This window comes from Amycolatopsis plumensis (assembly GCF_042652605.1).
Lineage (GTDB): Bacteria > Actinomycetota > Actinomycetes > Mycobacteriales > Pseudonocardiaceae > Amycolatopsis > Amycolatopsis plumensis.
Map to the genome: position 1 here is coordinate 412,501 of NZ_JBHSJY010000001.1, position 57,016 is coordinate 469,516.

The window sequence follows — 57,016 nt, forward strand, 5'->3', positions numbered from 1 at the left end:
TCGAAACGCACGTCCGCCGGATGATGCGCAACGCCCCGAAGGAAGGAGCGGCGGCGGCACTGAGAGGACGCGCCGAGCGCCCCGACTACACGCCGACGCTGAAGCACATCGACGTCCCCACCCTGGTCGTCGTCGGCAGCGAGGACGAGTTCACCCCGGTCAGCGACGCCGAGCTCATCCAGCGGGAAATCGGGCCTTCGACCCTGGTGGTGATCGAGGGCGCGGGACACCTGCCTAACCTGGAACGCGAGGCCAAGTTCAACGACGCCCTCACCACGTTCCTGACCAGCAGCGGAGCAACTTCATGACCCAGCAGACCGTGTTCGTGACCGGCGCGAGCGCCGGCTTCGGCGACGCCATCGCGCGCCGGTTCGCCGCCGAGGGCGCCCGCGTGATCGCCGTCGCCCGCAGCGCGGACAAGCTCGAGAAGCTGGCCGGCGAGCTCGGCGACGCCGTCCTCCCGGTGACCCTCGACGTCAGTGACCCCGAAGCCGTGCGAGAAACGATCGGCGCTCTCCCGGAGGGGTGGAACCAGGTCGACGTCCTGGTCAACAACGCCGGCCTGGCCAAGGGCCTCGAGCCCGCGCACCGGGCGGACCTGCGGGACTGGGACGAGATGATCGCGACCAACGTCCGCGGCCTCGCGCACGTCACGCGCGCCCTGCTCCCGGGCATGGTCGAGCGCGGCCGCGGCCACGTGATCAACATCGGCTCGATCGCCGGCACCTACCCCTACCCCGGCGGCAACGTCTACGGCGCGACCAAGGCGTTCGTCCACCAGTTCAGCCTCAACCTGCGCAGCGACCTGCACGGCACCGGCGTGCGCGTGACCAATGTCGAGCCGGGCATGGTCGGCGGCACGGACTTCTCGAAGGTCCGGTTCGACGGCGACCAGGCCAAGGCCGACCAGGTCTACGAAGGCACCACGCCGCTGACCGCCGACGACGTCGCCGAGTCCGTCTTCTGGGCCGCGAACCAGCCGAAGCACGTGAACATCAACGTCATCGAGCTGATGCCGGTGGTGCAGAGCTTCTCGGCGCTGCAGATCTACCGCGAGAGCTGAAACAGCGAGAACAACGCCTGCTGCCCGGGGTCCAGCTCGGTCAGCAGGCGCTTGGTCCGCGGCCGCCCGCCGGTGGACGGGTACGTCAGGACCAGCTCGCCGATGCCCGCGAGCTGGTCCAGCAGCTCCCGCACCGACAGGTTCATCCCCGCGCGGTCGGCCTCGCGCCGCATCAGGTGGGTCACCGTCGCGGCGAGCACCGAGATCAGGCCGTGCGCGGCGATCCGCTGCCGCGTCCACTCCCAGCGCGGGGTCGGGCCGGTGACGGCGGGCCCGGTCAGCCAGCGGAACGTCGATTCGAGGTGGGTGCGGGCCCGGTAGGCGGTGACGACCTCGGGGACCGGCCAGTCCCGGTCGGTGACCAGCACCTGCTTGCCGAAGAACTCCTCGTCCAGCCGGGCCAGCGCCGCCGCGTCGATCCGCCGGTCCACCCGGATCTCGCCGGGCCGGTTCCCGCTCAGGACGGCGGTGAGCACGCGCTCGATGCGCCGGCCGCGGGTCACGCGGCCGATTTCGGCGTGGACCTGGGCCCGGTCGCCGCGGTGGGTGCCCGCGGCGAGGGCCTCGGCGAGGCCGTCGAGTTCGCGGGTCGCGGTGGCCAGCTCGTCGGCGAACGCGCGGGACTGGGCCGCGTGCAACGTCGCCGAGTGGGTCAGGATCACCCGCCGCCGGACGCCGTCGACGACCGCGTGCGTGTCGAGCGCGGTGAGGCCGGCGAACCGCTCGGGGTCGACGCGCTTGCGCGCGGACGCGGGCTGGGTCAGCAGCTCCGGGTGGTCGGTCAGCGGCAGTGATCCGACGAAGCCGCTGCGGGAGCCCAGGTCGAGCTGGGCGGCCTGGCCGGAGTGGAAGACGAGGGTGGCCGGGCCGAGTTGTCCCATCAGCGAGGCGAACGTCGGTGCTGTTCCGTCGTCACGCCGGTAGACCCGTGACGCCAGGGGAATGGCGCCGTCGCGGGTCACGCGCAGGCCCGCGCCGGCGAGCACGCCCTGGCAGGCCGAGGGCAGCGTGCAGTCGGCCGGGGCGAAGGCGGCGAACTGCGGGACGTCGACGGCGAGCGCCGCGTGGTCGTCGAGGGTCGCCAGCACGGCGGAGGCGACGGTTTCTTCGATGCCCTCGATGCGTTCCGGGGTGAGGCGCTCCAAGGCCCGCCACAGGCCATCCACTGTGGACAGCCGGGGCCGGACGACGTCCGCGGCCGAAGCCCACCATGCTTCGATCGGCGTCTCCGGGGCGGTCGCGCGGTGCAGGACCGCGACGGCGAGAGTCAGCCCGAGCGATGGCTTTGCGCGCACGACGTCGTCGACGCGGGCGACGAAGTCCAGCCGGGTCAGCGTCGCCCACACCGCGGCGACGGCGCCGTACGTCCGGTACGACACCGAGGCGGGTTCGCCGCCCGGGACGGCGCGGGCGATCTCGTCGGCCGTGCCGAGGTAACGCTGGGTCACCACCCGCGGTTTGCCGTCCACCCGCGCGGACTCCGCCAGGTAGTAGTACGTCCGTCCGCCGATCTTCTTGCCGACCACCGATGCCACCCTTTAGGTAATACACGCCGACGCGCTGATCGACAACCACGTGGACCCGCTGACCTGCGACGACGATCACGCGCCCGACCAGCACCCGACAGGTGCGGAACACACACTGGCTGGTCGCGCGAGGACGGTCCTAGCGTGGGCGGAATGGGACCCGAACCCGACGCCACCACCCCGACCGCCTCCGCGATGCGCCGCTCGCTCGCCCGGGCGCGTGACGGAAAGACACTGGACGTCACCGAAGCGAGCGTCCTGCTGCACGCGCGCGGTGACGACCTCGCCAAGCTGTCCGAGTACGCCTCCCGCATCCGCGACGCGGGGCTGGCCGAAGCCGGCCGCGCCGGCGTCATCACCTACAGCCGCAAGGTGTTCATCCCGCTGACCCGGCTGTGCCGCGACCGCTGCGGCTACTGCACGTTCGTCACCGTGCCCGGCCGGCTCGAATCGCCGTTCCTCTCCCCGGACGAGGTCCTCGACATCGCCCGCAAGGGTGCCGAGATGGGCTGCAAGGAAGCCCTCTTCACGCTCGGCGACCGGCCGGAGGACCGCTGGAAGGCCGCCCGCGAGTGGCTGGACGCGCACGGCTACGACGACACGCTGTCCTACGTCCGGGCGATGGCGATCCGGGTGCTCGAGGAGACCGGCCTGCTGCCGCACCTCAACCCCGGCGTGCTGACCTGGCAGGACTTCCAGCGGCTCAAGCCGGTCGCGCCGTCGATGGGCATGATGCTGGAGACCACGGCGACCCGGCTGTGGAGTGAGAAGGGCGGGCCGCACTACGGGTCGCCGGACAAGGATCCGGCCGTCCGGCTGCGGGTGCTCGAAGATGCCGGGCGCAGCAGCGTCCCGTTCACCACGGGTGTCCTGATCGGCATCGGAGAGACGTTCGAAGAGCGGGCGGACGCGCTGTTCGAGATCCGCAAGGTCGCCAAGACCTACGGCGGCATTCAGGAAGTCATCGTGCAGAACTTCCGGGCCAAGCCGGACACGAAGATGCGTGCGACCCCGGACGCCGACCTCGAAGAACTCGCCGCGAACATCGCCGTGGCCCGGTTGGTGCTCGGCCCGAAGATGCGCATCCAGGCGCCGCCGAACCTGATCGGCAACCAGTACGACCTGATGATCCGCGCCGGCATCGACGACTGGGGCGGCGTCTCGCCGCTGACCCCGGACCACGTCAACCCGGAGCGCGCCTGGCCGCAGATCGACGAGCTCGCCCGCCGCACCGAGAAGGCCGGCTTCGAGCTCAAGGAGCGGCTGACCATCTACCCGGAGTACGTCAAGGCCGGCGAGCCGTGGCTGGACCCGCGGATCACGCGGCACGTCGCCGCGCTCGTCGACTACGACACCGGGCTGGCCCGTGAAGGGGCGATGCCGGTCGGCCTCCCGTGGCAGGAGCCGGACGGCGGCTGGCAGGAGTCCGGCCGCACCGACCTGCACACCGAGATCGACTCGAGCGGCCGCACCGAGGACCGCCGCAGCGACTTCGACTCCGTGTACGGGGACTGGAAGGAGATCGGCGACCGGATCAAGACCGGGCCGGCGAAGTTCGACACGGACATCCTGGAAGCGTTGCGCAGCGCGGAAAAGGACCCGGCCGGGCTCTCCGACGACGCCGCGCTGGCGCTGCTGCACGCCGACGGCCGCGAGCTCGACGCGTTCACGAAGATCGCCGACGACCTGCGCCGGGAGACGGTCGGCGACGACGTCACCTTCGTCGTCACGCGGAACATCAACTTCACCAACGTCTGCTACACGGGTTGCCGCTTCTGTGCCTTCGCGCAGCGTCGCACCGACGCCGACGCGTACACGCTCTCGCTGGAGCAGGTCGGCGACCGCGTCGACGAGGCGTGGGCCGCGGGTGCGACCGAGATCTGCATGCAGGGCGGCATCCACCCGGACCTGCCGGGCACCGCGTACTTCGACCTCGCGGCCGAGGTCAAGCGGCGGCAGCCGGAGATCCACCTGCACTCCTACAGCCCGATGGAGGTCGTGAACGGCGCTTCGCGGACCAACCTGTCCCTGCGCGACTGGCTGATCGCGGCGAAGGAGTCCGGCGTGGACTCGCTGCCGGGCACGGCGGCGGAGATCCTCGACGACGACGTCCGCTGGGTGCTCACCAAGGGCAAGCTGCCGACGTCGGAGTGGATCAAGGTGGTGACGACCGCGCACGAGGTCGGGCTGCCGACGACGTCCACGATGATGTACGGCCACGTCGACACCCCGGCGCACTGGGTCGCGCACCTGAAGCTGCTCGCGCGGCTGCAGCGCGAGGGCCTGGAAAAGCACGGCCGGCGCGGGTTCACCGAGTTCGTGCTGCTGCCGTTCATCCACCAGAGCGCGCCGATCTACCTGGCCGGCCTCGCCCGCCCGGGCACGACGCTGCGGGAGAACCGCGCGGTGCACGCGCTGGCCCGGCTGCTGCTGCACGGCATGATCGACAACATCCAGAGCTCCTGGGTGAAGCTCGGCGAAGAGGGCAGCCGCGCGGTGCTGCAGGGCGGCGTCAACGACATCGGCGGGACGCTGATGGAGGAGACGATCAGCCGGATGGCGGGCGCGTCGCACGGGTCGTACAAGACGATCAGCGACATGCGCGCGATGGTCGAGCCGCTGGGCCGCCCGCTGGTCCAGCGCACGACGGGCTACGGACGGCCGTCCGCGGAGCGGCTCGCCGCGGCGGCGGCGTCGGACGGCGTCGCGACGCAGGTGCGCAAGCCGCTCCTGCCGCTGTTGACCCCGTGACGCAACGCATTGAATGACTCATTCCTGGCGTCGGACGCCAGGAATGAGTCATTCAATGCATCCGCTAGCCTTGCGCCGCATGGGGGTTTCTCGCTTCGCACCGCTTCTCGTCGTAGCGCTTCTCGCGGGTTGCGGCAGTACGCCGCCGCCACCCGCTCCGACACCCACCCCGCCGCCGAGCCCGACGTACGGGCCGCCGCCGAAGAGCGGGCTGTCCCTTTCGGTCGGCCAGGTGGAAGCGGGCCTCGGGCACCGCGCGAGCGTCCTGACGCTGACCAACCGGGACACCGTGCCACGGAAGGTCACCGGCTACCCGGACCTGAAGATCCTGGCGGGCGACGGCAGCCCGCTCGACGTCCAGGTCCGGCACGAGACGTCCTACTTCGCCCCGGATCCGGGCCCGCAGGACCTGACGCTCCAGCCGGGTGAGAAGGCGCTGTCGGTGCTCGCCTGGTCGGCGACCGTCACCAGCGGCGGCCGGCACACCGGCGCGGCGATCGCGGTCGTCCCGATCCCCGGGGAGCCGGTGCAGAAGCAGCCCTTGGAGACCGACCTCGGCACCACCGACACGGTCCAGCTCAGCGCGTGGGCAACGGAAATCGGCCATTGACGACCGTGTGTCACCGCTCACAAACCGACGGTTGACCAGCGGGCTTCTGTGCTACCTCTGTTCCTTCACCCGCCGGAAGGGACCTCGACGATGAGCACCTCCGTAGCGCCACTGGAAATGGTCGACACCGGCCGCTACCCGCTCACCGACCCGGGCGGGCACGCCTGGCGGGAGACGGTCGAGCGCACGCGCGCGGACCTCGCCGACGTCGGCTGCAGCGTCCTCACCGACTTCATCCGCCCCGAACTGCACGAGGTGCTCCGCGCGGAGTGCGCCGCGCTCGAACCGCACGCCTACACGAAGATCGAACAGGTCAACGCCTACAACACCGCGATCGGCGAGCCGCTGCCCGAAGACCACCCCGGCCGGACGATCATGGAACGCGGCAACGCCTTCGTCGCGCGCGACCGCATCCCGGCGTCGTCGATCATCAGCCGGCTCTACACGAGCCCGGTGTTCCAGCGGTTCGTCGCCGACTGCTTCGGGCTGCCGGAACTGCACGAGCTCGCCGACCCGCTGTCCGGGCTGACGCTCAACGTGATCGCGCCCGGCCGCGCGCACCCGTGGCACTTCGACACGAACACCCACACCGTGAGCATGCTGACGCAGGCCGCGGCGGACGGCGGGACCTTCGAGTACTGCCCGAACATCCGGTCCGCCGCGGACGAGAACTTCGCCGCCGTGCGCTCGGTGCTGGCCGGCGAAACCGGACCGGTCCGGCGCCTGGACCTGCGGCCCGGTGATCTCCAGCTGTTCAAAGGACGCTTCGCGCTGCACCGCGTGAGCACCGTGCGGGGGGCGACCGCGCGGCACTCCGCGATCTTCGCCTACAGCGAGCGCCCGGGGGTCATCGGCAGCGCGGAGCGGACGCGCCAGCTGTTCGGCCGTGTCCTGCCCGCCCACCTCGCGGAGCGGACCGCCCGCGGCGACGAACTGCTCGACTAGGAGCCGGCCCGTGCCTTTCGACTCGACCGGAAAGATCTCGTTCGACCACATCTACACCGCGCCCGACCCGCGTCCGTTCTTCGGCACGCTCAAGCGTGTCGGCTACGGAATCCCGCAGCTGGCCAAGCCGTACTTCGCGAAGCTGATCGCCGCGCACCCCGCCGAGCGGCCCACCGTGCTCGACGTCGGCTGCTCGTACGGCGTCAACGCGGCCCTGCGGCGCTGCGAAACGACGATGGACGAGCTCTACGCCCACTACACGGCCCCGGCCGTGCGCGCGCTGGACCACGCGGCGCTGGTCGAGGCGGACCGCAAGCGCCTGCGGCCCGGCGGCCCGAAGTTCTACGGCCTGGACAGTTCGGCCCCGGCCCTGGAGTACGCGCTTTCCGCCGGCTTCCTCGACGAAGCGATCCACGCCGACCTCGAACGCGACGACCCGGACAGCACCCAGCAGAAGCTCCTGGACGACGTCGACCTCGTCGTCTCGACCGGGTGCGTCGGGTACGTCACGGAGAAGACGCTGTCCAGGGTCGCGCGCGGGGCGCGGCCGTGGATGGCGCACTTCGTGCTGCGGATGTTCTCCTACGAGCCGATCGCCGACACGCTCGCCGAGCTGGGGTACGAGACCACGAGCGTCGGCGGGGTGTTCCGGCAGCGGCAGTTCGCCTCCGCCGAAGAGCAGACGCAGATCCTGGACACGCTGAGCGCGGCCGGGGTCGACCCCACCGGGCTGGAGTCCGACGGGTGGCTCTACGCGCAGCTGTATGTTTCCCGTCCTGCGGGCTTGCCCGACTGTGACATTCGGGGCTTCGCCCCGGCCGGGGGCTCCGCCACCCGGACCCCCCGAGGAAGTTCGAGACTCCCCGACGAAGAAGGATGACCGTGAGCAGTCCGGAATGGTCCACCCGCACCTTCGGCAACGAGGACCGGCTCCCCCGCGTCCCCGTCCCCACGCTGGAGGACAGCGGCCGCCGCTTCCTCGAGTGGTGCGCGCCGCTGCTGACGCCGGAGGAGCTGGCGGAGACCGAAGCGGCGGTCGCGGCGTTCCTGGCGTCGCCCGGGCCGGAGCTGCAGGCCCGGCTCGAGGAGTACGACCGCTCGCCCGGCGTGCGCAGCTGGCTCGACACGTTCTGGCCGTACCGCTACCTCGGCCGCCGCGACCGGATCGCGCTCAACGCCAACTTCTTCTTCCTGTTCCAGGACTCCCCGCTCGGCCAGGTCGAACGCGCGGCCGAGCTGACCGCGGGCGCCGTGGACTACAAGCTGAAGCTCGACCGCGAACTCGTTCCGCCGGTGCTCCTGCGCGGCACGCCGCAGTCGATGGTGCAGCACCAGTACCTGTTCTCGGCGACGCGGATCCCGGGCGAGCTGCTCGACACCGCGCGCACCCGGTACCCGTCACCCGAGCGGCACATCGTCGTGTTCTCGAAGGGCACGCCGTTCCGGATGGACGTCCTCGCCGAAGACGGCCGCCCGTACTCGCCCGCGCAGCTGGCCGACGGGCTGCGCGCGATCCTCAAGGACGACCACGGCACCGACGTCCCGGTCGGGCCGTTCACGACGAAGGCGCGTGCCGAGTGGGCTGCTTCGCGAGCCGCGCTGCTCGAAGCGGGCAACGCGGCCGCGCTGGAGACCATCGAGACCGCGTTGTTCTGCCTGTGCCTGGACGACTTCACGCCGTCGGACGCCCTCGAAGCGGGCAACCGGCTGCTGTACGGCGACAACCGCTGGTACGACAAGGCCGTGTCGCTGATCGTGTTCGAGGACGGCACCGCGGGGATCAACGTCGAGCACTGCGAGCTCGACGGCACGACGATCCTCGGCTTCACCGACGCGCTGCTGAGCGGCTCGCGCGAAGAGCGCCCGCCGGCGGACGGCGTCCCGGGCTACGAAGTCGTCGAGTTCACCCTGACCGACGCCCTCCGCGAAGACGCACGCGCGGCCGCCGCGGCCTTCAAGGCGTACGCGGACGCGACGGCGACGCAGACGGTGTCGTTCGACTTCGGGGCCAATCGGGCGAAGGAACTCGGGATGTCCCCGGACGCCTTCGCGCAGATGTCGTACCAGCTCGCGCATCGCCGCGCGAAGGGCCTGACGGGCGCGACGTACGAGTCGATCGCGACCCGGCAGTTCCAGAACGGCCGGACCGAGGCCATGCGGGTCGTGACGCCGGAGGTCGTGCGCTTCGCCGACGTCATGACGTCCGATGCCTCTCGCGAGGAGAAGCGCTCGGCGTTCCGCGAGGCCGCGGCGAAGCACGTCGCGCGGGCGAAGGAGTGCCAGGCCGGGGACGCGCCGGAGCAGCACCTGTGGGAGCTGCAGCTGATCGCGAAACGCCACGGGGAAGCCACGGACCTGCCGCTGTACTCCTCGCCGGGCTGGCTGAAGATGCGCGACGACTTCCTGAGCACGAGCTCGGCGCCGTCGGTCAACATCCAGTACTTCGGGTTCGGCTCGACCAGCCCGCAGTGCATCGGGATCGCGTACGTGCTGCTGCCGGATCGGTGGAACATCTACTTGAGCACGCCGAAGCACGTGTCGGCGGAGATGTACCGCTTCGCGGACGAGCTCGCTGTTGCGGTGCGGGAGCTGCAGGAGCTGCTGGCCGGGTAGCGGTCAGGCGGCCGCCGGTACTGCACCGGTGAGAAGTCGGCCGCGCAGATTGCCCGCCGCGCGAGCACGGTCAGCGGCGGGCAGTTCCGCGTGACCCGGCCGCGCCCGGCGCGCACCTGCGCCCGCCACGGGCGGCGAGCAGCGCGCACCTCGTCGGCCGTCGCGGCGCCGGAGTAAACAGCGAGCCCGGGCCCCGCGGCGGAGTCACGCCGTGGGGTCCGACACCACCAGCACCAGCGACCCTTCGAACGACGGCTGCTCCCGCAGCCTGCCGTACCGGCGTTCCCACGTGCCGTCGTCGAGGTCGTGCTGGAGTTCCGCCGCGAACCGGTGGTGCACGCGGTCGTCGACGAAGCTCCAGGCCGAGCACGACAGGCGGGCGCCCGGGTCCAGCAACCGCTCCGGGCGGGCGTAGTAGGCCTCGTTGAAGCCGTCCGTGCAGTCGATCGGGATCGGGACTCCGATGATCGACGTGTGGCCGCCGAGGCCGTCGGCGATGTCGTCGACCGACGGGTAGCGCCGGGCTTCGGTCTCGATCACCTCGGGTGCGTAGTCGAGCAGCCAGAAGCGGCGCAGCCGATCCGGGTCGCAGGTCAGGATGGCGATCGGGCCGCGGGTGACGCGGCGCATCTCCTTGAGGCCGGCCCACAGGTCGTTCCACTGGTGCACGCTGAACGTGCTCATCGCGCCTTCGAACGCCCGGTCCGGGAACGGCAGCTTCTCGGCGACGGCGTCCACCGCCGGCGGCAGGCCCGCCGGGCGCTGCGCGCGCATCGACGCCGACGGCTCGACGGCGGTCACTTCACGGTCTTCGGGTTCGTACGCGCCCGCGCCCGCGCCGACGTTCAGCACGGTCCGCGCGTCGCCCAGCGCGTCGAGGATGTACCGGCCGATCCGGGGATCCGGCTTGCGGTAGTCGGTGTAGACCCCGCCGATGGCGCCGTAGTCGGCGTCCCCGGCGCTCCCGTCCGCACGTCGCTGGCTCATGCCTGAAAACTATCAGCGCGCACCACCGACGCAGGCGTTGCTCCGCCGGGCGTAAGAGGACGTCGGACGTGCGGCTCAATCGTCAATTCCTGTCGCAAACTTGCGTAAGTTCGTTCGACTATTGCGATTTCTTGTCCACGATTCGTATGATCCCGATCACAGAGGTCCCCACCAGCTGCGGAAAGGCCAGTGCTGCCCATGTCTCCCAGCTCTGTGTTCAGTGCGCCCAAGTTCCGGTTCGGCGCCCTCGCCGCCGCGGTCGTCGCCGCGGCCGGCGCCACCATCGCCGCGGTTCCGGCCGGGGCGCTCGCCGCCGGCCGCGGCGCGACCGTTCCCTTCGTCGAGCAGGAAGCGGAAACCGCCGCCACGAACGGGGCGGTCATCGGCCCGAACCGGGCCGCGGGCACCCTCGCCGGCGAAGCCTCCGGCCGGAAGGCGGTGACGCTGTCCGGCCAAGGCCAGTACGTCGAGTTCACGCTCACCGCACCGGCGAACTCGATCGACTTCCGGTACAGCGTCCCGGATTCCGTCGCCGGGACGATCTCGCTGTACGTCGGCGGCACCCACAACCGGGACATCGCCCTGACGTCGAAGTGGGCCTGGTACTACGGCTCGTACCCGTTCACCAACAACCCGGGTGACGGCCACGCGCACCACTTCTACGACGAAACCCGCGCCCTGCTCGGCACGTCCTACCCGGCGGGCACCAAGATCAGGCTGCAGGTCGACGCGGGCGACGTCACGCCGGCCACCATCGACCTCGCCGACTTCGAGCAGGTCGGCCCGGCCGCGACCCGCCCGGCGAATTCGGTGTCCGTCACCGACTACGGCGCCACCGCGAACGACACGACCGATGACGCGGGCGCGTTCGACACCGCCGTGGCCGCCGCGAAGAGCCAGGGCAAGGAAGTCTGGATCCCGTCCGGCACCTTCACCCTCGGCCACCACATCACCGTCGACCAGGTGACGATCCGCGGCGCCGGGCCCTGGTACTCGGTGCTCACCGGGCCACGCGCCGGGATCTTCGGCAAGGGTGAACCGGCGAGCTGCGGAACGCCGACGTATCCCGGGAACCCGGCCGTGCCCGGCGTCAGCAGCGCGGTGAAGCTGTACGACTTCGCGATCATCGGCCAGGTCGACGCGCGCGTGGACTGCGACCAGTCGAACGCGATCGGCGGGGCACTGGGCGGCGGCTCGGTGGTGCAGAACCTGTGGCTGCAGCACACGAAGGTCGGGCTGTGGCTCGACGGGCCGTTCGACGGGCTCACCGTGTCCGGCAACCGGATCCTCGACCAGACCGCCGACGGGCTCAACCTGCACCAGGGCATCAGCAACACGGTGGTGACGAACAACTTCCTGCGCAACACCGGCGACGACGGCCTGGCGATGTGGTCCGAGCACGACGCCGACCACCACAACACGTTCTCCTTCAACACCGTGCTCCTGCCGATCCTCGCCAACAACATCGCGGTCTACGGCGGCCACGACAACACCGTGTCCGACAACGTCGTGGCCGACAACCAGGACCAGGGCGGCGGCCTGCACATCGCCAACCGGTTCAGCGCCGTGCCGCTGTCCGGCACCACCACGGTCGCGCGCAACACGGCGATCCGCACCGGCGTGCTCGACTCGAACTGGCAGTTCGGCGTGGGCGCCCTGTGGTTCGACGGCCGCGACTCGGCCATCACCGGCCGGGTCGACGTCACGGACAACGACCTGGTGGACAACAACTACGAGGCGATCCAGTTCATCGACGGCGCCACCACGGACGTGCACTTCGACGGCGTCCGGATCACCGGGGCCGGCACGTTCGCCTGGCAGCTGCAGTCGAAGCCGTCGGGGTCGGTGAAGAACGTCGTCGCGACCGGGATCGGCCGCGCGGGCGTCTACAACTGCATGGGCCCGGACGCCATGAGCGGCCTGGCCGACCAGGGCGGCAACTCCGGCTGGACGACGACGTACTGCGGCTCGTGGCCGGCGCCGGTGTACGGCTCGGACAACGGCGGCACGACGACTCCGCCGACCACCACGCCGACCACCACGCCGACCCAGCCGGGCGGGAACCTGGCGCTGCACAAGAGCGTCAGCGCGTCCGGCTCGCAGGGCGGCTTCCCGCCGGGCAACGCCGTCGACGGCGACGCGAACTCCTATTGGGAGAGCACGAACAACGCCTTCCCGCAGGCGCTCACGGTGGACTTCGGCAGCACGGTCAGCGTCTCCCGGCTCGTCCTGAAGCTGCCGCCGTCCTCGGCGTGGGGCACGCGCACGCAGACGATCTCGGTCGACGGGATCAAGGCCGCGGCGGGCTACTCGTTCAACCCGGCCTCCGGCAACACCGCAACCGTGACCTTCCCGGCGGCCTCGGTGCGCACCCTGCGGCTCACCTTCACCGGCAACACCGGCTGGCCCGCCGGGCAGCTGTCCGAACTCGAAGCCTATTCCTCCTGAGAGGTGATGACGATGTCCCGCATTCCGGCGTTGCTCGCCGCCGCGCTCGCCGCGTCCGGCCTGACCGTGCTGGCCGGCGCCACCCCGGCCGCCGCGGCCACCTGTCCCACCACCGCGTCCGGCGGTGCCAGCGTGCCCTTCCGGACCGTCGAGGCCGAGTGCTCGGCGACCAACGGTTCGGCCGTCGGCCCCGACTACACCCAGGCGTCGATCGCCTCGGAGGCCTCCGGACGCCAAGCCGTGCGGATCACGACCGGCCAGTACGTCGAGTTCACGCTGCCCGCCGCGGCGAACTCGATCAACGTCCACTACAACCTGCCGGACGGCTCGTCCGGCCGCCTCACGGTGCTCGTCAACGGGACCAGGCTGGCCCTGCCGGTCACCGCCCGCTATTCCTATGTGGACACGAGCTGGATTCCGGGTGCGAAGACGCACCACTTCTTCGACGACGCCCGGCTGCTGCTCGGGCAGAACCTGGCGGCTGGCGCGAAAGTGCGCGTGCAGGCCGACTCGGGTGACGTCGGGCAGGCGACCATCGACCTCGCCGACTTCGAGCAGGTCGGCGGCGCGGGCACGAAACCGGCGAACGCGCTGTCGGTGACCGACTACGGCGCCACGCCCAACGACTCGTCGGACGACTCGCAGGCGTTCCGCACCGCATTCTCGGCGGCCCGTTCGCAGGGGCGTGAGGTGTGGGTTCCGTCGGGGCGGTTCGAAATCGGATCGGCCCTGCAGATCGACCAGACGACCGTCCGCGGTGCCGGTCAGTGGTACACCGTGCTGCACGGCAACAACATCTTCAACAACGGCAGCGCGTCCGGAAACATCAAGCTGTACGACTTCGCCGTCTTCGGTGACGTGACCGAGCGCAACGACGGCAGTCCCGACAACGCGTTCCACGGCGTCCTCGGCAACGGATCGGTCGTGTCCGGCCTGTGGATCCAGGACACGAAGTGCGGCCTGTGGCTGATGAACGGCGCGTCGTCGAACGTCACCATCGAGAACAACCGCATCCTCGACACGCAGGCCGACGGCGTGAACTTCGACGGCGCGGTCACGAACTCGACGCTGCGCAACAACTACCTGCGCAACAACGGCGACGACGGGCTCGCGCTGTGGTCCAACGGCCAGGCCGACTCGGGCAACACCATCGCGAACAACACGGTCGTGCAGCCGAACCTGGCCAACGGCATCGCGCTGTACGGCGGGTCGAACAACACGGTCAGCGGCAACCTCGTCCAGGACACCAACGCCCTCGGCGGCGGTTACCTCGTGGCGAACCGGTTCAACTCGGTGGCACTGAGCGGCACGGTCACGCTGTCGAACAACACGGCGCTGCGGGCCGGGGCGCTCGACCCGAACTGGCAGTTCGGCGTCGGCGCGCTGTGGTTCGACGCCCGCGACCAGGCCATCACCGGCGTGACCATCCGCGTGACCGGGTTCACCGCGATCCAGAGCCCGTACGAGGCCATCCAGTTCATCGACGGCAACGGCGCGGGCAAGCCGATCCAGGGCATCACGATCGACGGCGTTTCGGTGCAGGGCGCCGGCACGTTCGTGGCCCAGTCCCAGACCCAGGGTTCGGTCTCGATCAGCAACCTGACGGCGTCCGGCGTCGGCGTGACCGGGACGTACAACTGCCCCTACCCGACGTCGATCCCGCGGATGACCTTCAGCGGCTCGGGCAACAGCGGCTGGACCGGCACCTGGGGCGACTGCTCGACCTGGCCCGCGCCGAACTCGGGCCCGCAGCAGCCGCAGCAGCCCGGCTCGAACATCGCCCGCGGGAAGGCGATCAGCGCGTCCGGGTCGCAGGGCGGGTTCCCGCCGTCGAACGCGAACGACGGCGACGCGAACTCCTACTGGGAGAGCACGAACAACGCCTTCCCGCAGACGCTGACGGTGGACCTGGGCACGGCCTCGTCGATCAACAAGGTGACGCTGAAGCTGCCGCCGTCCTCGGCCTGGGGCGCCCGCACCCAGACGGTGACGATCTCCGGCAGCACCGACGGCGGTTCGTACACGACCCTGGTGGGCTCGCGCGGCTACGCGTTCGACCCGGCGTCCGGCAACACGGCGTCGGTGTCCTTCGCGACGACGTCCCAGCGGTTCGTGCGGCTGACCTTCACCGGCAACACCGGCTGGCCCGCCGGCCAGGTGTCGGAGTTCGAGGTGGCCGCGGCCTGATGTGACGAAAGCGCACGGCGGCTCGACGGTTCCGCACGGAACCGCCGGGCCGCCGTGCCCTGCATTAATCTCGCCGGGAGATCATCCCGGGGAGGACCAGTGCCACGTCTGCTGCTCGTCGAAGACGACGAAGCCCTGGCCGAAGCGCTTTCGCTGGCGTTGCGCGCACTGGGCCACGACGTCGTGCACGCCCCCACCGGCGAGCACGCGCTGACGTCGCTGGGCGACGCCGAGTTCGTCCTTCTCGACGTCATGCTGCCCGGCATCGACGGTTTCGAGGTCTGCCGCCGCATCCGCGCCCGCAGCCGGCTGCCGATCGTGCTGCTGACCGCGCGCGGCGACCCGATCGACGTCGTGGCCGGGCTCGAGTGCGGTGCCGACGACTACGTGGTCAAACCGGCCGAGCCGCGGGTGCTCGACGCGCGGATCAAGGCGATCGGCCGCCGCGCGCAGCCGGCCGTGCCGGAAGCCGGGCTGCTGCGCGTGGGCGAGCTGGAGATCGACGCCGCCGCGATGAGCGTCACCCGCGGCGGCGACGAACTCGCGCTGACGGCCACGGAGATCCGGCTGCTCGTCGAGTTCGCCGAGCACCCGAACCAGGTGCTGAGCCGCCAGGTGCTGCTCAAGCGGGTCTGGGACTACGGCTACGTCGGTGATTCGCGGATCGTCGACGCGGCGGTCGCGCGGCTGCGGGCGAAGGTGGAGGACGACCCGGCGAACCCGGTGCTGCTGCGCACGGTCCGCGGCCTCGGCTACCGCCTGGTGACGAAGTGAGGCTCCCGGCGGTCAGCCTGCGGACGCGGATCGTCGCGGCGATCGTCGGCGTGACCACGACGGCGACCGCGGTCATGGCCTACTCGGCCTACCAGGTGCAGGCCGACGAAGCACTGGGCCGGTTCGCTTTCTCGTCCGTGCGGAACGCGGCGGCCGACCGGAAGGCCATCGTGGCGTTCTCGCCGGACGACACCGCCGTGTCGCTGGGCACCGTCGCCGACCACCTCGGCTCCAACCCGGACTGGGCGCTGGTGACCGAACGGCCCGGGGGCCCGGTCGCGGTCGTGCGCAACGCCATCGATGCCGGCACCCTGCCCGCGACCATCCCGGCGCTCGACAAGCTCGAAATGCTGGGCGCCGTCCGCGACGAGCTGTTCCGCCAGCGGGGGCCCGACCAGATGGGCGCGGCGTACACGAGAGTGCCGCGGACCGGCCGGAAGGTGTTCGTGGTCAATGCGAACCTGCCGAAGGACGGTGACCACCTCGTCGAGTTCTTCGACTTCAGCCAGTTCGACGACGACCTGACCGAGCTGCGCTGGAAGCTGGTCCGCACCGCGCTCGGGGTCAGCGTGCTCGGCGCCGGCGTCGCGTTCCTGATCGGCCGCCGGATCCGCCGTCCGATCAAGGCGCTGTCCGCGGCCGCCGACGAACTCGGCGCGGGCGCGCTCGAGACCCGCGTGCCGGTCAAGGGCCGGGACGAGATCGCCGCGCTCGCCGGGTCGTTCAACACCATGGCGGCCCGGCTCGGCGAGTCCATCGACGAACTGCACGCGAAAGACCGCCAGCAGCGGCGGTTCGTCGCCGACGTCGCCCACGACCTGCGGACGCCGCTCGCCTCGATGATCGCCACCGTCGACAGCCTCGACCACGCCGAGCCCGCCACCCGCACCCGCGCCGCCGAGATCCTCGGCACCCAGGCCCGGCGGCTCGCCAAGCTCGTCGAAGACCTCCTCGAAATCGCGCGGTTCGACGCCGGGAAGGCCGACCTGCGGCTGGCGCCGGTCGACCTCGCCGACCTGGTCGCCGACGCCGCCGAGGTCACCGGCGTCGAGACCGCCGTGACGGCGAACGGGGACGTCACGGTCGTCGCCGACCCGCGGCGGGTGCACACGGTGGTGGCGAACCTGCTGAGCAACGCCGTCCGGCACGGGGCCGCGCCGGTGACGGTCACCCTCGACGGGACCGGTGACGACGTCGTCGTGCGCGTCGCCGACACCGGTCCCGGGGTCCCGGAGGACCTGCTGCCGCTCCTGTTCGACCGGTTCACCCGCGGCGACCACGCGCGTCAGGCGACCGAAGGCAGCGGGCTCGGGCTGGCGATCGCCCGGGAGAACGTGCTGGCGCACGGTGGCTCGCTCGCGGTGCACAACGACGGCGGTGCCGTGTTCACCGTCCGGCTCCCCCGGGGCGCCGAGAACGCCTGAGCGGCGGTCAGCTCGCGCGGGTGCAGCCCGTCGAAGTACGGCAGGGGCAGGGAGGCGAGCAGCGCCGCGGCGGCGAGCAGCGGGAGCGGGCGGAGGTCCCGCGCCGGGCTCAGCCACAGCACCACGGCGAAGTTGACGACGAGCAGGAAGCCCCAGCGCGCCCAGTCCCAGCCGGCGAAGGCGAGCAACGCGGGCGCCGCGACGGCCGCGACGGCGAGCGCGTCGAGGCGCTGCAGCAGCGCACCGAACACGACCACGGCGAAGATCGGGGCCACGTACAGCAGCACCTCGGTGATCGAATACAGCTGCCAGCTCTGGCTCTGGGTGCGCTCGAACAAGGCCAGCGCGTCGGCTCGCGGGGTGAAGTCCGCGGCGGCCAGCGCGGTTTCGAGCCGCGCGACCGCGCCCGGGCTCGACGCCGGCAGCGCGAGCACGGCGAGTTCCGCGACGACCGGCGTCACGAGCAGCCTCGCCGTGGTGCGGATGGGGAACCGCCGGAACAGCACGATCGCGAAGACGGGAAGGACCGTGAGGGCCGCGATCTCGTGGGTGAACACCGCCGCGGTCATCAGCACGGAGGCCACCGCGGGCCGGCGCGGCAGCTGCCACAGCGCGGCGAACAGCAGCAGGTACAGGACCTGGTCGAAGTAGCCGACCTCGTGGAAGAGGAACCCGCCGGACGGCAGCAGCAGCCAGCCGGCGACCAGGAGCTTCCGGCCCAGGTGGCGGGCGCGAGCGAACGCGACGGCCACCACCCCGAGCACCGCGGCGAGGACGGCGAACGCGGCGGCCGCGAACACCCAGTACGCGTACCCGGTCGCGAGGGCCAGCGGGTGGAGCAGGGTGCCGACGAGGAACCGGCGGTGGAAGCCGTCGGTCAGCGAAACGGCCTCCAGCGTCACGGCCCAGTCGCCCGGCAGCCGGAACCCGCGGTAGGCGGCGAGGAGGAGAGCGGCGGCGAAGAGCGCGTTGAGCCCGCGGGACGTGGTGGTGCGGTCGAGGGTGCTGGTCACGACGGCCAAGCTAGGAACGGGATGTGCGGGTGCCGTGACGATTGATCACCGGGTCTGCACCGGTTCCGCACGTCGTGCTTTTGCGCTCGGTTGCTGTAAAGTTTCGGCTATGACGCGTCGTCTTGCCGAAGTCGCCCGCCAGGTCGGGGTCAGCGAAGCCACGGTCAGCCGGGTGCTCAACGGCCGGTCGGGGGTGTCGGCGAGCACCCGTGCCGCCGTGCTCACCGCGCTGGACGTGATGGGATACGAGCGGCCCACCCAGCTGCGGGGCGAGCGCGCCCGCCTGGTCGGGCTGGTGCTGCCGGAGCTGCAGAACCCGATCTTCCCGGCGCTGGCCGAGATCATGGGCAACGCGCTCGCCCAGCAGGGGTTCACGCCGGTGCTCTGCACCCGGACGGCGGGCGGGGTGTCCGAGGCCGAGTACGTCGAGCTGCTCCTGCAGCAGCAGGTGTCGGGGGTGGTGTTCGCCGGCGGGCTGTACGCGCAGGCGGACGCGATCCACACCCACTACCACCACCTCGTCGAGCGCCGGCTGCCGACGGTGCTCATCAACGCGGCGGTCGACCACCTCGGGCTGCCCCAGGTCTCGTGCGACGACGCGGTGGCCGTCGAGCAGGTCGTCGGGCACCTGAGCTCGCTCGGGCACGAGAAGATCGGCCTGGTGCTGGGGCCCTCGGACCACGTGCCGTCGCAGCGGAAACTGGCGGCGTTCCGCTCGTATGCGGCGAAGCTGGGGTTGCCGGTACTGGACGAGCTGGTCGAGCACGGCATGTTTTCGATCGAGGGCGGCCACGCGGCGGCGGCCCGCCTGTACCCCCGCGGCGCGACGGCGGTGCTGTGCGCGAGCGACCTGCTGGCGTTGGGCGCGATCCGCGCGGCCCGGCGGCAGGGCCGGTCGGTGCCGGAGGAGATCTCGGTGGTCGGCTACGACGACTCGGCCCTGATGAACTGCACCGACCCGCCCCTGACGACCACCCGCCAGCCGATCGAGGCCATGGGCCGCGCGGTGGTGGAACTCCTGGTCAAGCGCATCAACGGCGGCGAGGTGGCGGCGGAGGAGCTGCTGTTCGCGCCGGAACTGGTGGTACGGGGGTCCACGGCCCGGCGCCCCGCCTGACCTGAGGTTTCAAGTAGCGCGACGGCTTACGAGCCGTCGCGCACTTTTGTGTGCCCACCCCAAAGCGCCGCCTGTCCGTAACTTGCAAAATCTCGTCGGCTTATTGCGCCGATCCGGTCTACCACTTTAGAGTGACCGCAATCACGTGACAGCCGTCGCGACCCCGAGAAGAGGCTTGAGATGAGCAGTCCCTGGTCCAGAACCGCCGCCCGTCGGGTGTTGTGCCTGATCGCCACCGGCACCCTTGCCCTCACCGCAGCCGCCTGCGGGGACGGCGACACCGCGGCCCAGACCGGCGGCAAGGTCAAGATCACCGTCACCGGTCAGCCGCCGACCAGCCAGCCGTTCGAGCGCAGCGTGTTCGACGCCGACGTCAAGGAGTTCGAGGCGGCGCACCCGAACATCGACATCGATCCGCACGAAGGCTTCATGGACCCGAAGACGTTCTCCGCGAAGCTCGCCGGCGGGCAGCTCGAAGACGTCTACTACGTCTATTTCACCGATCCGGCGCAGATCATCGCCCGCCACCAGGCCGCCGACATCACCGAAGCCGCGAAGAGCGTTCCGCACGTCAACGACATCAAGCCGGAACTGCTCGACAACTTCCGGGACGCGGGCGGCAAGCTCTACGGCCTCCCGACCATGAACTACACGATGGGCCTGCTCTACAGCCGCCCGCTGTTCCAGAAGGCGGGGCTCGATCCGGACCACCCGCCGCAGACGTGGGACGAAGTCCGCGAAGCCGCGAAGAAGATCGCCGCGCTCGGCGACGGGGTCGTCGGGTACGCCGACTACAGCAAGAACAACCAGGGTGGCTGGCACCTGACCGGCTGGCTCTACTCGATGGGCGGCGACATCGCGCGCAAGGACGGCGACAAGTGGGTCGCCGACTTCGCCAACGACAAGGGCAAGAAGGCCCTCCAGTACCTGCACGACATGCGCTGGACCGACAACTCCATGGGCGCCAAGCAGCTCCTGGAAGCTCAGGACGTCCAGCGCATGATGGGCGCCGGCCAGCTCGGCATGTACATGGCGGCCCCGGACAACGTCCCGGTGCTGGTCAAGCAGTTCAACGGCAAGTACGAGGACTACGGCATCGCCGGCATGCCCGGCGGCCAGGGCACCCTCCTCGGCGGCGAGGGCTACATGATCAACCCGAAGGCGTCGCCGGAGAAGATCAAGGCCGGCCTCGAGTGGATCCAGTGGAAGTACCTCAACCCGGACCGCTTCGAGAAGCACATCCAGCAGTACGTGGACGGCAAGCAGCCGGTCGGCCTGCCCGCCGAGCCGACCCCGGACGTCTGGACCGGCGCCGTTCGCGAACAGCAGCTGGCCCTGAAGGCCAAGTACGCCAATGTTCCCGCCGCCAACTACAAGTCCTATGTGGACACGACGAGCCGGATCAAGGGCAGCATCGAACCGCCGAACGCGCAGCAGATCTACGCCGCCCTCGACAGCGTGATGCAGGCCGTCCTGACCGACCAGAACGCGAACATCGACGAGCAGCTGAAGTCCGCCGCGTCGAAGGTCAACAGTGTCCTCGCCCAGGTCAAGTAGCCTGCTCGCCTGGCCTGCGGCGAAGCCGTCGCGGGCCGGGCGCCCGGCCGCGGCGCCGGCGAACCGCACCCGGCTGAAGCGCAAGCTCAAGGAGAACCTCACCGCGTACGGCCTGCTCTGCGCCGCGCTCGTGGTGTTCGCGCTGTTCTCCTGGTACCCGATCGTGCGCGGGGTGCTGCTGAGCTTCCAGCAGGTCGACTTCGTCAACGCGCCGACGTGGGTCGGGTTCGGCAACTTCACGCGGCTGTTCGAAGACCCGCTGTTCGGCGTCGCCTGGCGCAACACGCTGCTCTTCACGGGGCTCGCGCTGGTCTTCGGCTTCGCCGTCCCGTTCCTCACCGCGGTATTGCTGAACGAACTGAGGCACGCCAAGGCGTTCTTCCGGCTGGCGGTCTACCTGCCGGTGATGCTGCCGCCCGTGGTCACCGCGCTGATGTGGAAGTGGTTCTACGACCCGGGTCCCGGCCTGTTCAACTCCGCGCTCGGCGCGGTCGGCCTGCCCGGCGGCCAGTGGCTCGACTCCTCCACCACCGCCATGCTGTCCCTGGTCTTCGTCTCGACGTGGGCCAACATGGGCAGCACCACGCTCATCTACCTCGCCGCGCTCGGCACCATCCCCGGTGAGCTCTACGAAGCCGCGGAGCTCGACGGCGCCGGGCTGTGGAAGCGCCTGCGGCACGTGACGTTCCCGCAGACCCGGTTCGTCCTGCTGGTGCTCCTGCTGCTGCAGATCGTCGCGACCATGCAGGTGTTCACCGAGCCGTACGTGATGACCGGCGGTGGCCCGGACGACTCGACGGTGACCGTGCTCCTGCTGCTCTACCGCTACGCCTTCGTCTACAACGACTTCGGCTCGGCGAGCGCGATGAGCCTGCTGCTGTTCGTGGCGCTCGGCGTGTTCTCGGCGTGGTACGTCCGGCTGACGCGGAAGGCGGACCAGTCATGAGAACCCTCGTCTCCCCCGGCGCGCTGCGCAGCCCGCGCGGCAAGGCCGTCTACGGCGTCGTGTTCGCCTGCACCCTGGCGATCTTCGTCCTCGCCTTCCTGTTCCCGCTCTACTGGGTCGTCACCGGCGCGATGAAGTCGCCGCAGGAACTGGCGCAGACGCCGGCGACGCTCGTCCCGCACGAGTGGCACCCGGAAACGTTCGCCGACGCCTGGGACCAGCTCAGCCTGGGCAAGTACTTCCTCAACACGCTGATCGTCGCCGGCGGCGCCTGGCTGGCGCAGCTGGCCATCGACGTCCCGGCCGCGTTCGCGCTGTCGAAACTGCGGCCGAAGTTCGGCAACGTCGTGCTCGGGCTGATGCTGGCCACGCTGATGCTGCCCGCCACCGCGTTGCTCGTCCCGACGTATGTGACGGTGACGGACCTCCCGCTGCTGCACGTCAACCTGATCAACTCACCGGCCGCGGTCTGGCTGCCCGCGGCGGCGAACGCGTTCAACATCTACCTCCTCAAGCGGTTCTTCGACCAGATCCCGGACGAGCTCATCGAAGCCGCGCGCCTCGACGGCGCCGGCCCGGTGCGCACGCTCTGGCGGATCATCCTGCCGATTTCGCGGCCGATTCTGGCCGTGGTGTCGATCCTCGCGGTGGTCACCGCGTGGAAGGACTTCATCTGGCCGCTGCTGGTGTTCCCGGACACCGGGAAGCAGACCCTCTCGGTGATGCTGCAGCGGGTGGCGATCGACATGCCGCTCAACGTGCTCGTCGCCGGGATGGTGCTGGCCAGCCTGCCGATGGTGGCGCTGTTCCTCGTGTTCCAGCGGCAGATCCTCGCCGGGCTGACCGCCGGCAGCCTCAAGGGCTGAGCTTTCCCAATCGACTAGGAGGGGCACTTTCGTGACCGACAAGACCGGCTGGTGGCGGAGCGCGGCGATCTACCAGGTGTACATCCGCAGCTTCGCGGACGGCAACGGCGACGGCGTCGGCGACCTCGCCGGCGTCCGCGCCCGGCTGGACCACCTGGCCGACCTGGGGATCGACGCGATCTGGTTCACGCCGTGGTACCCGTCGCCGATGGACGACGGCGGCTACGACGTCGCCGACTTCCGCGACATCGAGCCGCTGTTCGGCACCCTTGCCGAGGCGGAAGACCTGATCGCCGAGGCTCACACCCGGGGCATCCGGGTGATCATCGACATCGTGCCCAACCACTGCTCCGACGAGCACCGCTGGTTCCAGGCCGCACTCGAAGCGGGCCCGGGATCGCCCGAGCGGCAGCGGTTCTGGTTCCGGCCCGGCCGCGGCCCGGACGGCAGCGAGCCGCCGAACAACTGGAAGTCCCGCTTCGGCGGCTCCGCGTGGACCCGCGTGCCGGACGGCGAGTGGTACCTGCACCTCTACAGCTCCCGCCAGCCCGACTTCAACTGGGACAACCCGGAGATCCGCACCGAGTTCGAGGACGTGCTGCGCTTCTGGTTCGACCGCGGCGTGGACGGCTTCCGCATCGACGTCGCCGACGGCCTGGTCAAGGACCCCCACCTGCCCGACGTCGACGAGGGCGACGAGACGCCGTTCTCCGACCAGGAAGGGCTGCACGAGATCTACCGCTCGTGGCGCAAGATCGCCGACAGCTACGGCGGCGAGCGCGTGCTGGTCGGCGAGATGTGGCTGCCGGACATGTCGCGGGCCGCGCGCTACCTGCGCCGCGACGAGCTGCACTCGGCGTTCAACTTCGACTTCCTGGTCTGCCCGTGGGACGCGGCGCGCTTCCGGGACGTCATATCGCGCACGCTGAAGGCGCACGACGAGGTCGGCGCGCCGGCGGCGTGGGTGCTGTCGAACCACGACGTCACCCGGCACGTCACCCGCTACGGGCGGCAGGGCGACACGGGTTTCTCGTTCGCGAACCGCCTGCACGAGCTCCCGGTCGACCGGGAACTCGGCACCCGGCGCGCCCGGGCGGCGGCGCTGCTGACCCTGGCCCTGCCCGGCGGGCTGTACGTCTACCAGGGCGAAGAGCTGGGGCTATGGGAGGTCCTGGACATCCCGGATGAGCTGCGCCAGGATCCGGTCTTCGCCCGGACGGACGGCGCGGACCCGGGCCGCGACGGCTGCCGGGTCCCGATCCCGTGGTCCGGGACCGAGCCGCCGTTCGGGTTCGGCAGCGGCGTGGCTTGGCTGCCGCAGCCGCTTGCCTGGGCGGACTACACGGCCGAAGCGGAGGCGGCGGACCCGGCGTCGATGCTGTCGCTGTACCGCTCCGGGCTGCGGATCCGCCGCGAACTGCCCACGGGTCCGCTGGTCTGGCTATCACTCGGCGAAGGGGTGCTGGCGTTCCGGATCGGCTCGGGGTTCACGTTCGCGCTGAACTTCTCGGCCGCGCCGGTCCCGCTGCCCGACGGCGAGATCCTGCTGGCCAGCGGGCCGGTCGACGGCGAGCTGCCGACGGACACCGCCGTCTGGCTCCGCTCCTGACGACTCGCCGGCGGCTCACGAAATCGCTTGCCCAGAACGCGGACGTCGGGGACGGTCGGGCGGTGTCCGAAGCGCACTTGACCGTCCCCGGCGAGTCCTGGCACGAGTCGCTCCTCGCCGCCCTGCGCGAGTTCCACGAAGAGGAGCTGCACACCGGACGGCGGCCGGGCGACCTCGCCGAGCAGCGGCGTCCCGGAACTGGCTCGAGCGCCTGCGCTGGGCCGGTCTCCTGGGGCGGGCAGACAACGCACGGGACCGGACGCCCACCGCATGTTCTGGTGAGTCGAGGGAACGCGGTTCCTCGGCCGGGCCCGACTCAGTCTCCGGCTCACCCCGGAGCTGACTGAGTTCGGCGGCCATATCGGCTACGACATTCGCCCGAGCGCCCGCGTCCGGGGCCACGCGACGGCGTTGCTGCGCGCCGGACAACAACGCCTCGATTCGCTGCTCGACGACTTCGAAGCGATGCCGGTGGCCGACCGCAACACCGCGAAGTGGATGTTCCTCGTGCGGGCCCTGGTGGTGTACCGCGATGGGGGCGCGGATCGCCGTCGACGTCGTCGCTGCAGCCTTCGGTGTGCGGCCTCGCCAATCCCGCTGCGTGGCGACGCAACCCGAGCCTTCTCACCGAGGGCCCCGGTCACGCGTTGGACGCAAAGGTCCAGACCGCGCGCGAGCCGGGGCCGACGGTGAGGGTGGAGTTGCCGATCTTTTCGCTGTGCGCCCGGGGGACCGGTGTGAGCAGTGCCATGGCCACCTGACGCAGCCCGGCAGCCGCGCGCGGCACCGCGTCGAACCGCAGCACCGTACCGCCGCCCACGGCGACCACGCCGCCGGGTTCTTCCCGCACGGTGTACCCGCCCGCCCGCAGCAGGGGCACGCTGCCGGCGAGGTCGTCCGCGGTGACAGCGACCCGGACCGCGGTGAGGTCGCGCAGCTGCCGTGGGCGGTAGTAGTCGTCGAGGTACCGCTCACGGCTGACATCACCCGGGTGGGCCGCAGGCCCGCTCTTGCTGCGTGGGTCGGCGAAATACGACTGTTCGTACTCCATCCCCCAGATCCGGCACGCGTCGTAGGTCTGACCGGGGTAAACGGCCCGGAACCAGGGAACCACCACGCCGTCGCCGAAATCGCGGGTTTGGCGGCGCTCCACCGGCGTGGGCACCCCGAGCATCGGCAGCCTGCCGACGACCGCGGCCAGCTCGCCCGCGCGCTCCACGGACAGGCCCACCCCCGCCGAACCGAGCTCGGCTTCCGGACCCGGCACGTCGCCGACCTTGAACAGCTCCAGGTACGTCGTCCGGCCCATCAGGTACCAACCGGTCCACGTCCGGCTGTCGTCCGTCGTGGTACGCGGGTGGCAGCCGGCGAACGTCCGCAGGTACTCGGACTTCTCGACGGCCTCGGCGGTCACCGCGTCCAGCACGCCGTAACAGTGGTTGAGCTGCAGCAGTTGCCGGTCTTCCCCCGCGGTGCGGCTCCGCGGGACACCGACGGCGCGGCTTTCAGGCATCCAGCTGCCACTCGTCGCCGTGCACCAGCGGAACCGCGATGCCACCCGGCTCGATGCCGTCCACCTCCACCTCCGGACCACCGACCATGAAGTCCAGGTGGATGCTGGACTGGTTGATACCGATCTCCCGCAGGGCCACCGGGTCGTTCGCCGGCGCGTTCTCCACCGCGAACGGCGCGCCGTTGCCGAGAGCCAGGTGACACGTCGCGTTTTCGTCGAGCAGCGTGGTCCGGAAGAGCGTGTTCAGCCTGCCCACCCTTGATGTCGCGTCCACCAGGGCCACCTCACCGAACCGGGTCGCCCCTTCGTCCCGGGACATCAGCTGGTGGATCGTCTTCTCGCCGGCGGACGCGCTCGCTTCCGCCACCCGGCCGCCCGCGACGCGCAGGGTCAGGTCCCGCACCTCGACGCCGCCCGCGTAGAGGGGCCGGGTGGCGCGGACGACGCCGTCGGCGCGCCGGAGGTCCGGGACCGTGCCGATCTCCTCGGTCGGCAGGTTGGGCAGGTGCTTCTGCCCCCATTCCGTCTCGAAGACCGCGGCTCCCCAGCGCGCGGCCTGCAGCAGGCCGACCGTCAGGTCGGTACCGGGTCCGCGGAACCGGATCGCGTCGAAGTGCCGCTCGGTGATGGCCCTCGCCCGCGCTTCCAGCCGCGCCATGTGCTCCTGCCAGGCCGCGACCGGGTCCGGCTCGTCCAGCCGCACCGCTCGCTCGATCAGCCCCCACAACCGATCGACGTCGGGTTCACCGAACAACGCTTCGGCCCACCCTTCGGTCGGGCACGCGATGATCGACCAGGCGACCGCACGCTCGTTGATGCCACGCAGGTGTTCCCTGCGGACGTCGATCGCGTCCGCGCGGGCGACCCGGCCGCCGTCCAAGCCCGCCATCGCGTTCGGGTCCGGGTCGCCGACGATCAGCATGCGGCACATGTGCCGGCGCCTGCCTTCTTCGAGCCGCTTGACCTGCCAGGGCGGGGCCCAGCCCAGGCCCTCGTCGGCACCAAACTCCACCTGCGCGCGCAGGATCTGCTGGTCGTTGTACAGGACATCCACGTAACGGGCGCCTGCCGCGTATGCCGCGCGCGCCACGCTGCGGGCGAGTGGTGCGTGCTCCACCGCCGCCTCGACCAAGAGGTCCTGACCCGGCCGGAGACACACGCCGACCTCCACTGCCAGCTTCGCATAGCGGTTCAACCGCTCGACCGTGCTCACCATCGACCCGTCCCCTTGTTACGTCCAGGTAAGATCCGCGAATTCGCCCGAAAATACAACAGAAGAGTGGTAATGCGCTTCGCGCACTTTTTCTTGATCGTCCGCACGTGCATCCTCGACGATCACGGTGATCACTATAGCGAGCCGGCGGCCGGATACCTACGTGCACAGCCGGAAACCATGATCAATTGCGGCAACCGGCGCCTGTCAGGCGATCAGAATTGTACACCCGAGGGAGCGTGCAATTAGCCCGAACGGCATACAGATGAACGTTACCTTGGCATTCTGCAAGAGATCCTGCTAGCATCGGGGAGCGATCACGGCTCGGTTCCGAGTCGCTTGGGGACTGGGGCGGAAATCGCACAATTTGGATCATCAATCAGAGGTAATTCACCTTTCGGAGGATCGAAATGGTCGAGTTTGAGCTGGACATCGTCGAGGACACGCAGGACTTCCCCGTCCTTCTCTGCACCTCGTACTAAGAGGAACGGCTCGCCGATGACCTGTTCGGGCTTACCTGGAGGGGCCTGTCGAGAAGCCAGCTGATCCCTGGCACAGTTTCGATACGTTCTTGCGCGAGATTACTGTCGTACCCTTCGGTGTCGTGCGGCCGAGGGGTGGTTCTGTCGTGGTAAATCGCGCAATTCCGCCCGATCGGGCGTCAAACACGGCGAACTGAACGCGGACGGACAGGTCTCGTCACGAGACCTGTCCGTCCGTCAGAACGGAGCATCTTTCGGTGAGCGCTACGCCGATTCTCGATGATCAGTTGTATCTGGGGTTGGATCACGTGGATGCCCGATCCGGTCGTTTCGCGGGCGGGGCCTGCGACGACGTGCCCGAACGGGCAATGGTGCGGGCCCACGGCGAGGCCACCGAGCGGGCGAGTTTGATCGAGAACGGTCCGCTCATGGTCATCTCCCGGGGTGAGGCAGTGGAGCGTGGCCTTTCCCTGTTCACCCCGCACGAAATACTCGAAGACGCCGAGGACTGGGTCCCGGCCCGCAGCGCCACGACCGGCGAGGCCGCCGGCGTGCCGGCGGACGCCGCCCTGCTCCGCAGGGTGAGCACGAAGCTGCGCATACTGCCGTGGCGGCAGAGTTCGGTCGGCACGGCCGCACACCCGGACCGCGACGTCGCCGGCGTCAGCGGGATCCTGGAATGCCTGGAACGCCAGGCGATCAGGCGGGTGTGGGCGGGAACAGTCACGTTGGAGCCCGCCAGCGAGCGGCTCGCCGAACTGATCCCGCCCGGGCTGGCGAAAGCGCTCGCGGACCGTCAGCTCGTCGCCCACGCCTGGGGTGTGCGGGAAACGGCGCCGATCCACGTCACGCTGGTCCTGGTCGGCCGGCATGACCGGGCCCAGGCGACCTTCGGCGCCGGTGCGGGGTTCACACAGGGGCCCGCGCTGCTGCACGCGTTGCACGAGGCCGTGATGGTGCGGGCCTCGCTGGGGAATCCGGTCAACCGGAGCGAGCCCGAATTTCTCCGCGGCGCCCGTTCGGCCGGTCACCAGGAGGCGTTCCTGTCCTTCCTTCGCCACCTCGAAACGCCCGTCGGCGAGGCGAGCGACCCGGCCGCGATCACACCCCCTGAACTGCCGGCCTTCGTCGAAGAACGTTTCGGTGTCGCGCCGCTGCTCATCGACGTGCCGTCGGTGAACGCCACCGCCGTCGTCAAGGCGGTCATCCCGTCGGCGGAGTTCCTGACGCCGCGGTCGGGCGGCGACTACATCGTCGCTCCGGGCTACCTGGAATAGCAGAAGGGATCCGAACGATGACTTCGACCGCCGCGAGACGCCCGGCGCTGACCGATTACCCTCGATCAGACGACACCGCATTGGCCACGCTGGAACTCTCCGACCACAACCGGACGATGGTAATGCGGCGACGTGAGCTGTGGTCGACCTACCTGCGCGGCCACGGCAACCCGGACGCGGCGGTGGCGACGCGGTTCATCCCGCTGCTGCTCGAGCTGATCCTCACCCGCTCCGGCGAGGGGCTCCCGTTCGTGCCCGGCTCGTACTACCCGCCCGGTTTCCGTCAGCACGTCCTCGGTCACACCGCATTCCCGGACGACGCCATCGATCACCGGTTGAGCGCGAAGGACGAGAGCGGGCTGCCGTTCCTGGCGGAACTGCGCGCCATGCTGGAGCCCGGCTCGGACGTCTCCGCAACGACCCTCACGTCCCTGGCACAGGTCCTCAACGTGCTGGGGTTGTTCAGCGTCTCCGCCAAGGCGCTCGGAAAACGAGCCGCCGAAAGCGGCGACCCCGTCCTGACCTACGAAGTGGCCCGTTCGTACTACGGGCTCGTCACCGATTCGGACAAGGCGGCACAACCGTTCCACACTCTGGCCGCGGACACCGGAATCCCGCCGGGGACACGGCTGAGCGCCTACGGCAGGCTGATCGCGCACTACTGCCGGCGGCAACGCGACCTCGACGAGTGCGCCGAGGTGGCCGCGGACGCGCAGGCGCTGATCGACAGCGTCGCGGCGGACACCTTCGACCTCCGCCTGTACGTCAGCCGGACCTACCGGGCACTCGCCTTGTACGCGGTGCGCCGTCGCGACATGGCGGACATCGCCGACAAGATGCAGCTCGCCATCGACCTCGCCAGAGGGCTGAGCGCCGCGGCGAGCACCCCGGCGGAGAAGGTGGCGGCAGCTCAGAACGAGCGGCTGAGCCTGGAGGCGAGTCTCAAGGCGTTCATCAACTCCAAGGGCCGCGCGATGGTCATCGACATGGAACCGGATGCAGCAGCCGGCCGGCTGCTCGAACTCGACCCGGGTGACCCCTACACGCAGCTCTACGCGGGCGACACGCTGTGGATGACCGGCCACGACGAACGCGCCCTCGAATGCTTCACGACGGGGGGCGCGCTCGGCACCTTCCCCGGTGCGCTGGCCGCCGCGCGCGCCGGCGTCGCCTTCGACACCCTGGGACGCAAGGAAGAGTCGGAAACCTGGTTCGCGGTGGCCGCGGAGCTGGACCCCGCCGCCACGGCGGCCTGACGCCATGACGGAAGCAACCCGGCTGGTGACCGATCTGCCCGACCGCTCGGACGCCGTCATCAGCGGGCTGTCGGATGCGTTCCGGCGGTCCCAAGTGGACTATCTGCCGAATTCGGTGTGCTGGTACCGGGACCGCTGGCTGGTCTCCACCGACGCGTGGGGGGACCGCCGGGTGGGACAGTTCGACCCGGACGCCCGTCGCTGGACCGAGTTCCCGGCGCCCGCCGGCTGGATCCGGCGGCCGATGTCGGCGGGCGGCGACCGGCTGAGCGTGTTGTGGCACGAGCACCACGCCGACGACGGCCGGCAGCTCGCGCTGCGCGACGGCCGCTGGGACGTGCTCGAGGAGAACGTCGAGGAATCCGGGATCACCGACTGGGACGGCAGGCGCGTGGCCCATCGCAGCCGGGCGGGCAACGCGGCCGTCCTGACCGCGGCCGGCGAACCCGTCCAGGTGACGGCGCAGCCGGACGGGAAGTCGGCCCTGACCGGCCCCGGGTGGCAGATCGGAGTTCCGCGTGGCGCCACGGTGTCGCACCTTTCGCCGTCACCGGACCGCGAGGCGGTGCTGGCGGTGATCCGCGGCGGTGCCAGCTACCAGCTCGTCGTCATCGCCGGCGGGACCGGCCGGGTGCTCAGCCCGCAGCCGCTGCGGAAGGTCGTCCTGCCGTCCTCCGCCTGGCTCGACGACACCCGGGTCGTGCTCTGCGCGGAGGAATGGCCGAGCATCGTTCCGTACGTCTGGGACTGGGCGAGCGGGCGGGTCGAGCCGGTGTGGGCACCCGGGACGACCGGATCCGTCCGGTCCGTGGCCGTCGCGCCGGACGGCACGTGTGCCGCGGCGGTCGGCACACCCACCCTGCCGCGCACACTCCGGGCCCTCGACGACACCTCCTTTTCGGAGCCGGCGTCGGGTGGCGAGGTACGCGCGGTGGTCGTGCGGCGGGGCGAGCAGCTGCTGCCGTGCCTGGTCCACGAACCACTGGCCGCCTGCCGCGGCACCGCGTTCTTCGTCCCCGGTGGCCCGCACGTCCCGATGTGGGGCGAGTTCACCGCGCTCACGACGGCGCTGAACGAACAGGGCTGGCGGGTCGTGCGGGTCAACCTGAGTTCGAGCGGTCTGCGCCAGCCCGAGTACCGGCCGAAGGGACCGGTCCGGTTCGGCGTGGACGACGTGGCGGACCTGGGCGTGGTGATCGAAGAGCTCGCCGACGGCCCGGTCGTCACCATGGGGATGAGTTACGGCGGTTACGTGGCGGCGCTCGCGGGCGAGCTGTCGGACCGGTGCGCCGGGGTGGCTCTCCTCGGCGGCTTCCTGCACCACGACGACCTTGCCGGCACGGCACACCCCGGCGTGCGCCAGTTCGCCGGGGTCGCGTTCGCCGGCCGCGCCCCGCTCGGTGCCGACCGGCTGCGCAAGCGCTATTTCATCGCGCACGGTGAGCTGGACGAGCGGATTCCGATGCCTGCCGTGCGGAGGCACCTCGACCGGATGGACCAGCAGGCCACTTTCGTGGAGCTCGACGGCGAGGGGCACGCCATCCGCACCGACCGTGGTGCTCGCCTGGCTTATCCGCCACTAATGGAGTGGATGAACGATGTACGCGGCGGCCGGGCACCGGCCTCGGGCCGCCGCGTTCGAGACGGCGTGGAGGAATCGTGAACGAACTGGTGAAGGTCCCGAAGCTGGTCGAGGTCGCCGAGAAGCGGGCCATGGAAGAGGACTTCCACATGTCCAGCGCCCGCGACACGGGGCAGCTGCTGCGCGCGCTCGCCGCGAGCAAACCGGGCGGGCTGCTGCTGGAGATCGGCACCGGCGTCGGCGTCGGCGCGGGCTGGCTGCTCGACGGCATGGACCCCACCGCGCGGCTGATCACCCTGGAGGTGCATCCCGAAGCGGCGGAGATCAGCACGGAGATGCTGGCCGGCGACTCCCGCGTCGAGGTGGTGCACGCCGACGCGATCGAGTGGCTGCGAGCGTACGACGGCCCGCTCTTCGACATGATCTTCGTCGACGCCAGCGTGCCGAAGTACGAGGAGCGGGCGCTGACACTGTCCCGGATCGCCCCGGGTGGGCTGTTCGTCTGCGACGACGTCATCTGGTCGGCGAGCTGGGATCCGGCCGTCCGGCCGAGCAAGGACCGGGTCGACAAGTTCCGGCTGGAGATCTTCGACGAGCCGGACTTCCACGTGCTGCTGATGGACTGGGGGCCCGGCGTCTGCGTCGCGACCCGGATCGCGGCCGATGTCGACAGCTGAGGACGGTCGCGTACTCCGCCGGGCGTTCGAGGCCGGGTTCGGCGGGACGATCGTCGACCGATGGCATCCCGCGTACGACGACGCGCGTGGTGTGTGGAACGGGCTGGTGAATCGGCGTCCGGCCCTGATCGCCCGGTGCGCCGACGTGGCGGACGTCGTCGAAGCGGTGTGCGTGGCTGCCGAGCACCGGCCGCCGGTGAGCGTCCGGGGCGGCGGCCACCAGGTCGCCGGCAGCGCGGTGTGCGACGACGGGCTCGTGATCGACCTGTCGGCGATGACCGCGGTGCACGTCGACCCGGCGCGCCGGGTCGTGCGGGTGCAGGGCGGGGTGACCGTCGGCGAGCTGGACGCCGGGACACAGGTCTTCGGGCTGGCGGTGCCCGGCGGGGACGTGACGGGCACCGGCGTGGCGGGCCTCGCCCTGGGCGGCGGGATCGGCATGCTGACCCGGGCACACGGCCTGACCTGCGACCACCTGCGGTCGATGGAGATCGTGACGGCGGATGGCCGGGTCCGGACGGCGGGTCCGGACGAGTACCCGGACCTCCTCTGGGCGGCGCGCGGCGGCGGCCGGGGTCTCGGCGTCGTCACCGGCATGGAGTTCGACCTCGTCACCCTCGGGCCGGCGGTCTCCTATGCGGAGGTGTACTACTCGTCGGAGCAAGGGGATTCGGTGCTGCGGGCCTGGCGCGACGCGGTCGCGACCCTGCCGGACACGGTCTCGCCGATGGCGATCCTGCGCGGTATGCCGCCGTATCCCCAGGTGCCCGAGGAGTTGCGAGACACCCCTGTCGTCGGCGTCGGCGCGGTTCACGCCGGTCCGCCGGAGGAGGCGCAGGCGGTGCTCGCACCCTTGCGCCGGCTGGCCACCCCGCTGCTCGACGTGAGCGGGACTGTCGCCTACGAGCAGTCGCCCAGCCCGCCCGCCGGGATCCGGGCTTTCATGAAGTCCCATTTCCTGGACGAGCTCACCGACGACGCGATCCGGACCCTGCTCGACCGACAGGCGCGATGCCCCAGCCCCGGCGCCGAGCTGGTGATCCGCACGATGGGCGGCGCCGTCCGGGACATCCCCGCGGACCGCAGCGCGTTTCCGCACCGCACGGCGCAGTTCAACGTCAACGTCAACGCCATGTGGCGCGACACCGCGCTCGACGACGCGATCCTCGGCTGGTGCCGGACGAGCTGGACGGCGCTGGCGCCGCACGCCAACGGAGGTGTCTACCTGAACTTCTCGGGCTTGGCCGAAGATGCCGATTCCGTGCGCGACGCCGTCTACGGCCCGAGTGCGGCCCGGCTGGAAGCGATCCGCACCGAATTCGACCCGGAGGGACTTTTCGCGTGGGCCGCCCGTCAGCCGTGACCTCTCGCGCCGACCGGCTCCTCGCCCGGCTGATGGAGGCGTACGAGCAAGGGGCGCTGCCCGAGGTCGACGCGGCGGCCTCGCAACTGGGAACCGCGCACCCCGAACTGCGATCGTGGTCGGCGTACATCCGCGCCGGCATCATGGCGTTGCGCGGTGCGCCGGAGGCCGGCCTGCGGCTACTCGCCGACGCCGTCGAGCGCGGAGGATGGTGGAGTCCGCAGCTGCTGGCCGATCCCGCGCTGGAGACCATCTGGCCGCTCGACCGCCAGGACATCCGCGCCAAGTCGGAGCGGCGCTGGCGGGCGGCGCAGGAGCGGGCCGAGGTGAGCTGGGAGATCATCCGCCCGGCCGCGCCGCCGTCCGCGGTCGTCGTTTCGTTGCACGGCAACGGTCCGGCGCCCTCGGATCTCTTCGCCTCGCTGTGGGCCGAACTGGGTTCGTGCGCGGCCTGCCTGGTGCGCTCACCGCAGCTGGCCGCCCGCGGGGTCCACGAGTGGCGCGACCACGACCGGGCCGTCGCCGACGTCCGGACCGTCGCGCGGGCCGCACGGGCCGAATTCGGCCCGGAGGTGCCGCTGGTCATGGCCGGACTCGGCGCCGGAGGCCGGATCGCGATCGAAGCAACCCTCACCGGTGCCGTGGCGGCGGACGGCGCCGTGGCGTTCGCACCGAACCTGCGGCCGCTCGGAACGGTTGCCGCAATCGAGCCGCGAATCTGCATTTTCCCTGGTGGCACCCCGGCATCGGTGGCCTCGTGCGAAAGCTTCGCAGGATGGGCCCGTACTCGCGGGATCGACTGTTTCCTCCGTTATGAGGACGGGATGGGCCACGCGTTTCCGGCGCGTTTCGGTGCGGCGATGGAGGGGGTCCTCACCTCCGTTCTTCGGTAGTATCCCGTACGCGCGGGCGAAATTCGCTCGCCGGTTCGCAAGGGGGTTGTATGACGGCGGCTGCCGATCCGCAGAAACCAGGCGTCTGGGCGACATTCCGCGACGCTCCCGCGGCGGCGAAGACGATCATGTTCGGCGTCATCGTGAATCGCCTCAGCGGCTTTCTCGTGATCTTCCTGGTCCTCTACGTGTCGGCGCTCGGCTATTCGACCGCCCAGGCCGTGTTCGCCCTCGGCGCCTACGGAGCCGGCGGGGTGGTGGGCACGCTCGTCGGCGGGGCGCTGTCCGACCGGTTCGGGCCGCGTCTCACTATCGCGGGGAGCATGGGTCTCAGTGGCCTGCTGATCGCGTTCATGCTGGTGCCGAACCAGTATCCGCTGCTGCTGGTGGCCAGTGTGCTGGTCGGCCTCACCTCGCAGGTTTTCCGGCCCGCCTCCTCCACCCTGCTGTCGGACCTCACCCCCGCCGACAACCAGGTGATGATCTTCGCGATCTGGCGGTTCGGCCTCAACGTCGGCTCGACCGTGGCCCCGATGCTCGGATTCGCCCTCTACTACCTGGACGGCAAGCACTACACGGTTGTCTTCCTCACCGAGGCGATCGTCGCCGTCGCGTACGCGGTGCTGGCCTGGGTGATGTTGCCACCCCGGGACGTGGTGCGGACGATTGCCGCGCCCGTGGAGCCCGACCCCGCCGCCGGCTCCGGCCCCGGCGGTTACCTCGCGGTACTCCGGAACCGCCGCTATGTCGTCTTTCTGCTGGTGGCTGCCGTACACACCATCGTTTACCAGCAATACCTTTCGACGCTGCCCCTGACCGTGAACGAGGTCAAGCTGAACGTCTTCTGGTACACGCTCGCCGTTTCGCTGAACGGTTTGGTGGTGATCGCCCTCGAACTGCCGGCGACGAAGGTGGTACAGCGGATGCCGATGCGGCTCGCGATCGCGATCGGCCTCGCCCTCATCGGAATCGGGGTCGGCGTGTACGGGCTGCCGATGGTGCCGGCGGTGATCATCGGCGGGACACTGCTGTGGACGATCGGCGAGATCATCAGTGGCCCGTCGCTGTTCGCGTACCCCGCGGTCGTCGGTGCCGGCCCTCTCAAGAGCCGCTACATCGGCAGTTTCCAGTTCGCTTTCGGTCTCGGCAACACGGTCGCCCCGCTGGTCGGCGGCTGGTTGTTCCTCTCACTCGGAACCGCCCTGCTGTGGCCGCTCCTCGGCGCGGCCGAGGTGCTCGTCGCCGTGGCGGTCCTCGGCCTGGTCCGGGTGCCGAAGAAGACGCCGCCGGCCACCGAACCGAACGAAGTACCGGCCGAGACGGCATGATCGACCACATCCTGTATGCCACACCGGATCTCGAGTCCGGTGTCGACGACCTGAACCGGCGGTTCGGGGTCCGTCTTTCGCCCGGCGGCCGGCACCTCGAGCTCGGTACCCGGAACTACCTCGCCGATCTCGGTGATCGCACCTACTTCGAGGTGCTGGGCCCGGACCCGGACCTGCCGGCCCCGGCGCACGGACGGCCGCTGGGGATCGACGACCTGACCGAGCCGCGGCTGTCCACCTGGGCGGCCCGGGTGGACGATCTGGACGAAACCGTGCGAACCGCCGTCGCGAACGGGTGCCGGTTCGACCCGGTCGTGGCCATGTCCCGGGACCGGGGCGATGGCGTCCACCTCGCCTGGCGGGCAGCGGCCCCCGCGGAAGGACAGGGGTTCGGCGGGGTCATCCCGTTCCTCGTCCAGTGGGAGACCGACGCGTACGCCGCCGAGCTGTCCACCAAGGGCATGCACCTGGTGTCCTTGGTCGTGTCGCACCCCGACACCGAGATGGTGCGGGGGCACCTGGCCTCGCTCGACCTGGCAGACTGCGTCGCCGTGCGGCAGGCGGCGAAACCTTCTCTGCAGGCGACGCTGCGGACCCCGGCCGGAGAAGTCACCCTGGGGTGATCGCTGCCGGCCGGTCGGCGCGTGTCAGCGCGGGCCGTACACGATGACCGCGTTACCCCACGCGTCCTGGACCACGGCCCGGGTTTCGTGGGGCCCGTGTTCCGGCGCCCGCACGACGGAGCCACCGGCGCGCACCACGGCGTCGAGCGTCGCGGCCACATCGGCCACCTTGATCGAGGCTGCGGGCGCACCGCCGGTGACGTCCTCGGCCGCACCCACCAACGCGAGGGTAAGACCGCCGGCGTCCAGCGCGGCGTACCGGTCGCCGTCGGTGAACTTCTCGGCGAAACCGAAGGCGGCAGCGTAGAACGCCACGGCCGCGCCGACGTCGGACACCGGGTGTTGCACCTGCCGCAGCTGCGGGCCGTCGCTCATCAGCGGATCCTCCCCTGGGTGCACGTCAAACTACCGGTGCCGAGCCGCGCCGGACCACCGGCCGGACGGGTGGTTCACAGTGCACACCCGGCCCCTGGACCGTGACGTGCTCCGCGAGCGTCTCGATGAACGCCCCGGTCAAGGCATCGGGAGCAGCGCGGGTGTAGGCCGTCAGGGTGCGCCGGACCGGCACGCTCGGCCGCAGCACCCGGCCGTCGAACCGGGCGGGGAGGACGTTCGCCGGGACCAGGGCCGGGCCGAGGCCCGCCGCCGCGAGGATCGGCGCCGCCGCCGTCTGCTCGGTGCGGACCGCCGCGCGGGGGCGGAAACCCGCCGCCGCGCAGGCCGCGTCGACCAGCTCGGCCAGGCCGTTGCCCGGGGCGTAGTGCACCCAAGCGCAGCCGGCGAGCGTGGCCAGGCCGACTTCGCCGGTGTCGTCGTCCTCGACGGCGCCGTCGGCGGGCAGCACGACGACGAACTCCTCCACCCCCAGCTCCCGCACCGGCCCCGCCCAGTCGCCGGGCCGCGGGCCGAGCGCCACGTCGGCCTCGCCCGCGGCCATCGCTTCGCGCAGCTCGTCGGCGTGCCGGAACTCGATCAGCCGGACGTCGACCTCGGGCCGGTCGCGCCGCCACACGCGCAGGGCAGGCGGCAGCACACCGAGGCTGACCGAGTACACCGTGGCGACCTGCAGCTCGCCCGCCGTCGTCCCGGACGCGAGCCGGGCCGCGCAGCGCGCTCGCTCGGCGTCGGCCAGCGCCGCCCGGGCGTGCGGCAGCATCGCGCGGCCCATCGGGGTGAGCCGGACGGCCCGGGGCAGCCGTTCCAGCAGCGGCCCGCCGAGACCGCGCTCGAGTGCCCGCATCTGGTGCGACAGCGCGGGCTGCGTCACGTGCAGCTGCTCGGCGGCCCGGGTGAACGAGCCGGTGTCGACCACCGTGACCAGGTATTCGAGCTGCCGGAGGCTTGTCATGAACTCAGCTTATCGACTTGGTGACAACTAAGCCTTGGACTTATCGACTGCGTGAGCCGAGCCTGGAGTCATGGAACGCAAGACAGCTCTGGTCGCCGGGGCCAACGGAATCATCGGCCGCACCCTCACCGAACACCTGCGCACGAGCGGCTGGGACGTCACCGGCCTCTCCCGCCGCGGCGGCCCCGGCACGATCGCCGTCGACCTCCTCGACCCGGCCGACACCCGGGCGAAGCTCGCCCCGCTGACCGGCGTCACACACCTCTTCTACGCCGCCTACCAGGACAAACCGACGTGGGCGGAGCTGGTCCCGCCCAACCTGGCGATGCTGACGAACCTCGTCGACGCGGCCCCGCCCGGCCTCGAGCACGTCAGCCTGATGCAGGGTTACAAGGTCTACGGCGCCCACCTCGGCCCGTTCAAGACACCGGCGCGCGAGACCGACGCCGGGCACATGCCGCCGGAGTTCAACGTCGACCAGCAGCAGTTCCTCGAACGCCGGGCGGGCTCCTGGACGTGGTCGGCGATCCGGCCGTCCGTGGTCGGGGGCACGGCCCTCGGCAACCCGATGAACCTGGCGCTGGTGATCGCGGTGTACGCGTCGATTTCGAAGGAACTCGGGCTGCCCCTGCGGTTCCCGGGCCAGCCGGGTGCGTACGACAGTCTGCTGGAGATGACCGACGCGGGCCTGCTCGCGTCGGCGACGGTCTGGGCCACCGGCCACCAGGGCGCCTTCAACATCGCGAACGGCGACCTGTTCCGCTGGCGCGAGCTCTGGCCGAAACTGGCGGCGTACTTCGACCTGGACGTGGCACCGCCGCTGCGGATGTCGCTGGCCGACGTCATGGCGGACAAAGGTCCACTGTGGACTCACATGGCTTCGGAACACGGCCTCACGGCGTCCTACGCGGACGTTTCGGCGTCGTGGGCGTTCGGCGACTTCGTGTTCGGCTGGGACTACGACGTGTTCGCGGACACGTCGAAGTCCCGCCGGGCCGGGTTCCACGAGTACGTGGAGACGGAAGAGATGTTCTACCGGCTGTTCGACGAGTTCCGGAAGGCGCGGGTGATCCCCTAGCCGCGGCCGATGAACGGCATGGTCGTGGCGGTGACGGTGAGGAACTGGACGTTGGCCTCGAGCGGCAGCCCGGCCATGTACCGCACGGCGTCGGCCACGTGCCGGACGTCGAAGGTCGGCTCGGCGAGGATGCGGCCGTCGGCCTGCGGGATGCCGGCGGCCATCCGCTCGGTCATCTCGGTGGCGGCGTTGCCGATGTCGATCTGGCCGCAGGCGACGTTCCAGGCCCGGCCGTCCAGCGAGATCGACCGGGTCAGCCCGGTGACGGCGTGCTTGGTGGCGGTGTAGGCCACGCTGGCGGGCCGCGGCGCGTGGGCGGAGATCGAGCCGTTGTTGACGATCCGCCCACCGCGCGGGTCCTGGTCCTTCATCAGCCGCACGGCCTGCCGCGCGCAGAGGAACATCCCGGTGAGGTTGACGTCGACGGTCCGCTTCCAGTCTTCGACGGACAGCTCGGCGACGGTTCCGCCCGCGGCGATCCCGGCGTTGTTGAACAGCAGGTCGAGCCGCCCCCACCGGTCGCGCACGGCCGCGAAGAGCGCCTCGACGGCCTGCTCGTCGGCGACGTCGGTGGGTACGGCGAGCGCGTTCTCGAAGCCCTCCGCGGTTTCCTCGAGCGCGGAAGCGCGCCGCCCGGCCAGGGCGACCTGGTAGCCGTCTTCGAGGAGTGCCCGGGCCACCGCCCGCCCGATGCCCGAGCCCGCTCCGGTGACCACCGCCGTTTTCGCCATGCCCACGACCCTAACGAAAAGGGCCCGGCGCAGGCCGGGCCCTTTTCGCGAACGGGGACTTACTTGGCCGCCACGCCCAGCGCCGCCAGTGCCGGGCCGGCCATGATCACGCCGGTGCCGGTCACCGTGTCGAAGCCGGGCGTGCCCAAGTCGATCGCGCTCGACAGAAGGGCCGAGCGGATCTGGGCCGGGGTCGCCGTCGGCTTGCCCGACAGCAGCAGGGCCGCGATCGCCGCCGCGTGCGGGGCCGCCGCCGACGTGCCGAAGAACGGCTGGAAGCCCGTCACCGAGGTGGCGACGCCGTCGGCCGCGGTGATGTCCGGCTTGTTGCGGACCGTGCCGCCGGTCGAGGAGACGTTGCCCGGGGTGATCGCCGAGCCGTCGGCGTTGTAGAACAGGCGGCGCTTGCCGTCGGAGGAGAACCGCTCCCACTTGCTCGACGCCGAGTACAGGCCGGGGTACGGGCCGGCCGGGTTGGCCGGGTCACCGGTCTCCAGGGGCCGGGTGAACGCGCCCGCCGCCGGCGCCGCCGCCACGCTGAACGCGTTGACCGCGGCCGAGTGGCCGTTCGTGACGCCGTTGGTGCTGAACGCCTTGAGCGAGCCCGAAGCGACGAACCGGCCGCGGATCACGTTCAGCGCGATGAAGCGGTCGGCGCCGCTGTACTTGACCACCGCGACCTTGTAGCCGGAGCCGCTGGTGGGCACGGAGGCGATCTCGTACGGGTTCTGCGAGCCGGACTGCGCGTTCTCGCTGGAGGCCACGACGCTGCCGGAGGAGTTCAGGATGAACAGGTCGTAGTCGTTGGCGGAGCGGCCCCACGGGTCGGACCAGAACAGCGTCACCGGGCGGCCGAGCGAGCCCGCCGAAAGCGCGTCGAAGTTCTGCGTGGTGCTGCTCGGGTCGAAGTCGTGCGGGGTGCCGGTGACGCCGCTGATCTTCGACGACGAGGCCCGGAAGTCGCCCTCGTAGTAGCCGCTGGTGCCGTCGGTCGCGTTGCCCGAGTTGCCGGCCGAGGAGAAGTAGAGCGCGCCGGCCGCGGTCACGTCGTTGACCGCCTGCGCGACCTGCGTGTCCTGGAACGGCGACTCGTCGAAGTAGGAGACGTCGTCGACGATGATCCGGCAGTTGCCGGTGCTGCGCAGCGCGCGGATGTTCGCGGCGAAGCTGGCCTCGCTGGTGAACGCGGTCGCGAAGCCGAGCGTCGCGTTCGGCGCGAGGTCGTGGATGATCTCGAGCATCGCGGTGCCCTCGTCGCCGCTGCCCTTCTGCCCGGACAGGACGTCCACCGCGGGCAGCTCGCCGGCGGCCTGCGACTTCGCCAGGGAGTCGACGCCGTCGGAGAGCACGCAGACCTTCACCCCCGAGCCGCTGACGCCGTAGGTGGCGCGGGCGGTGTCGGCGCCGTGCGCCTTGTCCCCCTCGGACACCTGCGTCGCGGCGGCCGCCTGCGCGGCCACGGCCTTCCGCGCGTCCCGGTTGCCCGGCTCGCTCCAGGTGGTGGCCTGCGCGGCGGGCTTCACCTCGGCGACGTCGGCCCGGCCGGCGATCGCGTCCAGCGCGGACAGCGGCAGGTCGGCGCGGACGGCGCCGTCCGGCGAGACGGACCGGACCGCACCGCCCGCCGCCGTGACGGCGTTCGCGACGGCCGTGCCGTGGGCGGCGATGTCCACCGAGACGGTGCCGGTGGCGCTGACGCCGACGCCGGAGCGGTATTCGGGCAGCTTCGCGGCCAGGGACCGGTCGGCCCGCAACCGCTTCTCGACGACCAGCTGGCTCGATTGCTTGCGCTCCGCGGGGCTCAGGCTCTTCTTGATGCTCTGCAGCGCGCTGATGCCCGCTTCGGTGCGCGCGGCCGCCGCGTCCACCGTGGACGGCTGCGCCGCCGAGACCCCCGTCGTCAGCAGCAGCGCGCCGACCGTCAGCGGAACCGCGTGCGCGGCGACCCGGCTGAATCTCACCATCGATGTCTCCCTGTGGTACTCCGCCACCCGACCGGGTGTAATGGGGAGAATCTAAGGAGTGACCGGACCGGATTCCAGCGACCAAAGTCGGGAACGGCTACGGGTCCACATGCTGGAACAAGCGGGTCACTCAGGGAAACGTGAGAACTATTTTTCCCCGGCCGTGCCCGGTCTCGATTTCCCGATGCGCGGCCGCGGCCTCGGTGTACGGGTAGGCCCGGCGCACGGTGAAGCGCAAGTCACCCTTGGCGTAGAGCGCGGCCAGCTCGGCCAGCCGCGCCGCCGAGCGTCCGGACTTCGAGACGAGCACGCCGAGTTCCGCGGCCCGGTCGTGGTCGACGAGGGTGAGGATCCGGTCCCGCACTCTCACCAGTTCGAGTGAGACGTCGAGGGCGGCTCCCCCGGCGCCGTCGAGTACGACATCGACACCCTCCGGCGCGGCGGCTTCGATGCGGTCCTTCAGCCCATCGCCGTAGACGACGGGGGTCGCGCCCAGCTCGCGCAGGTAGTCCTGGTTGGCCTCGCTCGCGGTGCCGACCACCCGCGCGCCCTGGAGTTTCGCGAGCTGCACGGCGGCGGTGCCGACCGATCCGGCGGCGCCGTGGACGAGCAGCGTCTCCCCTGCCCGCAGGTTCAGCGCCTCCAGCGCGATCGACGCGGTCTGCGTACCGGCGGTGAACCCACCGGCCACCTCCCACGGCATCTCCGGCGGCTTCGGCGTGACATCGGTGGCGGGGACGACAATGTACTCGGCGGCGGCCTGCACGGCGGTGAAGCCGAGAACTTCGGTCCCGGCTTCGAGTTCGCCTTCGTCGACGACGCCGGCGAACTCGTTTCCGGGCACCCGCGGCCAGGTGAGCTTCAGGTGCGGCGGTTCCCACCCGGCCCGCACGGCGGCGTCGAACGGCTGCACCCCGGCGGCCTTGACCCGCACCCGGACCTCCCCCGGCCCGGCGTGCGGTTCCGGCAGGTCGACGACGCGGAGCACTTCGGGCCCGCCGAATTCGGTGAACACTACGGCTTTCATGGCGCCCAGTGTGGAACTTCGAGTTACCTTGAAGTCAAGACGGTCAGCTCCGGCCACCGGCTCCGCCACCGGGCCGCTTTCTGTTCGTACACCGCCCGCGGCGCCAGCACGGGGTTCGGCCGGACGATCATCGCGAAGAGGTCGTCGAGGCCGTGGGGCGCGTAGAAGCGCCAGGTTCCGCCGGGCTCGAGCCGCACCCCGACGCACGAGCAGACGGCAGGAAAGGCGTCGATCGCGGCTTCGGTGCTCGCGAAGGGCGAGCACGGCGTGCCGAACTTCGCCTCGTACCACAGGTGCACGCGCGCCTCGTTGCGCACTTCGACGTCGACGCGCAGATCTTCGCAGGCCTCGGCGACCGTGCGGATCACCCGGTCTTCGGCGGCCCAGCTCAGGTCCGCGGGATCGTGGTAGAAGAGGTCGTAGTCCTCGATGCCGTGTGTCGCGGCACGCTCGCTGAGGACGTTCCACACGGTCTGCACGACGCAGCCGGCGGTGAGGTACCAGCCGGGCAGGTCGAACTCCCGGGCCCGATGCAGCAGTTCGACGAGGATTTCGTTGCGCGACAGGACGGTCCGGAGCCGCTCGAAATCCGTCATGGCTCCATCGTAGGCTGGCGCACATGGGCCAGATCGAGATCATCCGCGCCACGCCGGACCAAGCGCCCGCCCTGACCGCGCTCATGCACGCTTCCGCGGCGTACCAAGGCGAATATGCGTCCATCTTGGACGGTTACGCCGTCACACCGGGGTACGTCGAAGCCAATGCGACTTTCATCGCCGCCCGGGACGGCGAAATCCTCGGCTTCTACGCGCTCATGGCCGCGGAACTCGACCTGCTCTTCGTCGCCGACGCCGCACAGGGGCTCGGCATCGGCGCGCGCCTCGTCACCCACATGCTCGCCGAAGCCCGCGAGCGGGGGCTGGAGTCGGTGCGGGTCGTCTCGCATCCGCCCGCCTTCGCCTTCTACGTGCGGATGGGCGCGCGGCGCACCGGCACGATCCCGGCGAACCCGCCGAAGGTTCGCTGGGACCGGCCGGAGCTCCGCTTCGACGTCCCTACATGTTGATCATGCCTCCGGGACCGCTTGCAAACCGACGTGGGCGAACAGGCCCCACCTTGACGTCCGTCGCTCGCCTCAGCGTCGGCGACGCGCGACTCGATTGAACGAAACCAGCCCGTCCTCAAGAGCAAGATCACAGTCGTAATGCCAACTTTCACCCTGGAAGCTCACACTCGCATGGTCCGGGAACCTCATCTCGCTGGAGATAAGCTCAAGACCGCCCAGCGGCTCGTCGAAACGAGCGGAGATCAGAACCTTGGAACGCTCAATGGCTTCCGACTCCGTGAGCGGCGCAGCGCTACCGGTGTCGGCCGCACGCAGTCTGCCGGCCATGTCTTTCGCGACTGCCTTCAAAGCGTCGTAGGCAGCATTGCCGACCACCCCGGAAGCCGCTGCTCCGCCGAGGTAGAGGATCACCGTGAAGACAGCGGCTGAGGCGCCCCACTCATGCCGATCTTCCTGAACTTTGATCACATAGGGAAGCTCTTGCCTCTGCGGGACCGACTCGAACTCACCGACAAGCCAATCTCGATGCCAGGCCGCGCCTGGCGCCTCGATCTCGACTACTACTTCCACGTATTCATCGACAGGCATGGAGGCAAACCGAATGGAGACGACCACCCGGTCTGCGTAGCTTCGATAGTCGTCCGCCGAATCCACGAACACCTCCGCTTCACTGCCCTCGTCGCCGACGCCGCACGGCTGCCGCAAAAGTAGCCTGGCGACTCGAGCCGAGCCTGGACTCGCCCTGACCTGCGCCCCAGCAGGTCAGGGCAAGCCAAAGCTCACATGTTGATCATGTGACCCGCGAGGCCGTGGATCGCTTCCTTCACCGCTTCACCCAGCGTCGGGTGGGCGTGGACGTTGCGGGCCACCTCGTGCACCGTCAGGTCCCACTGCTGGGCCAGCGTCAGCTCCGGCAGCAGCTCCGTCACGTCCGGGCCGATCAGGTGCCCGCCGATCAGTTCCCCGTACTTCGCGTCGCTGATCAGCTTGACGAACCCCGCCGCGTCGCCCAGGCCGTGGGCCTTGCCGTTGGCGGTGAACGGGAACTTCGCCACCTGGACGTCGAAGCCCTTCTCGCGGGCCTGTTCCTCCGTCCAGCCGAAGCTGGCGATCTGGGGCTGGCAGTACGTCGCGCGCGGGATCATCGGGAAGTCGAGCTCCATCGTCTCGGCGCCCGCGATGGTCTCCGCCGCCACGATGCCCATCGACTCCGACGCGTGCGCCAGCATCAGCTTCGCCGTCACGTCGCCGATCGCGAAGATGTGCTCGACGTTCGTGCGGCCGCGGCCGTCCACGGCGATCGCGCCGCGTTCGGTCAGCGCCACGCCCGTCTTCTCCAGGCCGTAGCCCTCCACGCGCGGCTGGAATCCGATCGCCTGCATGACCTTGTCGGCCTCGAGGACCTGCTCGCCGTTCTTCTCCGAGGACACCGTCACGCGCACCGACGAGCCCGAGTCGTCGATCGACTCGACGCGGGTCGACGTCAGCACCTTGATGCCGAGCTTGCGGTACCGGCGCGCCAGCTCGGCCGACACCTCGGCGTCCTCCAGCGGCACCATCCGGTCGAGGAACTCGACGATCGTGACGTCGACGCCGTAGTTGTGCAGCACGTAGGCGAACTCGACGCCGATTGCGCCCGCGCCGGCGATCACGATGCTCGACGGCAGCTCGCTCGTGAGGATCTGCTCTTCGTAGGTGACGACCCGCTCGCTGCGCGAAGTCCCCGGCAGCAGCCGCGTGGTCGCGCCGGTCGCGATGATGCAGTGGTCGAACGTGATCTGCGAGCCGTTGACCTCGAGGGTGTGGTCGTCGACGAACGTGCCGTGCCCGTCGAACTCGGTGATCTTGTTCTTCTTCATCAGGAAGTGCACTCCCTTGACGCGCCCCTCGGCGACCTTCCGGCTGCGCTCGTACGCGGCCGTGTAGTCGACCTTGATCGGGCTGTCGGAGGAGATGCCGAACGCCTTCGCCTCCTGCGTGACGACGTGCGCCAGCTCGGCGTTGCGCAGCAGCGCCTTCGACGGGATGCACCCGACGTTCAGGCAGACACCACCCCAGTACTTCTCCTCGACCACCGCGGCGCTCAGCCCCAGCTGGGACGCGCGGATCGCCGCGACGTAGCCGCCCACCCCGGCCCCCAGCACGACGACATCAAAGTGTTGTGCACTCATGCCTCGAAACTACCCTTCCGAGCAGCGTTCGGCGGGGTGACCCGGGCCTCACGCGGTCCGGTGCACCGCAGGTGAGAGCGGCCGCTTCCTCGGAGCGGCCCGCGCGGCCCGAGAGGCTTGAGGCATCGGGATGGCCGACTACACCGGTGGGTCTCAACGACGCCGCTCCACCGGAGCCAAGCAGCGGGCCCCCGCTCCGGCGCACCGACCCGGCCCTCACGCCGCGAACAGCCCGCGCAGCGCCTCGACCACCTCCTCCGGCCGTTCCTCGGGCAGGAAGTGGCCGCAGTCGAGCACGTGCGTCCGCAGGTCCGGCGCCCACGAGCCCAACACCGCCGCCGGGTCGAAGGGCAGCTCGCCTGCCGGACGCTGCCACAGCGCCGCCACCGGCATCGACAGCCGCCGCCCGGCCGCGCGGTCGGCCTCGTCGTGCTCCGCGTCCACCGTCGCGCTCGCCCGGTAGTCCGCGCACACCGCCGCGATCGCCTCCGGCGTCGAGGCCGCCGCCAGGTACTCCGCCCGGACCTCCGGCGGGATCGCGCCCGCCTCCCGCGTCCAGATGTCCAGGAAGTGCCCGAAGAACTCCGACGGCGCCGCGGCGAGCATCCGCTCCGGCAGCGGCGGCGGGTACGCCAGCAGGAACAAGTGGAACGCGAAGACCCCGTCGGTGCCCCGCAGCGACTCCCACAGGTTCACCGCCGGAATCACGTCGAGCACCGCCAGATGGCTGACCGCCTCGGGGTGGTCGAGCGCCGCCCGGAACGCCACCAGTGCCCCCCGGTCGTGCCCGGCCAGCGCGAACCGCTCGTGCCCCAGCGCGCCGGCCAGCTCGACGACGTCCGCCGCCATCCGCCGCTTCGAGTAGTCGCCCGGCGGCTTGTCGCTGCCGCCGTAGCCGCGCAGGTCCGGGCAGATCACCCGGTGGTCGCGCGCCAGCGACGCCGCCACGTGCCGCCAGGCGAGGTGGGTCTGCGGAAAACCGTGCAGCAGCACCACCGGTGGCCCGTCGCCACCCTGCGCGACGTTGAGCTCGACGTCGCCGACCGGAACCCGCTCGTACGAAAGCCCGGAGATCGTCATGCGGGCAGGTTCTCACCCACCACCGACAATTTTCGGCGGTCAGGCCGCGGCCGGGCGCTCCTCGCCGCGGATCGACTCCAGCAGCGACGTCACCTCGCCCATGATCCGGGCCGTCGCCTCCTCCAGGACCTCGCGGGTCAGCGGCCGGTCGCGCAGGTCCGACAGGTCGACCGGCGGCCCGGCGACCAGCTCGACCGTCTTGCGCGGCAATCCGCGTGGGAATTTCGCCGTCGACGGCAGCAGGTGGTGGGTTCCCCAGTTGGCCACCGGGATCACCGGGGCGCCGGTCTCCAGCGCGGCCCGCACGACGCCGGTCTTGCCGCGCATCGGCCAGCCGTCCGGGTCGTTCGAGAAGGTGCCTTCCGGGAAGATCGCGACGCATTCGCCCGCCCGCACGGACGCCACCAGGTCGCGGTAGGCCTCCGCGGCCGTCGCCGCGCCGCGGTAGACCGGGATGTGCCGTCCCGAGCGCATCACCCGGCCGACCACCGGCAGCTTCCACAGCGAGGCCTTCGCCAGGTACCGCGGCACGCGCCCGGCGGCGAGGCAGAACGCCGTCAGCGTCGTCGGGTCGGCGAACGACAGGTGGTTCGACGCCACCAGCACGCCGCCGGTCTTCGGGATGTGGTGCGAGCCGCGCACCCGGAACCGGGTGGTCTGGACGAGGAACTGCCAGACCACCTCGATGGCGAAGCTGTACCAGGCGCCCCGGCCGGCGCGGGCGAAGCGCCGGCCGTAGGCGATCATCTGGCGTCGGGTGAGCAGCTCACCTTCGGTGTCCAGGGCGGTCCAGCGGTCCATGGGTGTCATTCGTAGCCCACGACCGGCCGGATCGGCCCCCGTCCGCGCCGAACGCGGCGCAGATCACAGCGAAAAACTTCAGAGCCGCTCGAGCACCACGACGGGGATCTCCCGATCCGTCTTCTTGGCGTACTCGTTGTAGTCCGGCCAGACGGCGGCGAGCTTCTCCCAGAGCTTCGCGCGCTCCTCACCGGAGGTCGTGCGGGCACGGGCCTTGAACTTGTCCGCCTTCACCTGGACGCCGACCTCCGGGTGCTCGAGGAGGTTGAAGTACCAGCCGGGGTGGTTCGGCGCGCCGCCCTTAGAGGCCACGATCACCGGGTTTCCGTCGACTTCCTGGTAGATCAGGGCGAACTTGCGCTCCTGCCCGGTCTTGCGGCCCTTGGTGGTCAAGACCAATGTCGGGACGCCTTCCTGCCAGTCGTGACCGACCTCGCCGTCGGTCTCCTCGTAGCGGCGGACGTGCTCGTCACCGAACAGCATGCGTGGTTCCTTTCGCGTGGGTCAGCAGTGGCGGGCTCACTACTTGAAGGTTCTCCTTGTTTCCAACAAACCCGCGGCGCGCGATCTTCCCGAACGATTTCACTCGTTCGGGGGAGGTCCCCCGAGCAGCGGCTTCTCGGGACACACCCTCCTCCCAGTAGATTGCACCGACCGAGCACGCCGAGACACTCGAGACCGATCTTGGAGGAGCCAGCCATGAAGGCCCGGCCGCACGTGACACTCGAAGACGTGGCACGCAGCGCGAACGTCTCGCTCGCGACGGCGTCGCGGGTGCTCAACGGCACCGCGTCCGTCCGCGCCGACCTGCGGGAGCGGGTGTCCGCCGCCGCGGCCGAACTGGCCTACGCCCCCAACGCGCACGCACAGGCCCTCGCCGGCGGCACCCACCGCACGGTCGGCGTGATCTGCCACGACGTCAGCGACCCCTACTTCGCCGCCATCGCGGGCGGGGTGATGCGGGTGGCCACCGACAACGGGCTGCTCGTCATGCTCGCCGGCACGTTCCGCGACCCGGACCGCGAGGTCGCCTACGTCTCGACGCTGCGCGCGCAGCGGGCCGCCGCCATCCTGCTGATCGGCTCGGCGTTCGAAGACCGGGCGTGGGAACGCGCGATGGCCGCCGAGCTCGAGCCCTACCGCCGCGGCGGCGGCCAGGTCGCGGCGGTCAGCCGCCACCGCGGGCTCAAGATCGACACCGTGCAGCCGGACAACAAGGGCGGCGCCGCCGCGCTGGCGAAGGAGCTCGTCGGCCTCGGCCACAAGCGGTTCGCCGTGCTGGCCGGGCCGCGGCGGCTGAGCACCGTGATCGACCGGCTGGCCGGATTTTCCGGCGAGCTCGCCGCGCACGGCATCGAACTGCGCGAAGAGGACGTCGTCGAGGCCGCGTTCAGCCGGGACGGCGGTTACGAGGCGACGAAACGGCTGCTCGCCGGCCGCAAGCGCAAGCTGCCGACCTGCCTGTTCGCCGTCACCGACGTGATGGCGATCGGCGCGCTGACGGCGTTGCGCGAGGAAGGCCTGTCCGTGCCCGGCGACATCTCGGTGGCCGGCTTCGACGACATCCCGGTGGTCCGCGACCTGGCCCCGGCGCTGACCACGGTCCGGCTGCCGCTGGAGGAACTCGGCGAACGCGCCATGGACCTGGCGATCAAGGGCTCCGCGGGCACCCGGCCGCGGACGGTCCGGCTGTCCGGTGAAGTCGTCCTGCGCGAAAGCACCGGACGCCCCAAGCGCTGACCCCACCGGGCCTTGTCGCGGCGCGGCACAGGCCCTACCGTGGGTTGAGAAAGCGCTTTCTGACCCTTCCGGAGGTCCTCGATGCTCGTGCTCCCGGCCCCCGGCGGCGAGCTGCTGAACTGGTCGCCGTCCGGGCCACGGCCCCCGGCGCCGCCGAAGACGCCACCGACCTCGCGCATCGCCTACGCCGCCGCGCACGTCGTCGCGGACGCGCTGGCCGACGAGCCCTACGCCGTGGACTGGGACACGACGCTCGCCTTCCGCGAGCACCTCTGGTCCTGCGGCCTCGGCGTCGCGGAGGCGATGGACACCGCGCAGCGCGGCATGGGCCTCGACTGGGCGACGACGCGGGAGCTGGTGACCCGCACCGGGGCGGTGGCGGCCGGGCGGCGCTGGTGTGCCGGCGTCGGCACCGACCAGCTGCCGCCGGGACCGGCCACCGTGGCGTCCATTGTGGACGCCTGGCGCGAGCAGCTCGACCTGGTCGCCGGCGCGGGCGCGGTCCCGGTCGTGATGGCCAGCCGGGCGCTGGCCACGGCGGCGACGGGTCCGGACGACTACCACGCGGCGTACGGGAAGCTGCTGTCCGAGGCGGGCGGGCCGGTGCTGCTGCACTGGCTGGGCGAGCAGTTCGACCCGGCGCTCGCCGGCTACTGGGGTCACGACGACGTCCGCGCCGGCGCCCGTGAGCTGGCCGCGCTCTGCACCGAGCACGCCGCCACGATCGCCGGGGTCAAGGTGTCGGTGCTCGACGCCGACGTCGAGGTCGAGTTCCGCCGGGCGCTGCCGGACGGCGTCGCCTGCTACACCGGCGACGACTTCAACTACCCTTCGCTGATCGCCGGGGACGGCGAAGGCCACAGCGAAGCCCTGCTGGGCATCTTCGACCCGCTCGCCCCGGTCGCCGCGGCGGCGCTGGGCCGCCTCGACGACGGGGACCACACCGGGTTTCGCGCGCTGCTCGACCCGACCGTGCCGCTGTCCCGCGAGATCTTCCGCGCGCCGACCCGGCACTACAAGACCGGCGTGGTGTTCCTGGCCCACCTCAACGGCCACCAGGACCACTTCCGGATGATCGCCGGGCAGGAGTCCGCCCGCACGATCACCCACCTGGCCACGCTGCTGCGGCTGGCCGACGAGGCCGGCGTGCTGGCCGACCCCGACCTGGCCGAGGCCCGGATGCGGCCGTTGCTGCAGGTCGCGGGGGTCGCGTGATGGATACCCGGCTGAGTCTCAACCAGATCACCACGAAGTCCTGGTCGCTGCCCGAGGCGGTGGCCGGCTGCGCCAAGGCGGGCGTCGGCTGGATCGGGCTGTGGCGCGACAAGGTCGCCGAAACCGGCGTCGACGAGGCCGCGCGGCTGCTCAAGGAGCACGGGGTCCGGGTGTCGTCGTTGTGCCGCGGCGGGTTCTTCACCGGCGTGACGCCGGAAGGGTCCCCTGTGGACGGTGTGGCGCAGACCCGCGAGGCGATCGACGAAGCCGCCGCGCTCGGCGCCGACGTGCTCGTGCTGGTCGTGGGCGGGATCGCGGTCAACGACCTCGCCGCGTCCCGGCAGCGGGTCGCCGACGCGGTGGGTTCGCTGGCCCCGTACGCCGGGGAACGCGGGATCCGGCTGGGTCTGGAGCCGCTGCACCCGATGCAGTGCGCGGAGCGCTCGGTGCTGTCCACTGTGGACCAGGCGCTGAAGATCGCCTCGGAGCACCCGGCCGAGCAGGTCGGCGTGATCGTGGACGAGTTCCACGTCTGGTGGGACCCGCGGATCGAGGAGTCGATCGCCGCGGCCGCGGGCCGGATCGCCGGGTTCCACGTGTGCGACGTCCTGGTGCCGCTCCCGGACCCGCTGCTCGGCCGCGCCCTGCCCGGCGACGGCCCGATCGACCACCGACGGCTGCGCGCGGCCGTCGAAGCCGCGGGCTACACCGGGCCGATCGAGGTCGAGGTGTTCAACGCGGACCTGTGGGCCCGGCCCGGCGGGGACGTGCTCGCGGAGACCGTTACGGCGTTCGAGCGACACGTGGCCTGATCCGGTCCGCCCGGGTGGAAACGCAGTGAATGACTCATTCCTGGCGTCGGACGCCAGGAATGAGTCATTCACTGCATCGGTGGCGGCTGCCCTCATCCGGCGATTAGGGCGTTCGGGCGACGCCTACCCCGATCTGGTCCGCCTGGCGGTACGCTGGGACCACCAGGCGGATGGGGTCGCTCGTGAAGACAGACGAAGACGGATCGGTCCGGAGCGTGCTCCGCGCGTTCGACCTGCTCGCCCTCTTCACGGAACACCGCCGGACCTGGGCCGTCAAGGACCTCACCGCGGCCAGCGGCCTCGCGAAGACGACCGTGCTGCGGCTGGTCGCCACCTGTGAGCAGCGCGGCCTGCTGTGGACGCGGCCCGACGGGCGGATCACCGTCGGGCCCGGGATGCTGCGCTGGGCGCAGCTGGCGAACACGGCGTGGCAGCTGCCCGAGCCGGTCCGCCAAGTGCTGCGCGAGCTGGCCGGGGAGTGCCGGGAGACGGTCAACCTGTACGTGCGCAGCACGTCCGTGCTCGTCTGCGTGGCCCAGCAGGAGGGACCGCTGGCGATCCGGCACGTCGGCCGCGTCGGCGACGAGCTGCCGCTCGGCTTCGGGGCCGCCGGGCGGGTCCTCGACGGCACCGAGGGGGCCGCGGTCACCCACGACGAGCCGGAGCCCGGCGCGTCCAGCGTCGCCGCGCCCGTGCACGACGGCGACGGCCGGCTGCTCGCGGCGCTGGCGGTCACCGGGCCCAGCAGCCGGTTCGGCCCCGGCGAGGTCGCTGCGTTCACCGAAGCCGTCACCGCCGCTTCGGTGCGGATATCGCAGATCGGCCTCGGGACACGGACGGAATAGGCCACAGCCGTCCGGGATCCGCCGGGTCGTTGGTTAGGCTTCCCGCATGCCGAACCTGCTGGTGGTGGAGGACGACGCCGCGATCGGCAGCGTGCTCGAATCGACCCTGCGACTGCACGGTCACCAGGTGTGCTGGTGCCGCGACGGGCGGACCGCCCTGCAGGCCGCCGAACCCGGCGAATTCGACCTCGTCCTACTCGACCTCGGCCTGCCCGACCTGGACGGCGTCGAGGTCTGCCGCCGTCTGCGGGCGGCGCTGCCCGCCGCGGTGCTGGTCATCCTCACCGCGCGGCAGGAGGAGATGGACGTCGTCGTCGGCCTCGACGCCGGGGCCGACGACTACCTCACCAAGCCGATCCGGCTGGGCGAGCTGCTGGCCAGGGTGCGGGCGCACCTGCGGCGCGGCGCGCCGGCCGGAGCCCGGCCCCCGGTGACCATCGCCGGGCTGACCGTCGACATCGCCGGCCGCCGCGCCACCCTGGGCGGGCGCGAGGTGGTGCTGCGCGCCAAGGAGTTCGACCTGCTGGCCCGGCTCGCCGAGCAGCCCGGCGTGGCGGTCAGCCGGGAGACGCTGATGTCCGAGGTCTGGGACGCGCACTGGTACGGCTCGACCAAGACGCTGGACGTGCACATCGCGGCGGTGCGCCGCAAGCTCTCGGCGGCCGCCGGGCCCGACGACGAGGTGCCGCGGATCGCCACCCTGCGCGGGCACGGCTACCGGCTGGAAGACCCGGCCCGGTCCGCGGCCGAAGGGTAGCCGTGCGCCGCCGGATCACCTCGCTGACGGTGCTGGCCGCACTCGTCGCCACCCTCCTGTTCGCGCTTCCGCTGGGCTTCGCGGTGTGGCAGTACTACCACGACGACGCGAAAGGCGACCTGGAACGGGCCGCGGACACCGCCGCGCTCGCCGTGTCGCACGAGCTGAACGCCGGCCTGACGCCGGACGTGCCGCCGTCCGAGGACGAGGACGGCGACGTCGCAGTCGCGATCTACCTTCCGGACGGGCGGCGGGTGGCCGGGCGCGGGCCCGCCGCCGCCGGCCCGGTCGAACAGCAGGCCGCCAAGGCCACGGTGGACGTCGTCATCGGCCGCGAAGGCAACGAAATGGCCCTGGCGGTGCCGGTGGTCAGCGGCTCCCGGCTGACGGGCGTGGTCCGCGCCGCGCGGCCGCTGTCCCAGCTGCGGCTGCAGATCATCCTGACCTGGGTCGGCATGACCGGGCTCGCGGTCGTGACGACCGGGGTGAGCTGGCTGCTGGCCCGGCGGTTCACGAAGCGGCTGGTCCAGCCGCTCGAGGAGCTCGCCGCCACGGCCGAGCGGCTCGGCGACGGCGACTTCACGGCCCGGTCGCCGCGCGCGGGCATCCCCGAGATCGACCAGGTCGGCGAGACGCTGGACGCCACCGCGGCCCGGATCGGCTCGACGCTGGAGCGCGAGCGGGCGTTCTCCGCGGAGGCGTCGCACCAGCTGCGCACGCCGCTGACCGGGCTGCGCCTGCAGCTCGAAGCCGCGCTGGAGACCCCGGCCGCGGACCCGTACGCGGCGATCCGCGCCGGCATCGCGTCCGCCGACCGGCTGGAACGCACCATCGAGGACCTCCTGGCGCTGGGCCGGGAACGCCGGGCACCACGGGCCGAACTGGACCTCGGCACGCTCCTCGACGAAGTCCGGCAGGCCGGCGAGGCCCTGCTCGCGCCGCAGGGCCGGGCCATCCGGATCCTCCGGGAAGACCCACCCCCGGCGCGCGTGGCGGCCGCGGCGGTCCGGCAGGTTCTCGGCGTGCTGCTGGACAACGCGGTGACCCACGGGCACGGCACGGTCACGATCCTGGCCCGCGACGCCGGTGACGCGCTCGCCATCGACGTCGCCGACGAAGGCCCGGACCTGGGCGAGAAAGACCCGTTCGCGACGACCCCCACCGGCGACGGCATCGGTCTCCGCCTGGCTCGCGGCCTCGCCGAAGCCGAAGGCGGCCGCCTCCGGCTCAGCCGCCCCGACCCGCCGACGTTCACCCTCCTCCTCCCCGCCGCCCCACCGTGACCGGCCCCGGCTGAGCAGTCTGCCGCCGCTGGTCGTGAGTGGTAAGGAGGGTTCTAACCCTCCTTGCCACTCACGACCGCTACATCGGGAAGGTGGCTCGGAAGGCCTTCGAGAGGGGCTCGAGGTCGGCGATGAGGTGGTCGAGTTCGTCGGTGGTCAGGGCGTCGTAGGGGGCCTCCGCGAGCCGGTCGGTCATGGCCTCGACGCGGTCCTTCGTGGCCCGGCCATCAGGAGTGAGCCAGCCGTCCGGGCCGATGAGGCCGCGGGCGCGCATGCCGTCGATCACCGCGTCCAGCTGGGCGGCGGGCAGGTGCCAGACCCGGCCGAACTTCTCCGCGGGCAGGTCGACGGACAGGGCGTGGAGCACGTGGGCCTCCGTCCCGCCGATGCCCTCGGTCAGCAACGCAGCGGTGTGGCCGTCGCCGCGGTGCTCCCGCAGCAGGGTGGCCGCGTGCCACAGCCGGGCCACCGGCTCCTGCGGCACCGGGAGCGCACGCAGGGCGGCGAACAGCGGACGTCCCCCGACCGGCGCGCTGGTCGCCGCCTTCAGCAGCAGGTCGGCGGCGCGGGCGACGCGCGGGTCGTCGGCCAGGTCACCGAGGACCCGCCGCATGCCGGCGACGCAGCCCCGCTCGCGGGCGGCCAGCGCCGCCTCGGGCGTGGTCAGCTCCCAGACCCGGGGGATGTGGCGGGCCACCTCGCCGGGTGCGAAGTTGTAGAAGACCGCGTGGACCACCTCGGCGGGCACGTCCCGGCCGAAGGGGGCGGCCCGGCCGGCGAAGTAGGCGTCCCACACGTTGCGCAGGCCGAGCGCCATCAGGGCCTCGTCCGACTCGTCGGCGAAGTAGGGCACCAGGCCGATCGGCTCGACCAGGTCGTACATGCGGCGGGCGACGGGCATCTTCTTCCCCCTGCGGGTTCGGGCGGCGCTCTCGTGGCGGCCGCTCACCCCCTCCACGAACGGCTCTCCCCGGATCCGACAACCCCGGCCCGAGCAAAATCGACATCGGAACGAATCGCCATGATTCGCCACCTCTGTGCAATGAATCACCTGTGATTCATCTGTACGGGCAACGTTCTCGTGTTTTCCCCTCCGGAAACGACCGTTACCGTCGTCGGCATGACTTTGCGAGCCGCGACGGTGCGGCGGAAACCGGTCGCCGACCTGGTCGCCGAAGGCGATCATGGCACGTTGAAGCGGTCGCTCGGCCTCGGGCAGCTCACCATGCTCAGCATCGGGGCGACGCTGGGCAGCGGCATCTTCGTCGTGCTCGGCGAAGCCGTCCCGGTGGCCGGCCCGGCCGTGGTGCTCTCCTTCGTGCTCGCCGGCGTCACGGCGTTGTTCTCCGCGCTGTCCTACGCCGAGCTCGCCGGGATGATCCCGCTGTCCGGCTCGTCGTACTCCTACACCTACGCCACCCTCGGCGAGCTCGTCGCCTGGGTCTGCGGGTGGTGCCTGGTGCTCGAGTACGGCGTCTCGGTCGCCTCGGTCGCGGTCGGCTGGGGCCAGTACCTCAACGAACTGCTCCGGCTGGCCTTCGGCTTCGCCATCCCGGACGCGCTGAGCCAGCCGCCCGGCTCGGGCGGGGTGGTCAACGTGCCCGCCATTCTCGTCGTCGTCCTCGCGATGCTCCTGCTGCTGTCCGGCGCCAAGGAGAGCGCGCGGGCGAACGCGGTCATGGTCGCGGTCAAGATCGGCACGCTGGTGCTGTTCTGCGCGATCGCCTTCAGCGCCGTCCAGGCGAAGAACTTCACGCCGTTCCTGCCGCTCGGGCTGGCCGGGCTGAGCGCCGGTGGCGCCAAGCTGTTCTTCTCCTACATCGGCTTCGACGCGGCCTCGACCGCCGGCGAGGAGGCGAAGAACCCGCAGCGCGACCTGCCGCGGGCGATCCTGCTCTCGCTCGGCATCGTCACCGTGCTGTACTGCCTGGTCGCGGTGGCCGCCGTCGGCGCACTGCCCTGGCAGCAGTTCGACGGCCAAGAGGCTGCGCTTTCGCACGTGCTCGACGTCGTCTCGGACAACCCGTTCTGGGCCGGGCTGCTGGCCGTCGGCGCGATCGTGGCGATCTCCAGCGTCGTGCTGACCGTCCTCTACGGACAGACCCGCATCCTGTTCGCGATGTCCCGCGACGGCCTGGTCCCGGCCGCTCTCTCCAAAGTGGACGCCAAGACCGGCTCCCCGCGGACCAACACCCTGGTGGTCTCGGCGTTCGTCGCCGTGCTGGCCGCCTTCATCCCGCTCGGCAAGCTGGCCGACGCCACCAGCATCGGGACGCTGTTCGCGTTCGGGCTGGTCAACGTGGCCGTGCTGATCCTGCGCCGCAGCCAGCCCGACCGCCCGCGGACGTTCCGCGTCCCGCTCGCACCGGTGACGCCGATCCTGGGCGTGCTCTGCTGCGCGTACATGATGCTCAGCCTCGACGGCGCCACCTGGCTGGTCTTCGGCGCCTGGATG

General features: G+C 71.0%; 51 protein-coding genes (2 of these 51 running past the window's edge). 34 read left to right on the forward strand and 17 right to left on the reverse strand.

Going from position 1 to position 57,016, the window contains the following annotated elements; translation table 11 throughout:
- On the forward strand, positions 1–308 hold the 3' portion of the coding sequence (locus tag ACFPLC_RS02050) for an alpha/beta fold hydrolase (protein WP_378204691.1). Its footprint begins 475 nt before the window's first position; only the last 308 of its 783 coding nucleotides appear in the window; the start codon falls outside the window, past its left edge; its stop codon occupies positions 306–308.
- Complete coding sequence (locus ACFPLC_RS02055) at positions 305–1,063, forward strand: SDR family oxidoreductase (RefSeq protein WP_378204694.1); 759 nt, start codon at positions 305–307, stop codon at positions 1,061–1,063. The genes ACFPLC_RS02050 and ACFPLC_RS02055 overlap by 4 nt, the downstream gene beginning before the upstream one ends.
- Here ACFPLC_RS02055 and ACFPLC_RS02060 read toward each other — a convergent pair.
- Positions 1,048–2,589 carry an IS1634 family transposase gene (locus ACFPLC_RS02060; protein WP_378204841.1) on the reverse strand — a complete coding sequence of 514 codons (1,542 nt, stop codon included), beginning with the start codon at positions 2,587–2,589 and terminating at the stop codon, positions 1,048–1,050. The genes ACFPLC_RS02055 and ACFPLC_RS02060 overlap by 16 nt on opposite strands.
- A gap of 153 nt (positions 2,590–2,742) precedes the next feature.
- On the opposite strand from ACFPLC_RS02060, the gene ACFPLC_RS02065 reads away from it, so the two are divergent.
- The 5 genes from ACFPLC_RS02065 to ACFPLC_RS02085 all read left to right on the forward strand — a co-directional run bounded on the left by ACFPLC_RS02065 (position 2,743) and on the right by ACFPLC_RS02085 (position 9,508).
- Positions 2,743–5,340: a bifunctional FO biosynthesis protein CofGH gene (locus tag ACFPLC_RS02065; protein ID WP_378204697.1), complete on the forward strand. Its 2,598-nt coding sequence runs from the start codon at positions 2,743–2,745 to the stop codon at positions 5,338–5,340.
- A 79-nt stretch (positions 5,341–5,419) separates the two neighbouring features.
- A complete protein-coding gene (locus tag ACFPLC_RS02070; RefSeq protein ID WP_378235669.1) occupies positions 5,420–5,950 on the forward strand; it encodes a DUF4232 domain-containing protein in 531 nt (176 codons plus the stop codon).
- Positions 5,951–6,040: 90 nt separating this feature from the next.
- Entirely contained in the window at positions 6,041–6,895 is an 855-nt protein-coding gene (locus ACFPLC_RS02075) for a HalD/BesD family halogenase (protein ID WP_378204700.1), read from the forward strand.
- Between the two features lie 10 nt (positions 6,896–6,905).
- Positions 6,906–7,775 (forward strand): class I SAM-dependent methyltransferase, encoded by an 870-nt coding sequence (locus ACFPLC_RS02080; RefSeq protein ID WP_378204703.1) that lies wholly within the window; start codon positions 6,906–6,908, stop codon positions 7,773–7,775.
- Positions 7,772–9,508, forward strand: coding sequence for a choline/carnitine O-acyltransferase (locus ACFPLC_RS02085; protein WP_378204706.1), 1,737 nt, complete (start codon positions 7,772–7,774; stop codon positions 9,506–9,508). The genes ACFPLC_RS02080 and ACFPLC_RS02085 overlap by 4 nt, the downstream gene beginning before the upstream one ends.
- Positions 9,509–9,712: 204 nt before the next feature.
- Here the strand turns inward: ACFPLC_RS02085 and ACFPLC_RS02090 are convergent, their stop codons facing one another.
- Positions 9,713–10,495 carry a class I SAM-dependent methyltransferase gene (locus tag ACFPLC_RS02090; RefSeq protein ID WP_378204709.1) on the reverse strand — a complete coding sequence of 261 codons (783 nt, stop codon included), beginning with the start codon at positions 10,493–10,495 and terminating at the stop codon, positions 9,713–9,715.
- Between the two features lie 198 nt (positions 10,496–10,693).
- On the opposite strand from ACFPLC_RS02090, the gene ACFPLC_RS02095 reads away from it, so the two are divergent.
- From ACFPLC_RS02095 to ACFPLC_RS02140, 10 genes are all read left to right on the forward strand, one after another.
- Complete coding sequence (locus ACFPLC_RS02095) at positions 10,694–12,943, forward strand: discoidin domain-containing protein (protein ID WP_378204712.1); 2,250 nt, start codon at positions 10,694–10,696, stop codon at positions 12,941–12,943.
- Positions 12,944–12,949: 6 nt separating this feature from the next.
- Entirely contained in the window at positions 12,950–15,130 is a 2,181-nt protein-coding gene (locus ACFPLC_RS02100) for a discoidin domain-containing protein (protein WP_378204715.1), read from the forward strand.
- A gap of 99 nt (positions 15,131–15,229) precedes the next feature.
- Positions 15,230–15,904 carry a response regulator transcription factor gene (locus tag ACFPLC_RS02105; protein ID WP_191313621.1) on the forward strand — a complete coding sequence of 225 codons (675 nt, stop codon included), beginning with the start codon at positions 15,230–15,232 and terminating at the stop codon, positions 15,902–15,904.
- Complete coding sequence (locus tag ACFPLC_RS02110; RefSeq protein WP_378204718.1) at positions 15,901–17,328, forward strand: sensor histidine kinase; 1,428 nt, start codon at positions 15,901–15,903, stop codon at positions 17,326–17,328. Before ACFPLC_RS02105 ends, ACFPLC_RS02110 begins: the two co-directional genes overlap by 4 nt.
- Before the next feature lie 1,122 nt (positions 17,329–18,450).
- Positions 18,451–19,458, forward strand: a complete 1,008-nt coding sequence (locus ACFPLC_RS02115) for a LacI family DNA-binding transcriptional regulator (RefSeq protein WP_378204721.1) — start codon at positions 18,451–18,453, stop codon at positions 19,456–19,458.
- Between the two features lie 180 nt (positions 19,459–19,638).
- The gene (locus ACFPLC_RS02120) at positions 19,639–21,015 is read left to right on the forward strand and encodes an ABC transporter substrate-binding protein (RefSeq protein WP_378204724.1); all 1,377 of its coding nucleotides are present in this window, start codon (positions 19,639–19,641) and stop codon (positions 21,013–21,015) included.
- Complete coding sequence (locus tag ACFPLC_RS02125) at positions 20,993–21,961, forward strand: carbohydrate ABC transporter permease (RefSeq protein ID WP_378204726.1); 969 nt, start codon at positions 20,993–20,995, stop codon at positions 21,959–21,961. The genes ACFPLC_RS02120 and ACFPLC_RS02125 overlap by 23 nt, the downstream gene beginning before the upstream one ends.
- Positions 21,958–22,827, forward strand: a complete 870-nt coding sequence (locus ACFPLC_RS02130; protein ID WP_378204729.1) for a carbohydrate ABC transporter permease — start codon at positions 21,958–21,960, stop codon at positions 22,825–22,827. The genes ACFPLC_RS02125 and ACFPLC_RS02130 overlap by 4 nt, the downstream gene beginning before the upstream one ends.
- 31 nt (positions 22,828–22,858) lie before the next feature.
- Positions 22,859–24,436, forward strand: coding sequence for a glycoside hydrolase family 13 protein (locus ACFPLC_RS02135; RefSeq protein ID WP_378204732.1), 1,578 nt, complete (start codon positions 22,859–22,861; stop codon positions 24,434–24,436).
- 62 nt (positions 24,437–24,498) lie between these two features.
- Positions 24,499–24,783, forward strand: coding sequence for a hypothetical protein (locus tag ACFPLC_RS02140; RefSeq protein WP_378235670.1), 285 nt, complete (start codon positions 24,499–24,501; stop codon positions 24,781–24,783).
- A gap of 293 nt (positions 24,784–25,076) precedes the next feature.
- Here the strand turns inward: ACFPLC_RS02140 and ACFPLC_RS02145 are convergent, their stop codons facing one another.
- The 3 genes from ACFPLC_RS02145 to ACFPLC_RS02155 all read right to left on the reverse strand — a co-directional run bounded on the left by ACFPLC_RS02145 (position 25,077) and on the right by ACFPLC_RS02155 (position 28,074).
- Positions 25,077–25,949, reverse strand: coding sequence for a DUF5829 family protein (locus ACFPLC_RS02145; protein WP_378204735.1), 873 nt, complete (start codon positions 25,947–25,949; stop codon positions 25,077–25,079).
- A complete protein-coding gene (locus ACFPLC_RS02150) occupies positions 25,942–27,165 on the reverse strand; it encodes an aminopeptidase (RefSeq protein ID WP_378204737.1) in 1,224 nt (407 codons plus the stop codon). Before ACFPLC_RS02150 ends, ACFPLC_RS02145 begins: the two co-directional genes overlap by 8 nt.
- Before the next feature lie 783 nt (positions 27,166–27,948).
- On the reverse strand, positions 27,949–28,074 hold the full coding sequence (locus ACFPLC_RS02155) for a hypothetical protein (RefSeq protein ID WP_378236306.1): 126 nt from the start codon (positions 28,072–28,074) through the stop codon (positions 27,949–27,951).
- Here ACFPLC_RS02155 and ACFPLC_RS02160 point away from each other — a divergent pair.
- The 8 genes from ACFPLC_RS02160 to ACFPLC_RS02195 are packed head-to-tail and all read left to right on the forward strand — an operon-like array spanning position 28,016 to position 36,643.
- Positions 28,016–28,921: a YcaO-like family protein gene (locus tag ACFPLC_RS02160; RefSeq protein WP_378236263.1), complete on the forward strand. Its 906-nt coding sequence runs from the start codon at positions 28,016–28,018 to the stop codon at positions 28,919–28,921. The two genes, ACFPLC_RS02155 and ACFPLC_RS02160, sit on opposite strands and share 59 nt — an antisense overlap.
- Before the next feature lie 17 nt (positions 28,922–28,938).
- The gene (locus ACFPLC_RS02165) at positions 28,939–30,177 is read left to right on the forward strand and encodes a hypothetical protein (RefSeq protein WP_378235671.1); all 1,239 of its coding nucleotides are present in this window, start codon (positions 28,939–28,941) and stop codon (positions 30,175–30,177) included.
- Between the two features lie 4 nt (positions 30,178–30,181).
- Positions 30,182–31,840, forward strand: a complete 1,659-nt coding sequence (locus tag ACFPLC_RS02170; protein ID WP_378204746.1) for an alpha/beta hydrolase family protein — start codon at positions 30,182–30,184, stop codon at positions 31,838–31,840.
- Positions 31,837–32,436, forward strand: coding sequence for an O-methyltransferase (locus tag ACFPLC_RS02175; protein ID WP_364283437.1), 600 nt, complete (start codon positions 31,837–31,839; stop codon positions 32,434–32,436). Before ACFPLC_RS02170 ends, ACFPLC_RS02175 begins: the two co-directional genes overlap by 4 nt.
- Positions 32,423–33,799 carry an FAD-binding oxidoreductase gene (locus ACFPLC_RS02180; protein ID WP_378204750.1) on the forward strand — a complete coding sequence of 459 codons (1,377 nt, stop codon included), beginning with the start codon at positions 32,423–32,425 and terminating at the stop codon, positions 33,797–33,799. Before ACFPLC_RS02175 ends, ACFPLC_RS02180 begins: the two co-directional genes overlap by 14 nt.
- A complete protein-coding gene (locus tag ACFPLC_RS02185; RefSeq protein WP_378235672.1) occupies positions 33,778–34,692 on the forward strand; it encodes a hypothetical protein in 915 nt (304 codons plus the stop codon). Before ACFPLC_RS02180 ends, ACFPLC_RS02185 begins: the two co-directional genes overlap by 22 nt.
- A gap of 50 nt (positions 34,693–34,742) precedes the next feature.
- Positions 34,743–36,020: an MFS transporter gene (locus ACFPLC_RS02190; protein WP_378204756.1), complete on the forward strand. Its 1,278-nt coding sequence runs from the start codon at positions 34,743–34,745 to the stop codon at positions 36,018–36,020.
- Positions 36,017–36,643: a VOC family protein gene (locus ACFPLC_RS02195; RefSeq protein WP_378204759.1), complete on the forward strand. Its 627-nt coding sequence runs from the start codon at positions 36,017–36,019 to the stop codon at positions 36,641–36,643. Before ACFPLC_RS02190 ends, ACFPLC_RS02195 begins: the two co-directional genes overlap by 4 nt.
- Before the next feature lie 24 nt (positions 36,644–36,667).
- Here ACFPLC_RS02195 and ACFPLC_RS02200 read toward each other — a convergent pair whose 3' ends face one another.
- Together ACFPLC_RS02200 and ACFPLC_RS02205 are read right to left on the reverse strand one after the other, a co-directional pair.
- Positions 36,668–37,018: a VOC family protein gene (locus ACFPLC_RS02200; RefSeq protein WP_378204762.1), complete on the reverse strand. Its 351-nt coding sequence runs from the start codon at positions 37,016–37,018 to the stop codon at positions 36,668–36,670.
- Positions 37,019–37,043: 25 nt separating this feature from the next.
- Positions 37,044–37,991 (reverse strand): LysR family transcriptional regulator, encoded by a 948-nt coding sequence (locus ACFPLC_RS02205; protein WP_378204765.1) that lies wholly within the window; start codon positions 37,989–37,991, stop codon positions 37,044–37,046.
- 70 nt (positions 37,992–38,061) lie between these two features.
- On the opposite strand from ACFPLC_RS02205, the gene ACFPLC_RS02210 reads away from it, so the two are divergent.
- On the forward strand, positions 38,062–39,069 hold the full coding sequence (locus tag ACFPLC_RS02210) for an SDR family oxidoreductase (RefSeq protein ID WP_378204768.1): 1,008 nt from the start codon (positions 38,062–38,064) through the stop codon (positions 39,067–39,069).
- Here the strand turns inward: ACFPLC_RS02210 and ACFPLC_RS02215 are convergent.
- The 4 genes from ACFPLC_RS02215 to ACFPLC_RS02230 form a co-directional block, all read right to left on the reverse strand.
- Positions 39,066–39,800: an SDR family oxidoreductase gene (locus tag ACFPLC_RS02215; protein ID WP_378204771.1), complete on the reverse strand. Its 735-nt coding sequence runs from the start codon at positions 39,798–39,800 to the stop codon at positions 39,066–39,068. The genes ACFPLC_RS02210 and ACFPLC_RS02215 overlap by 4 nt on opposite strands.
- 59 nt (positions 39,801–39,859) lie before the next feature.
- Positions 39,860–41,764, reverse strand: coding sequence for a S8 family peptidase (locus ACFPLC_RS02220; RefSeq protein ID WP_378235673.1), 1,905 nt, complete (start codon positions 41,762–41,764; stop codon positions 39,860–39,862).
- A gap of 130 nt (positions 41,765–41,894) precedes the next feature.
- Positions 41,895–42,791: an NADP-dependent oxidoreductase gene (locus ACFPLC_RS02225; protein WP_378204777.1), complete on the reverse strand. Its 897-nt coding sequence runs from the start codon at positions 42,789–42,791 to the stop codon at positions 41,895–41,897.
- 23 nt (positions 42,792–42,814) lie between these two features.
- Positions 42,815–43,387, reverse strand: a complete 573-nt coding sequence (locus ACFPLC_RS02230) for a nucleotidyltransferase family protein (RefSeq protein ID WP_378204780.1) — start codon at positions 43,385–43,387, stop codon at positions 42,815–42,817.
- Positions 43,388–43,410: 23 nt separating this feature from the next.
- Here ACFPLC_RS02230 and ACFPLC_RS02235 point away from each other — a divergent pair, with 23 nt between their 5' ends.
- Positions 43,411–43,857: a GNAT family N-acetyltransferase gene (locus ACFPLC_RS02235; RefSeq protein ID WP_378204782.1), complete on the forward strand. Its 447-nt coding sequence runs from the start codon at positions 43,411–43,413 to the stop codon at positions 43,855–43,857.
- A 69-nt stretch (positions 43,858–43,926) separates the two neighbouring features.
- Here ACFPLC_RS02235 and ACFPLC_RS02240 read toward each other — a convergent pair whose 3' ends face one another.
- From ACFPLC_RS02240 to ACFPLC_RS02260, 5 genes are all read right to left on the reverse strand, one after another.
- A complete protein-coding gene (locus tag ACFPLC_RS02240) occupies positions 43,927–44,511 on the reverse strand; it encodes a hypothetical protein (RefSeq protein WP_378204785.1) in 585 nt (194 codons plus the stop codon).
- A gap of 125 nt (positions 44,512–44,636) precedes the next feature.
- Entirely contained in the window at positions 44,637–46,028 is a 1,392-nt protein-coding gene (gene lpdA / locus ACFPLC_RS02245) for a dihydrolipoyl dehydrogenase (protein WP_378204788.1), read from the reverse strand.
- 216 nt (positions 46,029–46,244) lie between these two features.
- Entirely contained in the window at positions 46,245–47,108 is an 864-nt protein-coding gene (locus ACFPLC_RS02250; RefSeq protein ID WP_378204791.1) for an alpha/beta fold hydrolase, read from the reverse strand.
- A 39-nt stretch (positions 47,109–47,147) separates the two neighbouring features.
- A complete protein-coding gene (locus ACFPLC_RS02255) occupies positions 47,148–47,909 on the reverse strand; it encodes a lysophospholipid acyltransferase family protein (RefSeq protein WP_378204795.1) in 762 nt (253 codons plus the stop codon).
- 78 nt (positions 47,910–47,987) lie between these two features.
- Positions 47,988–48,392, reverse strand: a complete 405-nt coding sequence (locus tag ACFPLC_RS02260; RefSeq protein ID WP_378204798.1) for a nitroreductase family deazaflavin-dependent oxidoreductase — start codon at positions 48,390–48,392, stop codon at positions 47,988–47,990.
- Between the two features lie 216 nt (positions 48,393–48,608).
- Between ACFPLC_RS02260 and ACFPLC_RS02265 the strand changes: the two genes are divergently transcribed.
- The 6 genes from ACFPLC_RS02265 to ACFPLC_RS02290 all read left to right on the forward strand — a co-directional run bounded on the left by ACFPLC_RS02265 (position 48,609) and on the right by ACFPLC_RS02290 (position 54,561).
- Complete coding sequence (locus ACFPLC_RS02265; protein ID WP_378204801.1) at positions 48,609–49,649, forward strand: LacI family DNA-binding transcriptional regulator; 1,041 nt, start codon at positions 48,609–48,611, stop codon at positions 49,647–49,649.
- An 81-nt stretch (positions 49,650–49,730) separates the two neighbouring features.
- Positions 49,731–50,864, forward strand: a complete 1,134-nt coding sequence (locus ACFPLC_RS02270) for a dihydrodipicolinate synthase family protein (protein WP_378204804.1) — start codon at positions 49,731–49,733, stop codon at positions 50,862–50,864.
- The gene (locus ACFPLC_RS02275) at positions 50,864–51,676 is read left to right on the forward strand and encodes a sugar phosphate isomerase/epimerase family protein (RefSeq protein WP_378204807.1); all 813 of its coding nucleotides are present in this window, start codon (positions 50,864–50,866) and stop codon (positions 51,674–51,676) included. The genes ACFPLC_RS02270 and ACFPLC_RS02275 overlap by 1 nt, the downstream gene beginning before the upstream one ends.
- A gap of 182 nt (positions 51,677–51,858) precedes the next feature.
- Positions 51,859–52,521 (forward strand): IclR family transcriptional regulator, encoded by a 663-nt coding sequence (locus ACFPLC_RS02280; protein ID WP_378204810.1) that lies wholly within the window; start codon positions 51,859–51,861, stop codon positions 52,519–52,521.
- A 46-nt stretch (positions 52,522–52,567) separates the two neighbouring features.
- Positions 52,568–53,278, forward strand: a complete 711-nt coding sequence (locus ACFPLC_RS02285; protein ID WP_191313646.1) for a response regulator transcription factor — start codon at positions 52,568–52,570, stop codon at positions 53,276–53,278.
- 2 nt (positions 53,279–53,280) lie between these two features.
- Positions 53,281–54,561, forward strand: coding sequence for a sensor histidine kinase (locus ACFPLC_RS02290; protein ID WP_378204813.1), 1,281 nt, complete (start codon positions 53,281–53,283; stop codon positions 54,559–54,561).
- Between the two features lie 79 nt (positions 54,562–54,640).
- Here the strand turns inward: ACFPLC_RS02290 and ACFPLC_RS02295 are convergent, their stop codons facing one another.
- Positions 54,641–55,462, reverse strand: coding sequence for an SCO6745 family protein (locus ACFPLC_RS02295; protein ID WP_417281633.1), 822 nt, complete (start codon positions 55,460–55,462; stop codon positions 54,641–54,643).
- Positions 55,463–55,681: 219 nt separating this feature from the next.
- Here ACFPLC_RS02295 and ACFPLC_RS02300 point away from each other — a divergent pair, with 219 nt between their 5' ends.
- Positions 55,682–57,016, forward strand: partial view of an amino acid permease gene (locus ACFPLC_RS02300; protein WP_378204816.1) — the 5' portion only. It continues 57 nt past the right edge of the window; 1,335 of the gene's 1,392 nt are visible here — the first part of the coding sequence; its start codon is at positions 55,682–55,684; its stop codon lies off the right edge, out of view.

What these genes read in the sequence shown, in the direction of transcription:
- ACFPLC_RS02055 (WP_378204694.1), top strand. Translation starts at nt 305, where the DNA reads ATGACCCAGCAGACCGTGTTCGTGACCGGCGCGAGCGCCGGCTTCGGC.
- ACFPLC_RS02065 (WP_378204697.1), top strand. Translation starts at nt 2,743, where the DNA reads ATGGGACCCGAACCCGACGCCACCACCCCGACCGCCTCCGCGATGCGC.
- ACFPLC_RS02070 (WP_378235669.1), top strand. Translation starts at nt 5,420, where the DNA reads ATGGGGGTTTCTCGCTTCGCACCGCTTCTCGTCGTAGCGCTTCTCGCG.
- ACFPLC_RS02075 (WP_378204700.1), top strand. Translation starts at nt 6,041, where the DNA reads ATGAGCACCTCCGTAGCGCCACTGGAAATGGTCGACACCGGCCGCTAC.
- ACFPLC_RS02085 (WP_378204706.1), top strand. Translation starts at nt 7,772, where the DNA reads ATGACCGTGAGCAGTCCGGAATGGTCCACCCGCACCTTCGGCAACGAG.
- ACFPLC_RS02090 (WP_378204709.1), bottom strand. Translation starts at nt 10,495, where the DNA reads ATGAGCCAGCGACGTGCGGACGGGAGCGCCGGGGACGCCGACTACGGC.
- ACFPLC_RS02095 (WP_378204712.1), top strand. Translation starts at nt 10,694, where the DNA reads ATGTCTCCCAGCTCTGTGTTCAGTGCGCCCAAGTTCCGGTTCGGCGCC.
- ACFPLC_RS02100 (WP_378204715.1), top strand. Translation starts at nt 12,950, where the DNA reads ATGACGATGTCCCGCATTCCGGCGTTGCTCGCCGCCGCGCTCGCCGCG.
- ACFPLC_RS02115 (WP_378204721.1), top strand. Translation starts at nt 18,451, where the DNA reads ATGACGCGTCGTCTTGCCGAAGTCGCCCGCCAGGTCGGGGTCAGCGAA.
- ACFPLC_RS02120 (WP_378204724.1), top strand. Translation starts at nt 19,639, where the DNA reads ATGAGCAGTCCCTGGTCCAGAACCGCCGCCCGTCGGGTGTTGTGCCTG.
- ACFPLC_RS02130 (WP_378204729.1), top strand. Translation starts at nt 21,958, where the DNA reads ATGAGAACCCTCGTCTCCCCCGGCGCGCTGCGCAGCCCGCGCGGCAAG.
- ACFPLC_RS02145 (WP_378204735.1), bottom strand. Translation starts at nt 25,949, where the DNA reads ATGCCTGAAAGCCGCGCCGTCGGTGTCCCGCGGAGCCGCACCGCGGGG.
- ACFPLC_RS02150 (WP_378204737.1), bottom strand. Translation starts at nt 27,165, where the DNA reads ATGGTGAGCACGGTCGAGCGGTTGAACCGCTATGCGAAGCTGGCAGTG.
- ACFPLC_RS02155 (WP_378236306.1), bottom strand. Translation starts at nt 28,074, where the DNA reads ATGAGCGGACCGTTCTCGATCAAACTCGCCCGCTCGGTGGCCTCGCCG.
- ACFPLC_RS02165 (WP_378235671.1), top strand. Translation starts at nt 28,939, where the DNA reads ATGACTTCGACCGCCGCGAGACGCCCGGCGCTGACCGATTACCCTCGA.
- ACFPLC_RS02170 (WP_378204746.1), top strand. Translation starts at nt 30,182, where the DNA reads ATGACGGAAGCAACCCGGCTGGTGACCGATCTGCCCGACCGCTCGGAC.
- ACFPLC_RS02180 (WP_378204750.1), top strand. Translation starts at nt 32,423, where the DNA reads ATGTCGACAGCTGAGGACGGTCGCGTACTCCGCCGGGCGTTCGAGGCC.
- ACFPLC_RS02190 (WP_378204756.1), top strand. Translation starts at nt 34,743, where the DNA reads ATGACGGCGGCTGCCGATCCGCAGAAACCAGGCGTCTGGGCGACATTC.
- ACFPLC_RS02195 (WP_378204759.1), top strand. Translation starts at nt 36,017, where the DNA reads ATGATCGACCACATCCTGTATGCCACACCGGATCTCGAGTCCGGTGTC.
- ACFPLC_RS02200 (WP_378204762.1), bottom strand. Translation starts at nt 37,018, where the DNA reads ATGAGCGACGGCCCGCAGCTGCGGCAGGTGCAACACCCGGTGTCCGAC.
- ACFPLC_RS02205 (WP_378204765.1), bottom strand. Translation starts at nt 37,991, where the DNA reads ATGACAAGCCTCCGGCAGCTCGAATACCTGGTCACGGTGGTCGACACC.
- ACFPLC_RS02210 (WP_378204768.1), top strand. Translation starts at nt 38,062, where the DNA reads ATGGAACGCAAGACAGCTCTGGTCGCCGGGGCCAACGGAATCATCGGC.
- ACFPLC_RS02215 (WP_378204771.1), bottom strand. Translation starts at nt 39,800, where the DNA reads ATGGCGAAAACGGCGGTGGTCACCGGAGCGGGCTCGGGCATCGGGCGG.
- ACFPLC_RS02220 (WP_378235673.1), bottom strand. Translation starts at nt 41,764, where the DNA reads ATGGTGAGATTCAGCCGGGTCGCCGCGCACGCGGTTCCGCTGACGGTC.
- ACFPLC_RS02225 (WP_378204777.1), bottom strand. Translation starts at nt 42,791, where the DNA reads ATGAAAGCCGTAGTGTTCACCGAATTCGGCGGGCCCGAAGTGCTCCGC.
- ACFPLC_RS02230 (WP_378204780.1), bottom strand. Translation starts at nt 43,387, where the DNA reads ATGACGGATTTCGAGCGGCTCCGGACCGTCCTGTCGCGCAACGAAATC.
- ACFPLC_RS02235 (WP_378204782.1), top strand. Translation starts at nt 43,411, where the DNA reads ATGGGCCAGATCGAGATCATCCGCGCCACGCCGGACCAAGCGCCCGCC.
- lpdA (WP_378204788.1), bottom strand. Translation starts at nt 46,028, where the DNA reads ATGAGTGCACAACACTTTGATGTCGTCGTGCTGGGGGCCGGGGTGGGC.
- ACFPLC_RS02250 (WP_378204791.1), bottom strand. Translation starts at nt 47,108, where the DNA reads ATGACGATCTCCGGGCTTTCGTACGAGCGGGTTCCGGTCGGCGACGTC.
- ACFPLC_RS02255 (WP_378204795.1), bottom strand. Translation starts at nt 47,909, where the DNA reads ATGGACCGCTGGACCGCCCTGGACACCGAAGGTGAGCTGCTCACCCGA.
- ACFPLC_RS02260 (WP_378204798.1), bottom strand. Translation starts at nt 48,392, where the DNA reads ATGCTGTTCGGTGACGAGCACGTCCGCCGCTACGAGGAGACCGACGGC.
- ACFPLC_RS02265 (WP_378204801.1), top strand. Translation starts at nt 48,609, where the DNA reads ATGAAGGCCCGGCCGCACGTGACACTCGAAGACGTGGCACGCAGCGCG.
- ACFPLC_RS02270 (WP_378204804.1), top strand. Translation starts at nt 49,731, where the DNA reads ATGCTCGTGCTCCCGGCCCCCGGCGGCGAGCTGCTGAACTGGTCGCCG.
- ACFPLC_RS02275 (WP_378204807.1), top strand. Translation starts at nt 50,864, where the DNA reads ATGGATACCCGGCTGAGTCTCAACCAGATCACCACGAAGTCCTGGTCG.
- ACFPLC_RS02285 (WP_191313646.1), top strand. Translation starts at nt 52,568, where the DNA reads ATGCCGAACCTGCTGGTGGTGGAGGACGACGCCGCGATCGGCAGCGTG.
- ACFPLC_RS02295 (WP_417281633.1), bottom strand. Translation starts at nt 55,462, where the DNA reads ATGCCCGTCGCCCGCCGCATGTACGACCTGGTCGAGCCGATCGGCCTG.